The 55097-nt window shown below is 58.0% G+C and carries 60 protein-coding genes and 2 tRNA genes (1 of these 62 only partly in view); 19 read left to right on the top strand and 43 right to left on the bottom strand.

The annotated features are described in order from the left end of the window. Positions 1-99 precede the first annotated feature (99 nt). A complete protein-coding gene (gene dnaK / locus NZ705_00890; protein ID MCS7291517.1) occupies positions 100-1956 on the top strand; it encodes a molecular chaperone DnaK in 1857 nt (618 codons plus the stop codon). 1 nt (position 1957) lies between these two features. Here the strand turns inward: dnaK and cysT are convergent, their stop codons facing one another. Beyond that, entirely contained in the window at positions 1958-2779 is an 822-nt protein-coding gene (gene cysT, locus NZ705_00885; protein ID MCS7291516.1) for a sulfate ABC transporter permease subunit CysT, read from the bottom strand. Then, complete coding sequence (locus tag NZ705_00880; GenBank protein MCS7291515.1) at positions 2776-3810, bottom strand: sulfate ABC transporter substrate-binding protein; 1035 nt, start codon at positions 3808-3810, stop codon at positions 2776-2778. Before NZ705_00880 ends, cysT begins: the two co-directional genes overlap by 4 nt. 67 nt (positions 3811-3877) lie before the next feature. Here NZ705_00880 and NZ705_00875 point away from each other — a divergent pair, with 67 nt between their 5' ends. Continuing rightward, positions 3878-4186 carry a hypothetical protein gene (locus tag NZ705_00875; GenBank protein MCS7291514.1) on the top strand — a complete coding sequence of 103 codons (309 nt, stop codon included), beginning with the start codon at positions 3878-3880 and terminating at the stop codon, positions 4184-4186. On the opposite strand, the gene sfsA is transcribed toward NZ705_00875, so the two are convergent. The 4 genes from sfsA to radC are packed head-to-tail and all read right to left on the bottom strand — an operon-like array spanning position 4142 to position 7189. Beyond that, positions 4142-4906 (bottom strand): DNA/RNA nuclease SfsA, encoded by a 765-nt coding sequence (gene sfsA / locus NZ705_00870; protein ID MCS7291513.1) that lies wholly within the window; start codon positions 4904-4906, stop codon positions 4142-4144. The genes NZ705_00875 and sfsA overlap by 45 nt on opposite strands. Next, on the bottom strand, positions 4882-5496 hold the full coding sequence (hisH, locus tag NZ705_00865; GenBank protein MCS7291512.1) for an imidazole glycerol phosphate synthase subunit HisH: 615 nt from the start codon (positions 5494-5496) through the stop codon (positions 4882-4884). The genes sfsA and hisH overlap by 25 nt, the downstream gene beginning before the upstream one ends. Next, complete coding sequence (locus tag NZ705_00860; protein ID MCS7291511.1) at positions 5477-6445, bottom strand: hypothetical protein; 969 nt, start codon at positions 6443-6445, stop codon at positions 5477-5479. The genes hisH and NZ705_00860 overlap by 20 nt, the downstream gene beginning before the upstream one ends. A gap of 12 nt (positions 6446-6457) precedes the next feature. Next, positions 6458-7189, bottom strand: a complete 732-nt coding sequence (gene radC, locus NZ705_00855; protein ID MCS7291510.1) for a DNA repair protein RadC — start codon at positions 7187-7189, stop codon at positions 6458-6460. 41 nt (positions 7190-7230) lie between these two features. Here radC and NZ705_00850 point away from each other — a divergent pair, with 41 nt between their 5' ends. Continuing rightward, positions 7231-8028 (top strand): hypothetical protein, encoded by a 798-nt coding sequence (locus NZ705_00850; GenBank protein ID MCS7291509.1) that lies wholly within the window; start codon positions 7231-7233, stop codon positions 8026-8028. A gap of 453 nt (positions 8029-8481) precedes the next feature. Here NZ705_00850 and NZ705_00845 read toward each other — a convergent pair whose 3' ends face one another. After that, a complete protein-coding gene (locus NZ705_00845) occupies positions 8482-9591 on the bottom strand; it encodes a WD40 repeat domain-containing protein (protein MCS7291508.1) in 1110 nt (369 codons plus the stop codon). Between the two features lie 119 nt (positions 9592-9710). On the opposite strand from NZ705_00845, the gene ffh reads away from it, so the two are divergent. Beyond that, positions 9711-11096, top strand: a complete 1386-nt coding sequence (ffh, locus tag NZ705_00840; protein MCS7291507.1) for a signal recognition particle protein — start codon at positions 9711-9713, stop codon at positions 11094-11096. A 27-nt stretch (positions 11097-11123) separates the two neighbouring features. After that, on the top strand, positions 11124-11318 hold the full coding sequence (locus NZ705_00835) for a DUF751 family protein (GenBank protein MCS7291506.1): 195 nt from the start codon (positions 11124-11126) through the stop codon (positions 11316-11318). 148 nt (positions 11319-11466) lie between these two features. Here NZ705_00835 and NZ705_00830 read toward each other — a convergent pair whose 3' ends face one another. Genes NZ705_00830 through NZ705_00820 form a run of 3 tightly spaced genes read right to left on the bottom strand, consistent with a single transcriptional unit; the run spans position 11467 to position 14129 of the window. Beyond that, the gene (locus tag NZ705_00830; protein MCS7291505.1) at positions 11467-12816 is read right to left on the bottom strand and encodes a 1-acyl-sn-glycerol-3-phosphate acyltransferase; all 1350 of its coding nucleotides are present in this window, start codon (positions 12814-12816) and stop codon (positions 11467-11469) included. Beyond that, entirely contained in the window at positions 12817-13806 is a 990-nt protein-coding gene (locus NZ705_00825) for a photosynthesis system II assembly factor Ycf48 (protein MCS7291504.1), read from the bottom strand. After that, positions 13803-14129 carry a rubredoxin gene (locus tag NZ705_00820; protein ID MCS7291503.1) on the bottom strand — a complete coding sequence of 109 codons (327 nt, stop codon included), beginning with the start codon at positions 14127-14129 and terminating at the stop codon, positions 13803-13805. Before NZ705_00820 ends, NZ705_00825 begins: the two co-directional genes overlap by 4 nt. A gap of 204 nt (positions 14130-14333) precedes the next feature. Here NZ705_00820 and NZ705_00815 point away from each other — a divergent pair, with 204 nt between their 5' ends. Then, the gene (locus NZ705_00815; protein ID MCS7291502.1) at positions 14334-14636 is read left to right on the top strand and encodes a DUF2605 domain-containing protein; all 303 of its coding nucleotides are present in this window, start codon (positions 14334-14336) and stop codon (positions 14634-14636) included. Positions 14637-14653: 17 nt separating this feature from the next. Beyond that, a complete protein-coding gene (locus NZ705_00810) occupies positions 14654-14902 on the top strand; it encodes a DUF2973 domain-containing protein (GenBank protein ID MCS7291501.1) in 249 nt (82 codons plus the stop codon). Here NZ705_00810 and NZ705_00805 read toward each other — a convergent pair. Genes NZ705_00805 through NZ705_00795 form a run of 3 tightly spaced genes read right to left on the bottom strand, consistent with a single transcriptional unit; the run spans position 14881 to position 16808 of the window. Continuing rightward, a complete protein-coding gene (locus tag NZ705_00805; GenBank protein ID MCS7291500.1) occupies positions 14881-16197 on the bottom strand; it encodes an IctB family putative bicarbonate transporter in 1317 nt (438 codons plus the stop codon). The two genes, NZ705_00810 and NZ705_00805, sit on opposite strands and share 22 nt — an antisense overlap. After that, positions 16197-16538, bottom strand: coding sequence for a hypothetical protein (locus NZ705_00800; GenBank protein MCS7291499.1), 342 nt, complete (start codon positions 16536-16538; stop codon positions 16197-16199). The genes NZ705_00805 and NZ705_00800 overlap by 1 nt, the downstream gene beginning before the upstream one ends. A 57-nt stretch (positions 16539-16595) precedes the next feature. Then, on the bottom strand, positions 16596-16808 hold the full coding sequence (locus NZ705_00795) for a DUF2555 domain-containing protein (GenBank protein MCS7291498.1): 213 nt from the start codon (positions 16806-16808) through the stop codon (positions 16596-16598). A 75-nt stretch (positions 16809-16883) separates the two neighbouring features. Here NZ705_00795 and NZ705_00790 point away from each other — a divergent pair, with 75 nt between their 5' ends. After that, complete coding sequence (locus tag NZ705_00790) at positions 16884-18038, top strand: cysteine desulfurase (protein MCS7291497.1); 1155 nt, start codon at positions 16884-16886, stop codon at positions 18036-18038. Here the strand turns inward: NZ705_00790 and NZ705_00785 are convergent. Together NZ705_00785 and NZ705_00780 are read right to left on the bottom strand one after the other, a co-directional pair. Further along, positions 18024-18461, bottom strand: a complete 438-nt coding sequence (locus NZ705_00785) for a VOC family protein (GenBank protein ID MCS7291496.1) — start codon at positions 18459-18461, stop codon at positions 18024-18026. The two genes, NZ705_00790 and NZ705_00785, sit on opposite strands and share 15 nt — an antisense overlap. 5 nt (positions 18462-18466) lie before the next feature. Then, on the bottom strand, positions 18467-19297 hold the full coding sequence (locus NZ705_00780) for a DUF2887 domain-containing protein (GenBank protein ID MCS7291495.1): 831 nt from the start codon (positions 19295-19297) through the stop codon (positions 18467-18469). A gap of 109 nt (positions 19298-19406) precedes the next feature. On the opposite strand from NZ705_00780, the gene NZ705_00775 reads away from it, so the two are divergent. Next, positions 19407-20546, top strand: coding sequence for a glycosyltransferase (locus NZ705_00775; protein ID MCS7291494.1), 1140 nt, complete (start codon positions 19407-19409; stop codon positions 20544-20546). Here the strand turns inward: NZ705_00775 and aroB are convergent. From aroB to NZ705_00725, 10 genes are all read right to left on the bottom strand, one after another. Further along, positions 20540-21637 (bottom strand): 3-dehydroquinate synthase, encoded by a 1098-nt coding sequence (aroB, locus tag NZ705_00770; protein MCS7291493.1) that lies wholly within the window; start codon positions 21635-21637, stop codon positions 20540-20542. The genes NZ705_00775 and aroB overlap by 7 nt on opposite strands. Next, positions 21634-22053 carry a hypothetical protein gene (locus NZ705_00765; GenBank protein MCS7291492.1) on the bottom strand — a complete coding sequence of 140 codons (420 nt, stop codon included), beginning with the start codon at positions 22051-22053 and terminating at the stop codon, positions 21634-21636. The genes aroB and NZ705_00765 overlap by 4 nt, the downstream gene beginning before the upstream one ends. 12 nt (positions 22054-22065) lie before the next feature. Then, the gene (locus NZ705_00760; GenBank protein MCS7291491.1) at positions 22066-22518 is read right to left on the bottom strand and encodes a hypothetical protein; all 453 of its coding nucleotides are present in this window, start codon (positions 22516-22518) and stop codon (positions 22066-22068) included. 12 nt (positions 22519-22530) lie between these two features. Then, positions 22531-22929 (bottom strand): hypothetical protein, encoded by a 399-nt coding sequence (locus tag NZ705_00755; GenBank protein MCS7291490.1) that lies wholly within the window; start codon positions 22927-22929, stop codon positions 22531-22533. Between the two features lie 97 nt (positions 22930-23026). After that, positions 23027-24772: an iron uptake porin gene (locus NZ705_00750; protein MCS7291489.1), complete on the bottom strand. Its 1746-nt coding sequence runs from the start codon at positions 24770-24772 to the stop codon at positions 23027-23029. 75 nt (positions 24773-24847) lie between these two features. After that, complete coding sequence (locus NZ705_00745; protein ID MCS7291488.1) at positions 24848-25345, bottom strand: hypothetical protein; 498 nt, start codon at positions 25343-25345, stop codon at positions 24848-24850. A 111-nt stretch (positions 25346-25456) separates the two neighbouring features. Further along, the gene (locus NZ705_00740; protein ID MCS7291487.1) at positions 25457-27436 is read right to left on the bottom strand and encodes an iron uptake porin; all 1980 of its coding nucleotides are present in this window, start codon (positions 27434-27436) and stop codon (positions 25457-25459) included. A 158-nt stretch (positions 27437-27594) separates the two neighbouring features. Then, on the bottom strand, positions 27595-28518 hold the full coding sequence (gene argF, locus NZ705_00735) for an ornithine carbamoyltransferase (GenBank protein MCS7291486.1): 924 nt from the start codon (positions 28516-28518) through the stop codon (positions 27595-27597). After that, positions 28515-29579 (bottom strand): hypothetical protein, encoded by a 1065-nt coding sequence (locus tag NZ705_00730; GenBank protein ID MCS7291485.1) that lies wholly within the window; start codon positions 29577-29579, stop codon positions 28515-28517. Before NZ705_00730 ends, argF begins: the two co-directional genes overlap by 4 nt. Positions 29580-29818: 239 nt before the next feature. After that, a complete protein-coding gene (locus NZ705_00725) occupies positions 29819-32401 on the bottom strand; it encodes a DNA polymerase III subunit alpha (protein MCS7291484.1) in 2583 nt (860 codons plus the stop codon). 146 nt (positions 32402-32547) lie between these two features. Between NZ705_00725 and NZ705_00720 the strand changes: the two genes are divergently transcribed. Continuing rightward, the gene (locus NZ705_00720) at positions 32548-33690 is read left to right on the top strand and encodes a Re/Si-specific NAD(P)(+) transhydrogenase subunit alpha (protein ID MCS7291483.1); all 1143 of its coding nucleotides are present in this window, start codon (positions 32548-32550) and stop codon (positions 33688-33690) included. Here the strand turns inward: NZ705_00720 and NZ705_00715 are convergent. From NZ705_00715 to NZ705_00685, 7 genes are all read right to left on the bottom strand, one after another. Next, positions 33672-34331 carry a DUF2459 domain-containing protein gene (locus tag NZ705_00715; GenBank protein MCS7291482.1) on the bottom strand — a complete coding sequence of 220 codons (660 nt, stop codon included), beginning with the start codon at positions 34329-34331 and terminating at the stop codon, positions 33672-33674. The two genes, NZ705_00720 and NZ705_00715, sit on opposite strands and share 19 nt — an antisense overlap. 9 nt (positions 34332-34340) lie before the next feature. Then, positions 34341-35678 carry a diaminopimelate decarboxylase gene (gene lysA, locus NZ705_00710; protein MCS7291481.1) on the bottom strand — a complete coding sequence of 446 codons (1338 nt, stop codon included), beginning with the start codon at positions 35676-35678 and terminating at the stop codon, positions 34341-34343. Positions 35679-35729: 51 nt separating this feature from the next. After that, positions 35730-36326, bottom strand: a complete 597-nt coding sequence (raiA, locus tag NZ705_00705) for a ribosome-associated translation inhibitor RaiA (GenBank protein ID MCS7291480.1) — start codon at positions 36324-36326, stop codon at positions 35730-35732. 133 nt (positions 36327-36459) lie between these two features. Next, positions 36460-37047, bottom strand: a complete 588-nt coding sequence (locus NZ705_00700) for a DnaJ domain-containing protein (GenBank protein ID MCS7291479.1) — start codon at positions 37045-37047, stop codon at positions 36460-36462. Between the two features lie 4 nt (positions 37048-37051). After that, on the bottom strand, positions 37052-37648 hold the full coding sequence (locus NZ705_00695; protein ID MCS7291478.1) for an ATP-dependent Clp protease proteolytic subunit: 597 nt from the start codon (positions 37646-37648) through the stop codon (positions 37052-37054). Between the two features lie 22 nt (positions 37649-37670). Then, positions 37671-38318 carry an ATP-dependent Clp protease proteolytic subunit gene (locus tag NZ705_00690; protein ID MCS7291477.1) on the bottom strand — a complete coding sequence of 216 codons (648 nt, stop codon included), beginning with the start codon at positions 38316-38318 and terminating at the stop codon, positions 37671-37673. Between the two features lie 21 nt (positions 38319-38339). Beyond that, the gene (locus NZ705_00685; GenBank protein MCS7291476.1) at positions 38340-38828 is read right to left on the bottom strand and encodes a DUF721 domain-containing protein; all 489 of its coding nucleotides are present in this window, start codon (positions 38826-38828) and stop codon (positions 38340-38342) included. A gap of 148 nt (positions 38829-38976) precedes the next feature. Here NZ705_00685 and NZ705_00680 point away from each other — a divergent pair, with 148 nt between their 5' ends. Beyond that, the gene (locus NZ705_00680; protein ID MCS7291475.1) at positions 38977-39252 is read left to right on the top strand and encodes an RNA-binding protein; all 276 of its coding nucleotides are present in this window, start codon (positions 38977-38979) and stop codon (positions 39250-39252) included. Between the two features lie 115 nt (positions 39253-39367). After that, positions 39368-40036 (top strand): C40 family peptidase, encoded by a 669-nt coding sequence (locus NZ705_00675; protein ID MCS7291474.1) that lies wholly within the window; start codon positions 39368-39370, stop codon positions 40034-40036. On the opposite strand, the gene NZ705_00670 is transcribed toward NZ705_00675, so the two are convergent. Next, a complete protein-coding gene (locus NZ705_00670) occupies positions 40027-41547 on the bottom strand; it encodes an NAD(P)H-quinone oxidoreductase subunit N (GenBank protein MCS7291473.1) in 1521 nt (506 codons plus the stop codon). The two genes, NZ705_00675 and NZ705_00670, sit on opposite strands and share 10 nt — an antisense overlap. A 62-nt stretch (positions 41548-41609) precedes the next feature. After that, positions 41610-41882, bottom strand: a complete 273-nt coding sequence (locus NZ705_00665; GenBank protein ID MCS7291472.1) for a DUF3143 domain-containing protein — start codon at positions 41880-41882, stop codon at positions 41610-41612. Positions 41883-41967: 85 nt separating this feature from the next. Here NZ705_00665 and NZ705_00660 point away from each other — a divergent pair, with 85 nt between their 5' ends. From NZ705_00660 to pstA, 4 genes are all read left to right on the top strand, one after another. Beyond that, positions 41968-42231, top strand: coding sequence for a DUF5340 domain-containing protein (locus NZ705_00660; GenBank protein MCS7291471.1), 264 nt, complete (start codon positions 41968-41970; stop codon positions 42229-42231). Between the two features lie 142 nt (positions 42232-42373). After that, positions 42374-43387, top strand: a complete 1014-nt coding sequence (locus NZ705_00655) for a PstS family phosphate ABC transporter substrate-binding protein (GenBank protein ID MCS7291470.1) — start codon at positions 42374-42376, stop codon at positions 43385-43387. Positions 43388-43462: 75 nt separating this feature from the next. Next, positions 43463-44413 (top strand): phosphate ABC transporter permease subunit PstC, encoded by a 951-nt coding sequence (gene pstC, locus NZ705_00650; GenBank protein MCS7291469.1) that lies wholly within the window; start codon positions 43463-43465, stop codon positions 44411-44413. A gap of 15 nt (positions 44414-44428) precedes the next feature. Next, positions 44429-45409, top strand: a complete 981-nt coding sequence (gene pstA / locus NZ705_00645) for a phosphate ABC transporter permease PstA (GenBank protein ID MCS7291468.1) — start codon at positions 44429-44431, stop codon at positions 45407-45409. Here the strand turns inward: pstA and NZ705_00640 are convergent. Next, positions 45410-45494: transfer RNA gene (locus tag NZ705_00640), tRNA-Ser, on the bottom strand. It abuts the gene before it with no gap. A 12-nt stretch (positions 45495-45506) separates the two neighbouring features. Next, a complete protein-coding gene (gene rsfS, locus NZ705_00635) occupies positions 45507-45881 on the bottom strand; it encodes a ribosome silencing factor (protein MCS7291467.1) in 375 nt (124 codons plus the stop codon). A 91-nt stretch (positions 45882-45972) separates the two neighbouring features. Between rsfS and NZ705_00630 the strand changes: the two genes are divergently transcribed. Then, complete coding sequence (locus tag NZ705_00630; GenBank protein ID MCS7291466.1) at positions 45973-46791, top strand: class I SAM-dependent methyltransferase; 819 nt, start codon at positions 45973-45975, stop codon at positions 46789-46791. On the opposite strand, the gene NZ705_00625 is transcribed toward NZ705_00630, so the two are convergent. The 3 genes from NZ705_00625 to NZ705_00615 form a co-directional block, all read right to left on the bottom strand. After that, a complete protein-coding gene (locus NZ705_00625; protein ID MCS7291465.1) occupies positions 46764-48098 on the bottom strand; it encodes an S-layer homology domain-containing protein in 1335 nt (444 codons plus the stop codon). The two genes, NZ705_00630 and NZ705_00625, sit on opposite strands and share 28 nt — an antisense overlap. A 239-nt stretch (positions 48099-48337) precedes the next feature. Next, a complete protein-coding gene (locus NZ705_00620) occupies positions 48338-48886 on the bottom strand; it encodes a GUN4 domain-containing protein (GenBank protein ID MCS7291464.1) in 549 nt (182 codons plus the stop codon). Positions 48887-48916: 30 nt separating this feature from the next. Further along, the gene (locus tag NZ705_00615; protein ID MCS7291463.1) at positions 48917-49771 is read right to left on the bottom strand and encodes an ABC transporter permease; all 855 of its coding nucleotides are present in this window, start codon (positions 49769-49771) and stop codon (positions 48917-48919) included. A 1-nt stretch (position 49772) separates the two neighbouring features. On the opposite strand from NZ705_00615, the gene NZ705_00610 reads away from it, so the two are divergent. Further along, entirely contained in the window at positions 49773-50495 is a 723-nt protein-coding gene (locus NZ705_00610) for a pyridoxine 5'-phosphate synthase (GenBank protein MCS7291462.1), read from the top strand. Between the two features lie 225 nt (positions 50496-50720). Here NZ705_00610 and NZ705_00605 read toward each other — a convergent pair. After that, positions 50721-50794, bottom strand: a tRNA-Arg gene (locus NZ705_00605). A gap of 95 nt (positions 50795-50889) precedes the next feature. Here NZ705_00605 and NZ705_00600 point away from each other — a divergent pair. Beyond that, the gene (locus NZ705_00600; protein ID MCS7291461.1) at positions 50890-52134 is read left to right on the top strand and encodes a hypothetical protein; all 1245 of its coding nucleotides are present in this window, start codon (positions 50890-50892) and stop codon (positions 52132-52134) included. Here the strand turns inward: NZ705_00600 and NZ705_00595 are convergent. The 3 genes in view from NZ705_00595 to ntrB are tightly spaced (at most 19 nt apart) and all read right to left on the bottom strand, a layout consistent with a single transcriptional unit that may run on beyond the window. Continuing rightward, the gene (locus NZ705_00595; GenBank protein ID MCS7291460.1) at positions 52131-52949 is read right to left on the bottom strand and encodes a nitrate ABC transporter ATP-binding protein; all 819 of its coding nucleotides are present in this window, start codon (positions 52947-52949) and stop codon (positions 52131-52133) included. The two genes, NZ705_00600 and NZ705_00595, sit on opposite strands and share 4 nt — an antisense overlap. Positions 52950-52968: 19 nt before the next feature. Further along, positions 52969-54969 (bottom strand): nitrate ABC transporter ATP-binding protein, encoded by a 2001-nt coding sequence (locus NZ705_00590; GenBank protein MCS7291459.1) that lies wholly within the window; start codon positions 54967-54969, stop codon positions 52969-52971. A gap of 9 nt (positions 54970-54978) precedes the next feature. Continuing rightward, a protein-coding gene (gene ntrB / locus NZ705_00585) for a nitrate ABC transporter permease (protein MCS7291458.1) crosses the window boundary here: on the bottom strand, positions 54979-55097 show its final stretch. Its footprint extends 712 nt past the window's final position; only the last 119 of its 831 coding nucleotides appear in the window; the start codon falls outside the window, past its right edge — the gene reads right to left on this strand; it ends in the stop codon at positions 54979-54981.

Genomic DNA, 55097 nt, shown 5'->3' with positions numbered 1-55097 from the left:
CTCGCTAGTTTGGGCGATGGTGATCGCTGTCGCTCGCTTTTGGGGAACACTGAAGAGTAGCTCCACGGATGTGTCGGCAGCTCAGTCGGGTTAGCGCCTATGGCCAAGATTGTGGGTATTGACCTAGGGACGACGAACAGTTGTGTGGCGGTGCTCGAGGGAGGTCAGGCAACGGTTATTCCCAATGCCGAAGGAGGGCGAACCACACCCAGCGTCGTGGGATTTGGCAAGTCAGGCGAGCGACTGGTCGGCCAACCAGCGAAACGGCGGGCGGTGACGGATGCCGAAAACACCATCTACAGCATCAAGCGGTTTATCGGGCGGCGGTGGCAGGAAACCGAAGAAGAGCGCCGGCGAGTGCCCTACAAGTGCGTGCCGGGCAAAGATAACACCGTCAACGTAGAGGTGCGCAACCAGGTCTATACCCCCCAAGAGATTTCGGCGATGATCCTGCAGAAATTGAAGCAGGACGCGGAAAGCTTTTTGGGCGAGCCGGTGACCCAAGCAGTGATTACGGTGCCGGCCTACTTCAGCGATGCCCAGCGCCAGGCCACCAAGGATGCAGGGACGATTGCCGGGCTGGAGGTGTTGCGGATTATCAACGAACCCACGGCGGCAGCCCTGGCTTTTGGCGTGGACAAGCAGGACCAGGACCAGACGGTCTTGGTGTTTGACCTAGGTGGGGGGACATTTGACGTGTCCATCCTGCGCCTGGGGGACGGGATTTTTGAAGTAATTGCCACGGCTGGCAACAACCACCTGGGGGGCGATGACTTCGACGCCTGTTTGGTGGAGTGGATTTTGCGGGAGTTCCAGGAGCAGGAGGGCATTGACCTGCGAGAGGATAGAATGGCCCTGCAACGGGTGCGGGAGGCCGCCGAGAAGGCCAAGATTGAACTCTCCAGCGCCCTGAGCACCACGATCAACCTACCCTTTATCGCCTCCGATGCCACAGGCGCCAAGCACATTGATGTGGAACTGACCCGCGCCAAGTTTGAGGAGCTGACTCGCCATCTTGTGCAGGCAACGTTGGACCCGGTGGGCCAGGCGTTGCGGGATGCGGGGCTGAAACCGCGCGACATTGACCGGATTTTGCTGGTGGGCGGGTCTACCCGAATGCCAGCGGTGCAGCGGGCAATTCAGGAATACTTTGACGGTAAAGCCCCCGAAAAATCGGTGAATCCGGACGAGGCGGTGGCGATTGGCGCGGCGATCCAGGCGGGTATCCTGGGCAAGGAAACGATGGTAAAGGACTTGTTGCTGCTGGATGTGACGCCCTTGTCGTTGGGGATTGAGACGCTAGGCGGCGTTTTTACCAAAATCATTGAGCGCAACACTAGGATTCCCACCAGCCGTTCCCAGATTTTCTCGACGGCCACGGACAACCAAACGGTGGTTGAGGTACATATTCTCCAAGGCGAGCGGCCCATGGCGGCGGACAACCGCAGTTTGGGGCGGATGGAGCTGACGGGCATTCCACCGGCGCCGCGGGGGGTTCCCCAGATCGAGGTGACCTTTGAGATTGACGCCAACGGCATTTTGCAGGTCACGGCGGTGGACAAGGGGACGGGTCGCAGCCAATCGGTGCGCTTGACCAACACCGGCGGTCTCAGCCCCGAGGAAATCAAGCGCATGACGCTGGAGGCGACCTTCAGTGCCGAAGCGGACGCCCGGCGCAAAGCCTTTGTGGAGCTGAAAAACCAGGCGGATGTCCTGCTGTCGTTGTACGAGAACACGCTGCGAGAACACGGGCCCTACATCAACGAGGCGGTCAAGTCCGAGGCGGCGGCGCGGGTGGGACGGATCAAGCGCATGATGGCGGACTCGATGACGGCACTGGAAGACTTCCGGCGAGAGCTGGACCAGTTGAACGTCAATCTCAGCCAGATGGGCGCAGCCGCCTACCAGCGCACAGTAGCCGCCGGCGGCAGCAGTGACTTTGAGCAATTGGAGTAGGTTACATCCGCGGCAGCACACGCCCCTGCACCCAGCGGGTGAGACCAAACAAGGCCAAGGACGCTACCAACAACACCAGGGCTACGGCAGTGGCGGCGGGATAATTAAACGCCTCTAACTGTTGGTAGATATAGACGGTGGCTGTCAAGGTCTGGTAGGGGATGTTGCCGGAGATGAGCACCACTACCCCAAACTCGCCGATGCCCCGGGCCAAAGCTAAGGTAAAGCCCGTAAATAAAGCCGGCGTTAAGGCGGGCAAGAGAATTTGCCGGAAACAACGCCAGGGAGACGCCCCCAAGGTATAGGCCGCCTCCTCCACCTCCGGCTCCAACTCCCACAACACTGGCTGTACCGTGCGCACCACAAACGGCAGGGTGACAAACAACTGGGCCAACACCACAGCCTGCACGGACGCCGTGAAATTCAACGGGAGCAGGCGCCCCAAAAAGGTTCCTTCGTCCCAGAACTGACCGACCAATCCACCTTGCCCATACAGGGTCGCCAGGGTAATGGCCGCCACCACCGACGGCATGGCAAAGGGCAAATCCACGAGCGCATCCAACAGCCGCCGTCCCGGAAATTCGTAGCGCACCAGCACCCAGGCCGTAACCAAGCCCAGCACCGTGTTCACAGTAGCCGCCAGCAACGCGGTGGTCAGGGTCAGCCGGTAAGCCGCCAGCGCTACGGGCGCCGTTAGCCAGCGCCACCATTCCGCCCCGGTGGACTGGACACTGCTGGTCACCAGTGCCGCCAGAGGCAGCAGCAACAAAAACCCCAGGTAACTGTACAGGAATAGGGGGAGCCCCAGGGCGTAGGGCTTCATGGACTGAGCCGGGCTGCCGCCCGCAGCGCCTGGTCAAACAAGGCCCCATCGGCAAACAGCAGAGCATTTACCTTCCCCCAGCCGCCGAAGTCGCCAATTTTGTAGATGCGTTTGACGTTTTGGAACCGCTGGGCAAAGCGCTGCCGCACCAGAGGGTCCACAGGCCGATACCCGGTCTCGGCGTAAATTTCTTGACCTCGCCGGCTGAACAAGAAGCGTGTGAAGGCTTCTGCAACTGCGCGAGTGCCGCGCCGGTCCACCACTCGGTCGATCACCGTCACGGGAAAATCCACTTGCAGGTTGGGGGAAGGCGCTATATAGGGAAAATCGCTCGGGATGGCCTCGTTCAAAAACAGCACCTCGTTTTCAAAATTAATCATCACATCGCCAAGGCGGTTTTTGACAAATTTATCGGTGGCATCGCGCCCGGAGTTGGCCAGGACCTTGGTGTTTGCCATCAACCGGTTGAGGTACTCCCGAGCCTTGGCTTCGCCCAGGCTTTTTTGCACAGCGCCGAACGCGGCCAGGATGCCCCAGCGCGCATTGCCCGACGTCTTGGGGTTGATCAACAAAACCTCGACATCGGGGCGGGCCAGGTCGCTCCAGGTGCGGATGTTTTTGGGATTGCCGGGGCGGGTCACCAGCACCATCACGCTCGTCGCCGGCACCGCTTGGTTCGGGAGCCGCTTTTGCCAGTCGGGTCGCACCAGCCCCCGTTCCACTAGCGGGTCAATGTTGCTCTGGAGGTTCTGGGCCAGGATGTCGGCCTGTAGCCCCCCGAGAATCGCGCGGGTTTGCGCTCCCGACGGCCCGTAGGACTCCTTGAAGGTCACCCGCTGGCCCGTGCGGGCTTGCCATTCCCGCTGGAACTCGGGAATCAGCTTGGCAAACACGGGCTTGGCCACCGCGTAGGCCACCAGGGTCAACTCGGTCTCCCGCTGCGCCCGCGCTAACCAAGCCGGCAGCGTTCCCAGCACTACACCCGTGACGCCCGCCGCCACGACCAAGACCAGCCGTCTGGCGTTGCTCATAACCCTCAAAAACCGATAGGAATACTGGTGATCCTATCATAGGACCGCTACCAGGAATAATGGGGCTATGGTGTGGCTGGTCATTGGGATCAACCTAGGAATTTGCTGGGGGTGCTGGCGGCTGGTGTCGTTCCTGGTGGGACTACGGCGGACGCTGGTGGGAGTCACGCGGGCCATTGACGGGGCGGAACGCGCCACTCACCACTTTCTGGTGGGAGCGCCCCAGGCGATTCAGCGAGGGCAAACGGGGACGCGCGCCCTACGGCAACGGTTACCCCTGCTGGTGGGTTACCTGCGTCAGGTCCAGCGGCTGCTCACCCTGCTGGTATGGCTACGGCGGTTGTTGCGGCGCTGGGCCGTCCCAAACCAACGGTAGTTGCCGCCGGTAGGCAATCCCGCTAGGGTTCACCTCGAATTGACAGGGGAACACCTCGACGCCCTGTTGCACCGCCTGGCGCAGGAGTTGGCCGTAGGTGGGGTCCGCAGCGTCCCCGGGGGCAAAGTGGGTGCAGTCGTGGCGACCGATGAAATAAATCAGCACCGCTCGCGCTTGGGGTACCAACCCCATGAGTTCCCGCAGATGTTTTTGCCCCCGCGTCGTCACTGTATCGGGAAAACGGGCCACGCGGTCCTGCACCCAGGTGGTGTTTTTCACTTCGATGTAGATGGGGCGCTCACCGCCCGTCAGGCAGAAATCCGCGCGGCTGCCCTCCCGACCGTAGGGGACTTCTCGGTGAATCTGGCGGTAATCCTGAAGGGCTGGCAGGCCCCGTTGTTCGAGCCACCGTCGCACGACGGCATTGGGGCGGGCCGTGTTGATGTTGACCCAGGTGGGTTCGGTGTCCTCGACGTGGATGAGTTCCCAGGTGTAGGGCAACCGGCGACGGGGGCTGGGCTGGTAGGACACGCACACCGGTCGTCCAGGGACGCTCACCCCCGTCATTGGGCCCGTGTTGGGACAATGGGCGACAATCACTTCCCCCGTGTCCAGGCGAATCTCTGCGAAAAAGCGTTGATAGCGTCTTTGCAGACGGCCGGTGAGCAGGGGCGGGTACGTGTAAAGCAGAGCGTTCACGCTGTGCAGTAGGTCAGCCAATTGCGGAGCACCTGGAGACCCACCCTCCCTGATTTTTCCGGATGAAATTGGGTCGCCCAGCAGTTTCCTTGACCCACCGCCGCCGTGATTGTTTCGCCGCCGTACTCAACCGTCGCCGCCACCAGCTTGGGGTCTGCCGGTACCGCGTGGTACGAATGCACAAAGTACACCCAGGTCGGCGTCGGCAGCTCCCGCCACAAGGGACAATCGGGTTGGGTGAACTGCAGCTGATTCCAGCCCATGTGGGGCACGGGATACCCCGGCGCGGGTCGCAAGGCCTGTACCTGGCCCGGAAGCACATCCAAACCAGTTTCTTGCCCCTCAGCGCTGGCGGCAAATAACAACTGAAGCCCTAAACAAATCCCCAAAAAGGGTTTATTTTGACGAATCCAGCGCTGCAAAGGCGCGATTAATCCCCGTTGCCGCAGGTGATGCACCGCCGGATCAAACGCGCCGACGCCGGGGAGGATGACCGCATCGTACGCCTCGCTAATCTGGTCGGTGAGTTCGCCTGGGCAACCCAAGTAGGCCAGCGCCTTGCAGACCGAGTGGAGATTCCCCATTTGGTAATCAATCACGCCTAGACGCATGGGATTGGGTCTCCTTCCAGGTGAGCCAGCGCCGCAGATGCGTTTTGAACGCCCGCCATCGCCCAGGCCAGGTGTCCCGGTTGCGCAGTTCCCGCCCCCCAAACACCCAATCAAACACCCAGCGGTCGGCGTCCCGATGGCGGGTCAGAAAGGGAGGGTGGGTGATCTCCGGCAGGGCTTGGGTGGGCATCCGGGCCAACCGATGGTGCGGGTTATGGGTGTGGGTGGCCTTGACGCCAAACCCCAGGTTGGACACCAAATTCACCCGCGGCGTCGCCGCTAAACCATTCTGGCAAAAACAGGCCAGCAGAAAAGGGTAATCCCAGGTGTCAATTTCCCCCCGATACATCCGTTCAAAGGTGCGCCACCAGTAGCGATATTCGTACTCGTCCTCGCTGACCCATCGCAAATAGCCCCCATCCCGAAACGCCGGCCACTGTTTCATCTCTACATCGTAATAACGCCACGCCCGTGCCCAGGTCGCCCAGCCCCAGCAGTGAAAGTACTTGGAGAAGTAATAGCTGTAGGGGGTGACCGACCGCCCCTGTTGATAGTTAGTGCCGTTGATGGCCATCACCCGCTCGTCGTCCTGATAGCGCGCCAGCAACGCCTCGCAGAAACGAAAGAAGGACACCTCAGGCCAACAATCGTCCTCCAAGATGATGGCGCGGTCAGTCTGGGCAAAAACCCAGTTCAGGCCGCTGGCAACGCGCCGGCGACAACCCAGATTCACCTCGGCGTAATCCCGCTCCACTTGCGCATCCCAATCTATCTGTGCTTCCACAATGGCGCGCGTGGCTTGGCAGACGGCTGCTTCGGCGTCGTCCCGTGGCCCATCGGCAACCACAAATAGGCGTTTGGGTTGCACCTGACGAATCACCTGAAACACTTGTTGGGTCAAGTCGGGGCGGTTGAAGATCAAAAACACCACAGGTGTCTGCAGGCTCATCCCCGTTTCCCCCTAGAATGTCACGCCCGCTTCTTCCCACAAACGGGTCGTTGCGCGCAGGCTACAGTGTTGACCTTGCCCCAAAATCAGGTGATCCAACAGCGGAATATCCAAAATCTTACTGCATTCGAGCAGTTGCCGCGTCAGTTGCAAGTCCGTCTCGCTGGGGGTCAGATTGCCCGAGGGGTGGTTGTGGCCGATGATCAGGCGGGTGGCCCCTAGACGGATCGCCTCGCGGAAAATTTCGCGGGGATGGGCCAGGGTTTCCGTCGCCGTCCCAATCGTCAACACGCGACTCCCCAGCAACCGGTGCTTGACATCCAGCAGCAACAGGGCAAACCGCTCGGTTTCCGCCCACATCAGCTCGGGCGCCAGGGCCGCTGCTGCCAGTTCTGGGCTGTCAATGGGGGTGCGCTCCAGCGGACGACTCAAAAACACTCGCTTGCCCAGTTCAACGGCGGCCAGGATGGTGGTGGCCTTGGCTGGACCAATGCCGGGAATGGCCATCAATTCAGCGGGTTTGATCTCGCGCAAGACCGCCAGGGGGTCCTGCTGATGCCGGCCCAACTCCTGCAATAGGTATTGTCCCAAGCCCACCGCCGACAGCTTGCCCGACCCCGTTCCCAGCAAAATCGCCAGCAATTCACTTGTGGCCAGCGCCGTCACCCCCTGTTGCAGCAACCGCTCGCGGGGGCGTTCGTGGGTGGGAAGGTCACACATCCGCAAGTGGTAGCGCTCGCTCATGGCTGGCCTATACTAGAAAAAGTGCCTGAATGAGAGAGTCTATGCCCCGCGCCAAGTTGACCCCTGCAGATCGCAGCCAAATTGCCCAGCGGTTTCGGGACACGGCGGCCACGGCCACCAGTCTGGCGGCGGAGTACGACGTCAGCATTAGTACCATTATCCGCATCTTAAAGGAGGAGCTGACGGAGGCAGTGTACGACGCGCTGGTGCCCCAGAAGCGGGCAGGACGCTGGCACGAATCACCGCCGCCCCCTACGGCGACTCCCAAAATTCTGGCCTACAAGCCGGTGACGGAACCCGTTGCGGAAACGCCCGAACCGGCGACGCCGCCTGAGCCGCCGGAACCACCCGTGTTGGTCCCTCCTCCAGAACCCAGCGCGCCGGCGTTGGATACCGAACCGACGGCGGTGTTACCCGAGTGGGACGCGGACGCCCAGGACGATTGGGACGAGGAGGAAGGCGACGCCCTGGAGGAGGAGGAAACCGCCGCGCCCGATTTCGATGCCGCCTCCGTAGGCCAGCAGATTTTGCCCCTGGAGCCATCGGTGCTTCCAGCAACTTGTTATCTGGTGGTGGACCGGGCGGCGGAACTGGTGGTGCGTCCCCTGAATGACTTTAGTCGCTGGGGCGGATTGCCAACCGTCAATGCCACCGCCCCGACATTACCGGTGTTCAACAACCACCGGGTAGCCAAGCGGTTTTCCGGACGCCACCACCGGGTGCTCAAGGTGCCCGACGGCCAGTTAATCTACAAAACTAGCCGTTATTTGTACGACAAAGGCATTACGCACTTGCTGGTGAATGGGCAGGTTTACACGGTGACGCCGAACCGTTCCTAAAACTATGGACATTTCTCCACAGGCTGCTGGGCAAACGGCTCTCCCAACAACTTCCTCCGCCGCCAACGGAGGCGGAGCGTGCCGGAGTCTCACCGGCAAGTCACTGTTGCACTCAGACCACGCGCTCGGGGTGGTAGGTGGCCGGCCATCCCTAACCGGCGGTAGCTAGAGACAGTCCCGACACAGTGACTGCAGTACAACTGCCGCTAGTACCTGGGTAAGAAGCAGCCACAATCTCCACACATGCTTCTCTCGATTCCTTACAGGTAGAAAGAAGGTGCCGTGGAGATTGCGCCAAGGAGCGCTTGGCAGGCTGGCTTCTCACCTGGGCACAATACCATCATGGCCAAAGCTGCTATTGTCTGCCCAGTGGCCTAGGACAGATGTTCATTTCTGGCTATAAGAGTGCATAAAGGGTTCAACAGTTGCCTACCCACGGGTAACGTCAGAAGCCTAGGGGTTAATAGCCCACAATTTCACGGTTCTATCCACACTGCCGCTTGCTAACCAACGGCCGTCAGGGCTGAAGCTGATGCCGTAAATCCAACCTGTATGACCGGCAAGCTGAGCAACTTCCCGGCTTTGAGTCAAGTCCCACAGGCGGATGATCTGGTCTCGGCCAGCACTAGCGACCCAGCGTTCATTACGGTGCATGGCAACAGTAAAGATTTCCCCCACATGACCAGTGAGGGTGCGAATGGCTTGGCGCGTGTTGAGGTTCCAGTACCGCAGGGTGGCGTCGCGGCTCACGCTGACAAAGGCCTGGCCATCGGGGGCAATGGCTAACCAGTTCACATCGCTGGTGTGTCCCGTGAAGGTGTGATGGAGTCGCCCGCCCCGCCACCACCGGATGGTTTGGTCCACGCTGGCGCTCAGGAGGTTTTGGCCGTCGGGGCTGTAGGCAACGTGCAGGACAATGTCGCGATGCCCCAGTAGCACGCCCAAGGAACGGCCATCTAGGCGCCACAGGCGCACGGTGCGGTCATAGCTGGCGCTGGCAAAGCGGTCGCCCTGGGGATGGACGGCAATGGCGGTGACCCAGTAACCGTGCCCCCGTAGGGTTTGACGTTCGCGGCCCGTCGCCAAATCCCAGATTTTGATCAACTTATCCTTGCCGCCGCTGATGGCCGTTTTTCCATCCGGCGTCACCGCCAGGCCCAGCACCTCCTCGGTGTGCCCCACCAGGGTACGCACCGCTCGTCCGCTGCGGACCTCCCACACCCGAATCGTCTTGTCTTCGCTGGCGCTGAGCAGGTACTGGCCGTCGGGGGTAAAGACCACCGTATTGATGTAGCCCGTGTGGCCGGTGAGGGTCGCGTGCAGCCGTCCAACAGGTTGGGAAGGTTGGGTCGTGGCAGTATCCACCGGCGCTCCCAGACGACGGGCGAACCAATAGCCCCCCACCCCCAGGACTGCCAAACCCGCCAGGAGACTAACCCACGGCCAGGGGGACGGGCGTTTTTTCAGGGGGAAATTGCAGATTTCACAGCGGCTGGTGCTGGTGGGATTGTGGTCGTACCCGCAGCGGGGGCACTTGACATAGGGGTTGCTCCCCAGCGTCATGGCGTCCTAACCTCCTTGGGTCACCGGCACACCTGTAGTGTAATCCACACGCCCCCTCCCGTCCGGCCATGTACAATAGCTATTCATGCGATGGAGACGGATGGCGCTCCCCTGGTTCTATGTTTGAAGCGCTTGCCGAGCAACTGGAGGCCGCCTGGAAAAAGCTGCGCGGCCAGGACAAACTCACGCCCAGCAACATCCAAGACGCCCTGAAGGTGGTGCGTCGCGCCCTCTTGGACGCTGATGTGAACGTCCAGGTGGTGCGGGAGTTCATCCAGGCGGTGGAACAGCGGGCCATTGGCAAAGAAGTGATTGCCGGTGTGCGCCCTGACCAGCAGTTCATCAAGGTGGTGTACGACGAGCTGGTGGCAGTCATGGGTGGCCAGCAGGCGCCGCTTCAGGAAGCGCCCACACCTCCGAGCATCCTGCTGATGGCCGGGCTACAGGGAAGCGGAAAAACCACCGCCGCGGCCAAGCTGGCTCTGCACCTTAAAAAGCAAGGGAAAAGGCCCCTGCTGGTGGCCACCGACATCTACCGCCCGGCGGCGATTGACCAGTTGCAAACCCTGGGGCGACAGATTGACGTGCCGGTGTTTGCCCTGGGCACGCAGGTCAGCCCGGTCACCATTGCCGAACAGGGGGTCGCCCACGCCCGTGCCGAAGGGTACGATTGGGTGATCGTGGACACGGCGGGCCGGTTGCAGATTGACCAGGCGATGATGGCGGAACTGGCCCAGATCAAGGCGGCGATTCAGCCCCAGGAGGTGCTGCTGGTAGTCGATGCCATGACCGGCCAGGAAGCCGCCAACTTGACGCGGGCGTTTCATGAACAGATCGGCATCACCGGCGCGATTTTGACCAAAGTGGATGGGGACAGCCGGGGTGGTGCCGCCCTTTCGGTGCGTTATGTCTCTGGGCAACCCATCAAATTCATTGGAACCGGCGAAAAGGTCGAGGCGCTGCAGCCGTTTTATCCCGAGCGCATGGCCTCGCGCATCCTGGGCATGGGCGACGTGCTGACCCTGGTGGAAAAAGCTCAGGAAGCGGTGGATTTGGCCGACGCCCAAAAAATGCAGGAGAAAATTCTCCAGGCCCAATTCGATTTCACGGATTTTGTCAAGCAATTGCGCCTGCTGAAAACAATGGGGTCCCTGGGGGGCTTTTTGAAACTGCTGCCTGGGATGAATCACCTCAAAGCCGAGCAGATTCAACAGGCGGAAAAACAACTCAAACGCGCCGAAGCGATGATCAACTCCATGACCCCCGAAGAGCGCCGCAACCCCGATTTGCTTGCTGCGAGTGCCTCACGGCGGCGGCGCATTGCCAAGGGGTCTGGCCACACCGAGGCCGAAGTTGCCAAGCTCGTCCAGGACTTTCAACAGATGCGCACCCTGATGCAGCGGTTGAGTACGGGCGCCTTACTGGGGGTGCCAACACTGGGCACGGGACGAGCCGCCCGCCGGAAACAGCAACCCAAAAAGCGCAAGGGGTTTGGTCAGTTGTAGAAGAGGCAAGCCAAGCGGGGAGGTGATATGGACGGTTTTTGGACCAATGTGGGGCGGTACATCCGTTACTTTGTCACGGTGATTTTGGGGGTGTGGTGGGCCGCCGCCCGCGCCCTGCAGCACCTAAGTCAACGGCCAGTGACGGCCATCGCTACCGCAGGTCTCATCGTCAGCGGCATTAGCCTGGTGTACTTCACATTGCTGGCGATGTTGGGCTATTGAAATGCGGCAAGGGCCGGTTGCCCGACCCTTGGTGCGCCCTGTGGAACGTTTGCTCCAGTCGCTATCTCCAGTGTCCTGCCCAACTGTCAGCCCGACAGTGACCCCCGCTGCCCGAGGGAGTGTCCCTGATCACAGGCGATAGACTGCTCTAACTAATGATCAGGCCCTGCAACCGTTCCGCTAGGCGGTCTGTGACCTCTTGAACCACTTGGCGAGCGGCTTTGCGGCTAGCGCTGTAAGTTTCCCAGTAGTCGTTCAGGCACAGGGGTTCCCCGACCCGGATGCTCAACCAGCGTTGCCCCAGACGCACAGGTTGATGACGGCCCCGTAGGTGGTTGACGGCTGACCACAGGATGAGCAGGGTTTCCGCAAAACGTTCCGCCGACGGTTTTTCCCGGATGTAATCGCCGGTGACGCTCGTAAGTTGCTCGACCAACTGCATGTGCCACAGCCGCAGTTCCACCTCTTGGGCAATCCGGTCCGCTAGCCACCGAGCCACGGGGGAGAGTTCAGCCAAGTCCTGCCGGTACATCCACTCCCACGCCACCGCCTCCAGGCGCCGGCACCGGTCAATGACAGTCCCTTTCCCCGTCACGCCGAAAAACGACTCCGTCACGCGCAACGCCACATCCCGCAGGTGGTCCAACCGCAGGCGCAAGCGGTCGTTCACCGTCAGGTCTTCCGCCAAGGCCGGCGGCGGATGGTGGTAGAACTGGGCGTAAAAGGTTTCCATCTGGGTGAGCAGGTAGTCGGCCAAGCGGAGCAAACGGGCGTATAGGGCCTCCGGGTCAGCTGAAGCGTGGGAACCCACTGGCAAATGACAGTACTCCTCCAGGCGGGTCAACAGGTCGTTGATGCGTTGCCAGGGCGGTCGGACAAAGCCGTATTGAATGCCAATCGGAATCACCACCACCGGTACGGTCTGCCCCTGTTTCGCCAGATCCTCCAAACACCAAAAACCGAGCTGCGCCAACCCCGGCTCCAGTGGTCCTAGACACTCGCTGCGGTTATTGATTCCGCCCTCCGGCGCCACCGTCAAGGGCATGTCTCCGCGTAGGAGCACTTCCCGAATCGTTTTAAGGGCTAGCCGGTCACTGCGCCCACGCTGGATAGGGATGCCCCCCAATCGCGCAAACAGCCAGCCCACCCACCGCCCCGCCCATAGGGGAATCCCCCGGTCATACACGAAATAGCTATGCAGCGGCAAACGCAACCGCACGCCTCTCTCTTGAGCTGCCTGGGGAACCGCCCGCTCCAGCAGGTAGAGCATGGCGTAGGGGTCATCAAGCGTGGGATGCCGAAACGCCAGTAGAACCCGTGCTTCTCTTCGCTGGAGCTGCACATACCAGGGCACAAGGATGTCTGCTCCTTCGACCCGCACCTGGGTGATCCCCAACCGAAAACGCAACCACAGCGGCAACAAGCACCGGATCAACCGATTCACCCTAGGGTCGTACCGGGGCGGAATAAACCGTAACCCCGGCTGCGCCCGTCGCATCTAGGCACCCCGGTAGCGCAGGAGCGTCCCCTGGTTCCCCAGGATAAACCCCTGCTCCGGCCCAAAAAAGACTACTCGGTAAAAATTCGCAGGAATGTTTGCCGTTTGCTTGTCCTGTTGCCAGGTCTGGCCGCCGTCGTAGCTGACAAACAAGGTGCCACTGCCGCCGACAACCCACACCTCCTTGTCGGTGCGGTAGCCCATATCCAGCAGGCCAATCCCCAGCAAGCCCACATTCCCCTCTGGTTGAATGCGTTGACTCCAGTGCCCCTCTTGCCCATCGGGATTAAACCGCAATTCCCCCGCCTGGCTAAGCATCCATAGGCCACCGTCCGGCGTAAAGCCCATACTCTGGATGCGGCGGGAACTCTCCCGGTTGTGCTGCACCCAGGCGGTCTGCCCCGGTTCCCAGGTGGAGTAGAAATTGCCTTTGGTGGACACAGCTACGTAGCGCCCCTGGGCATCCCGGTCCAGGTCCCGCGCTGCGCCTAACGCCCGCTCTACCTGGGCGCGCCAAGTCCGGCCTCCATCCTCGGTACGGTAGATAGCCCCCAGGTCAGTGGTCATTTCCGCCTGGCCAGGCCCCAGAGCTACGACAGCAATTGGCACCCCTGGCAAGCGCGGGTCCAACGGGAGGCGCATCCAGGTTTTGCCCCCATCGGTGGTATGGAGCAGCAGGGGCGGTTTACCAGTCACCCAACCTTCACCGCCCCGCATACTCACCGCCGTCAACCGGTATTTCCCTTCTCCCAGGTCTAATGCCCGCAACTCCCACGTTTTGCCCCCGTCGGTGGTCTCCAGCAACGTGGCATCCGTACCCACCAGCCAGCCGTGCTGAGGTTCTTCAGGGTCAAAGGCGATGTCCATCAAAGTCGCCTGGGTCGGCAAATTCACCAGCTCCCAGGGATGGGTCGTCAGAGCCGCCGGCCCCCGGCTACAGCCCAGCAACAGTACGCAGCACAGCAGCGCCAGCAGTCGTCCCCAGCTCATTTCAACCCGTAAAAACTCATCAAAAACAGGAAACTCAAAATCAGACCTCCAAAGATCAGAAAGCTTTTTTGCCCAGGTGTCAAGCTGTTGACCCCCAGTCCATAGCGGTAGTTCTCCGGAAAACCCACCACTTCTTTCCTGCCGATGTTGACAAAAGCGGCCTTTTTCACCCCACAGACCGGACAGCGCCAATCGGGCGGCAAGGCCTTAAAGGGGGTTCCCGGCGGAATGCCTTTATCCGGTTGTCCTTTTTCCGGTTCGTAGATGTACCCGCAGGCGCGACACTCGTATCGGTCGAGGTCTGTCGCTGTCGTTTCCGTCATGGTTAACTTATCCAACCCGTCATCATTATGCCACAGCTACCCCCGCCCGCTGGTGATGACGGGACTGCCCTACCGCTCAGTCACTTTATGTAACAAATGACTCGGCTTAAGCCCAGGTAGGCTGTCGCTGCATCTTTTGCCGTCCCCTATTGTTAAGAAGTGTAAAAAGCACTAATGTAGTTATATACCGTTTGGCACAACCCTATGAACTTGCCCCGGTCCCCAATAGTAAAATCGCTATTAGAGCCGCTTTTAGAAGACTTCATGTACTGGTTTAGCCAGGCCCAGCAGATGCTGGAGCGGGAGTCACTTCCGTTTCTGTCTGCTGAGCGGCGGCGCGAGCTGTTGCAACGCCTGACCCAAGCCCAATCAGAGGTCCAAGCGGCCCATTCCCTGCTCCACAGCACGGGTGTGGGCGTGGATACCACCGTCCTGATGGCCTGGCATCAACTGGTCCTGGAATGCTGGCACCTGCGCTTGCAAGCGCGTACCTACTCCAAACCTTAGTTCACTTGGTGAAAGCGATGTTCCTCCACCTGCTGTACGTCGTCCTGTTTACCGTCCTGGCGGTTCTGGCGCTGGGCAATCTCATCGGGAGTTTGATTCGGGTCAGTTTGGAATCCCAGTACCCTCGGCGACGGTCAGCCCCCCACCCCGAGTTACTGGATGCCGACGGCAATCCTATCGAGGAACCCCTGCTAGTGGTGCGCAGTGTGAACCTGGAGGAGGCGCGGCAACAATTAGACCGGCTCTACGACGAAGAGGAATCGTAGGTGCTCCAAACCAGGGCCACGTTAAACCACCACAGCACTTGAATCTGCGGGCGAAACCAGAGCGTATCCACCAGCCCGTGGGCCATCGTACCGGCCAGACCCGCCAGCAAGCCCATCACGAGAAAGGTTGGAGGTTGGGGTGAAAGACACCAGTTACGCAAATGTTGCCAACTGCGTCGGAGGATAGTGGCGGTTAGGGCGGCAAACGCAGTTAAGCCCACGAGTCCGGCTTCCACCGCCACCTCTAATGGCACCGAGTAGGCCCCCAGCGCGTTGAAGTTGGGACGTTGGTACAGCGGGTAAATCAAGTTGAAGGCGCGATTGCCCGGCCCAATGCCCAACCAGGGATGGTCGCGAATCATCGCTAGCACCGCCGCCCACACGTTGAGGCGGAAGTTGTTGCTGCTATCGGCTCGCCCGGCAAACATGCTCAAAAACCGCAACCGCAGCGTTTCCGAACGTCCCAGCAACGCCAAGACGCTCACCAGCAGTAGCCCAGCGCCCAGCCCAAACAGCAGGCGTCGCCACAGGGGATGCCATTTGTGCCATTGCCACCAGGCCCAGCTCGCCATCAGGGAAAAACTGGCGTAAACCGTCGCCAAACCGAGCCAGCCGCCGCGACTGCCGGTCAGGATTAAACAGCTACTGAAGGTCACCACCAGGGTTAACGCCAGGAGTCGTTGTGCCCAAGTGCGCCAGGCCAGTAAACAGCCCAAACCCATGCCCACGCCAGGAACGAGATAGGCCGCCAACAGGTTAGGATTCCCAAAAACGCTATAGACCCGGGTCGTGCCCGCCAGAGGAGATTCAGGGTCAATCCAGGTGGCCAGGGCTTCTGCGCCAAAAAACCATTGCCGCAGGCCGATGAGCACAACCGCCAGCGTCACCAGCAGATGCCCGACCAGGAGTATTTTGCCCCAGCGACGGACCCCCCGCAGCAGCGCTCCAAAGGTGGCCAGGTACAAACACGCCTTGACCCAACCGGCAAAAGCCGCGCGTTTGACCGGTGAAAAGGCCGTCGCCAGTGTCAGAGCGACCCCGTACAACAGGGCGGTGATGCTAACGCCTTGGGGAGGAGACCACCACAGCGACCCCAGCCAGAGCATCACCCCTCCCAGCAGGAGAACACCCAGTTGTTCATTGCTCAAAAACGGCAAACCAATCAGCACCAAGGCTATCCAGCCGGCCAGGAGATGCTCCCAATAGGGCGCCAGCCGACTACCCTGGAGCCAATCCGCCCCCTGACCCCACCAGCGGGTTAAGCTACTTGCAGACCACCAGGTGGCTGGGTGCATCAGGCCCGCCGCAGCTGTTTAGCCATGTCCAGATACATCTTCATATTTGGCCCTGGTCGCCGCCGGTCAGTACTAACGCCAGTAGTGCTAGTAGCCGTTGTCGTACTCATGGAAATCACCGGACTCGCGGGCACCGCTGGTTGTGACTTAGAGGCTTCCACCGCAGGCGATTCACTGCGCCGTCCCAAACTTTTGGCTTCCTCAGGGTCTAGGAAAAATGTTCTATCCTCGCGGGGCTGGCCTCGCCGAAACAGCCCAACTACAGCCGCCACGGGTCGCACAATCAGAATCGTAAAAATTGCGCCCAGCAATTGGCCTATCCAGCTAAACAACCGAGCCATGTCTCTCTGCCTCTCAACAACAGCCGATTCCTCTTCATCCTACCCTAAGCTTCTTCATCAAGCTTCATCAAACGCTTCAAAATCCAACAGGTGCAAGTAAGGCTCGACTAGCTCTGGGCGTTGGAAGGCAATCTTGCGCAGGAGATGCCAATCCTGCAAGCTAGCAAAGGCATCGGGATAATTATCTTCTTCCAATCGTTTCGCCAAGGCTGCCACGTCAGCGGGCGTCAGTTTTTTGATGGCTGGATCGACTTGAATTCTTTCTTTCATCGCATCGCCCTCCCCATGCGGCTAACAAGCCTACGTTTATCTTAGCCAATCCCGACTTCATGGCAGAATGAAGCTATGGTGTATTTGGATTACAGCGCCACCACGCCTCCCCATCCCCAGGTGATTGCGCGGGTGCAGGAAGCGATGACCCACGCCTGGGGCAATCCCAGCAGCATTCACCGCTATGGGCAGCGGGCCGCACTGCTCATGGAACGGGCGCGCCTGGCAGTGGCAGAGTTACTTGGCGTCACGCCGGAAGAAGTCATTTTTACCTCAGGGGGGACTGAAGCCAATCACCTGGCCATTTTTGGGGTGGCACAGCAGTACGACCAGCCGCAACACATCATTACTTCGGCAGTGGAACATCCGGCGGTGAGCGCCCCTTTGGCAGCCCTCGCGCGACGGGGATGGCAGATTACGACCTTGCCAGTGGACTCGACAGGGCGGGTTGACCCCCAAACGCTGGAGTCCCACTTGCAGCCCAACACCGTTCTGGTCACGGTGATTTACGGCCAGAGCGAAGTAGGAACCTTGCAGCCGATTGCGGACTTGGCGCAGATTTGTCGTGCGCATGGCGTTTTATTCCATACGGATGCAGTACAGGTCGTGGGGCGGCTACCGGTAAATGTCCCCGAATTGGGCGTAGATTTGTTATCGCTCTCGGCGCACAAGTTTTATGGGCCGCAGGGGTGTGGGGCACTTGTGGTACGCCGAGGCATTGATTTGCAACCCTGGTTATACGGCGGCGGGCAAGAACGGGGTTTACGGTCGGGCACACCACCCGTGGCGCTGCTGGCCGGATTGGAAGTAGCGGCGCGTTTAGCCATGACCGAATTCTTACCCCAGCAGTCTTACGTTTCCCACTTACGGGATTACCTACGGCGCCGGTTGCTCGAATTGCCCGGCCTGCGGTTGACAGGTTCCTGGGAGCAGCGTTTACCGCACCACGTCAGCGTCGTTTGGGAGCAGGGCGATGAAACCCACACTGGTCAAACGTTGGTGCATCTACTCAGTCAGCGGGGCATTGCCGTGAGTTCCGGTTCCGCCTGCGCCAGTGGCAAAACCCAACCGAGTCCGGTGCTCCTAGCGATGGGGTATGACGAACGCTTGGCTCGTTGTGGCCTGCGCTTTAGCCTGAGTCACTTGACCACCCCATCCGAAATTGATTTGGCCGTGGATATTCTCGCTGAAGTCCTCCAGCAATTGACGCCAACCTTATCCTGCCGTTAACCGGTCGCCGACTTGGGCATATTCCTGACAACCAAAGATGGCTTCAGGGTGCGTATAAAACTTGAACTCCAGCAGGTTATAAAACGGGTCTATCAGGAAAAACGTGCGGTGTTCGAGCGGGGAACCAGGAAAACGCACTTTCGCATCTTGATAAAAAGATAAACCTTGTCTTTTTGCCCGGTCGTAACAGGCTTGCCATTGGTCAAGCGCCGGAAACACCAGGCCAAAATGACGGGGATAAATTCCTTTTTGGGGGCTAATGTCCTGGGTCACATGGGCTACGAGTTGATGGTTGTAGAAATTGAGAATCAAGCAATGGGGCGTTTCCCGTCCGGGTATACAGCCCAACCCCTGCACATAAAAGGCTTTCGTTTGCGGAATATCTCCTACCGGAAATGCCAGATGAAAAATAGGTTGGTCCATGGTTACTAGACAGTATTCTGGGCCAGCCAGCTATCCAAGTCAGCCATACTGCAAAAATCCAGCAGCGCCTCCCCGAGCGCTTCCAGTTGCTCTAGCGACAACGATTGAATCTGCTGGGTTTGTTCGGGGGACAGGGAACCGACTTTGCGCTGGAGCTGACGCAGTACCAAAGCAACAGCTTCCGCCTGGCGACCTCTGGCTTCACCCGCTTGCGCTCCCTCTTGAAAGACTTCTTGGTAAAAGCGCGTTTGTTGCAATGGCGCCAAACCCAACGCCTCCATCATTCTGCGGCCCCCCTGACCCGGAAATTTGCGCACGAGTGCTTCCACTACCCATTCTAGCCACCGCTCCTGCTCCTGGGCGATAATTGCTTGGCCGATGGCGATTGCTTGCTCTGGTGGAGCGACAATCAGGCGCAGGAGTTCCATTCCCAGAGATTGCTGGGCAGGGAGTTCATCCAGATAAACGCGCTGTACCCGCCAGTAGGTTAAATACGCCATCATTTCTGGAATTTCCCGTTCGGTATGGCGGTTGGGATACAACACTAGCACTCGCCACGGATGCACCGGCTGATATTGCAATAAGTAAGTGGCCAATTCATTTTGCAAACGGTAGTAAAATCTGGCGTCAGGTTGCATCTGGGCTTCAACGACGATAAAAGGCAAATTGGCGTCATCGGTCTCTGGCAAGAGCAAACCATCTAATCGAAACCCAAACTCTTTCAGTTCGACTGACTGAAATTGATAAGGAACTGGCGGTGCGGGTAAATCCAATAATTCAAAGGCCAGGCTAGGAGCCAGTTGGAACAGTTTGTAAAAGAGATTATCGGTACGCACAGTATTTGAGCCATCAACCCTATCCATCCTCTAGTGATAGAAGGGCATTGTCAATGGTTATCGCAGAGTACCTTGTAAAATAAAAAGGCATTTTACCTTGCCTGCATATATGGGGCTAATCATTTTGCTGCTACAAGCGCCGGCAGTGGCCTTGTTACTCGCGCGACTATTGACCGGATTGCAGCGTTCTGCTCCTCTACGACCAGCGCCCGAAATTCCCGCCTATCTAGGGCAAGTCAGTGTGATTATTCCCACGCTAAACGAGGTGCAACGACTCGGGCCATGCCTAGAAGGCATTAGACGCCAGGGCTACAGTGTGCGCGAGATTCTCGTGGTGGACAGCCACTCACAGGACGGTACACGGGAGTTAGTCGCCGCGCAACAGGCCCATGACCCGCGTATCCAGTTGTTATCGGACCCGCCGTTGCCTGCCGGTTGGGTTGGGCGTCCTTGGGCCTTGGATTGGGGATGGCGGCAGAGTTCTCCCCATAGCAAGTGGATTTTGAATCTCGATGCCGATACCCGCCCGCAAATGGGTCTGGTGCCCGCCCTATTGGAATTAGCCCATCGGGAAAACTACGACTTAATCACGCTGTCACCCCAATTTCTACTCAAGTATCCAGGGGAATGGTGGCTGCAACCAGCGTTGTTAATGACCCTGATTTATCGGTTTGGGGCAACCGGCGCTCGAGAATCTTATCCTGAACGGGTCATGGCTAACGGGCAGTGTTGTTTGGTGAAACGACAAGTGCTGGAAAATATGGGGGGTTATGCAACCGCAAAAGACTCTTTTTGTGATGATGTCACCTTTGTCCGGCAGGTAGCAGCACAGGGCTATAAAGTCGGATTTTTGGATGGGTCGAAAGTCTTGCAAGTGCGGATGTATGAAGGAGCTAGAGAAACCTGGCGTGAATGGGGGCGTTCTTTGGATTTGAAAGATGCCACTTCCATTCAACAACTCTGGGGCGACCTTTGGTTTTTAACGGCTGTCCAAGGATTGCCTTTATTTATCGTTATTGCTAGTCTTTTTTTACCTGTTCATCCAGTACATCAAACCCTTTTAGGTCTCAATCTATCTTTATTACTGATTCGCTGGGGAATGTTGTTTGCCATTCGACCTGTATATACAGGCTGGAATTCACAAAGCTGGCCGTTTTGGTTATCCCCGTTAGCCGACCCGCTCGCTGTTTTGCGTATTTGGCTATCTGCTCTGACGCGACCTAAACACTGGCGTGGCAGGAATTATTGACCCTTTAGACGTATCAGTGCCTGGTGAATCAACTCTGCTGGAACTTGGTCCGTTATTTCTGCGCGGCCAATGGCTTTCGGCAAAATAAATCGCACGGTTCCCCCTTCGACCTTCTTATCCCAATTCAAGGCATTTTTAATGGCTTCAATGTCAACATCAGGAGCTAACTGTGTCGGCAATTTTACCTTCGCGATTAAGGCTTTCTGACGTTGTTTTTCTGTCTCCGACCACCATCCCAATTGCACGGCGATATCACCTGCGGCAATCATGCCTAATGCCACTGCTTCCCCATGCGTATAGCGACGGTACTGAGTAACTGTTTCAATCGCATGGCCAATCGTGTGACCGTAATTGAGTAGCGCCCGCAACCCACTTTCTCGCTCATCTTGACTGACAATGGTGGCTTTGGTTTGGCAGGAGAAGTACAAGATTTGGGTTAGGGTTTCGGGTGGCAAGTAACGGTAATGGGATAGACGAGATTGCTCTTCTAGCAGTGTAAATAGTTGTGGTTCCCAAATCACGCCATATTTAATCACTTCCGCCATGCCAGAGCGATACTCACGGGGGGGCAGAGTTTGTAGAACCTGTGGGTCAATAATGACAGCTTTCGGTTGATAAAATGCACCGATTAAATTTTTACCCACTCGATGATTCACACCAGTTTTCCCCCCAATTGCTGCATCTACCATAGCGAGTAACGTTGTGGGAATTTGCACAAAGTTTATCCCCCGCAACCAGGTCGCTGCCGCAAAACCTGCCATATCACCAATCACGCCACCACCCAAAGCGATAATCGTCGAGCGGCGCTCTAAACGATATTGCGCACAGTATTCGTAAATACGTTCCACTGTTTTGAGCGTCTTATAGCGTTCGCCAGCTGGCACAAGACAAAATTGGGCATCAAAACCAGCCTTATGTAAAGCTGTCAATACCTGTTGTCCATAGTGCTGGAAAATGACCGGATTAGATACAACGAGCACCTTACCTTTCAAGCCAACATCCACAAGCCATTGACCTGCTTGCTGGAGTGCATGAGCACCAATGCTGATAGGGTAGCTGCAGTCGCCAAGCGCAACAGTAATCGTTTTCATGGCCGGTCAGGAAAGAATAGTAACTTTACAATCGCTGTTACTAGCCCTAGTAGTAGTGTTCCGAAAGCACTCCGGCTAATCAGTTCTTCATTGGCGATGCGTTTATCGAAACCATCAAAGCGGTCGTCAATTCGTTTGATTTCGACCTTCAATTCTGTTTCTAGCCTTCGCATCTGACTAGTTAAACGTTCCTCTGCAGCCTTGATCTCGGTCTCCAAGCGCTGGATTTCGCCTTCCAGTTTCGTCTCAACTCGTTTGATCTCTCCCTTGAGTTCCATAAACTGGACTTCAGTTTTTTTATCCAGGGCTTCGATTTTCTTGTCCAGGATACCAAATTGGGTGTCTATTTTCCTGTCCAATTGATTGAACAGCGACAGGATAAGTTCTTTCAGTTCTTGATTGGTTGGTTCACTCATGGGTATTCTCCATCAGGTTCTATCAGGGAAGAAAAGTAGCTTGACAATAGCTGTTACTAACCCTAGTAGTAATGTTCCAAAGGCGCTCCGGCTAATCAGTTCTTCGTTGGCGATGCGTTTATCGAAACCATCAAAGCGGTCGTCAATTCGTTTGATTTCGACCTTCAATTCTGTTTCTAGCCTTCGCATCTGACTAGTTAAACGTTCTTCTACACCCTTGATCTCGGCCTCCAATTGCTTGATTTCGCCCTCGAGCTTCGTCTCAACTCGTTTAATCTCTCCGGTTAGCTTCTCTTCAGTCGCTCTAATATCTCCCTTGAGTTCGGTAAATTGAACATCAACCTTCTTCTCGAGCGCATCAATCTTTTTATCTAGTGTGTTGAACCCCTCGTCAATCTTCCGGTCCAACTGGTTGAATAGGGATTGGAGTAAATCTGTCAGTTCTTGATTCATTGATTCACTCATGGCTGTATCTTCTTAGAGTTGACCAGGGAAGAACAGGTATTTGGCCAGAGCAACTACAATGCCAGCAATAATAGCTCCAAAGGCGCTCCGGCTGATGACCTCTTCATTCGCTAGGCGCTTATCTAAACTAGCAAACCGTTCGTCTAGGCGTTTAATTTCTCCCATTACCCTTTGTTCCGAAGTGTTGATTTCCCCCCTGAGTTTCTCTTCAGATGCTCGAATTTCTCCCTTGAGTTCGGCAAATTGAACATCAACTTTCTTCTCGAGCGCATCAATCTTTTTATCTAAGGCATTAAACTGGGTATCAATTTTCTTATCCAGCGTGTTGAACCGCTCGTCAATCTTCCAGTCCAACTGGTTGAATAGGGATTGGATCAAGTCTCGCAGCTCTTGACTCGTTGGTTCACTCATGGGTCTAATTGTTCATCTATAGTTCCATGATACGCCACTCCCGAAAAAACCAAACAGTTAGCTGTCTAGGTTGATGGTTCAGGTCGGTTTGCAGAAACTAGAAAGTGAAAGTCGTGCGAATTGTGTAGACCACGATAGGGTCGTTGCGGCTGTCCCCGTTGGGGTGGAACACTACAAACGCACCGGGCGTTATCGTCAAGTACTTATTCACCTGGAACCGATAGAGGGCTTCCAAATGCACTGGCACATTCCGGTCTTGCAGCCGAAGCTGGCGAGCTGGATTGGTTGCAGGTAGATGGTTTGCGGCTCCCAGCCAGTCACTGTTGACCACATAGGGCGGAATCCCAACAATCAGGCCAGCTAAGTCCCCCCGTCGCTTGACAACATCGGGAAAAGCAAACACCAAAGCGGCTGTGAGAAGATTAGCCCGCCGTGTTCCTTCCCTGGGTTCAGGAACGCCATCCCGTTTCCCGCGCGCCCAGCCGTAGCCAAACCAACCGGCTAGCGTGAATTGAGGTAGTGCTCGCCACTGAAACATCCAGTTGATTGTATCCATGTTGACGGCTTGACGTTCCTTCCCCGCCCCACAGACAGCAGGCGTTCCCAGCGGGCAGAAGGGGTTCACCGCAAAGCCTGTTCCTGTGCCGCCTGTGAGATTAATGCCCGCTGCTGCGACTCGACCTGGACCAGAAGTGTTGAAGTTCTCATTGTAGGTGTGAGTGTAGCCAATCCCAAACTTAAAGTCCCGCGTCGGTTCAACGCCTAACAATACGCCAACGGTGTAGTTGGAACCAAACAAGCCGAGCTGGGGATTAGCTGCTGCAGGGGCCGCTCCAGGTGGATGTCTTGCAAGATAACCGGCATCCACGCGCCAAGTGGGGTTGAATTGATAACCAATAAAGGCACCAGAGCCAGAGTTATTCCCAGCGCGATAGAAGAGAGGATTGAACCGGCCAAAGCGAGAAACAGAACCGGCTGCGTCAGACGCCAAGGGGTTGTAGGTCGGAAAGTAGTCGTAAAACTCCGTATTGCCCCCTGCAATCATCGCCCGGCCTCGGTTGCGGTCGAAGGTGAAATCGTAGGATAAGTAGTCCACCAAAAAACGCCCCTCGGTCGCTGCATCAAAACTCAAGCGAGCTTCATTGGTGCCCGTTGCTCCAGCTAGGTTTGCCACATCCCCCGCCCGCAGCCGTAGCCGCAACCGGTCCTGGCCCGTAAAACTCGTGTCGAAATTCAAAGAGACGCGGTAACCAAAGGCGAGCTTATCGGCTATACGGGCTTTTGGGCTAGAGGAAGCAACTACACTCCGAATGGTTGTCTCTGCCAGGTTCCGACGACCCCGCAATAACTCATTCTCAATCCGGTTACGCGCCACTCGGCTATCGGCCACTCCGTAGGGCGAAAGAATCAACCCAACCCGTAATTGGGTTACTGTCGAAAACTGCTGCTGCTCCAACAGGGCGGTCCGAGCTTCAATCGCATCCACCCGCCCCCGAATCACCGACAATTCCGCCGCAAACTCCTCTTGCAATCGCTGAATCACTAGCAGGTCGTCTCGGGTCACTAGGTTCTCTACAGAAGCGGCCATCTGTTTGTTTATCTGGTTCAAACATGCGTTCAATCCAGCGGCAAACTCAAAACGAGTGGTAGCCTGGCGGCCTTGATGAGCAGGTGGCTTTACAATACACCCGTACCGTTCTGCCAGCGACTGCAACGCCTGAAACGCCCAGTCCGATGGTTGAACATCCACAAACTCAGAAACTGATGTCACCTGCACTTGGGGGGAGGTGAAGTACTGCTCAACCTGCTGGAGCATGACCTGACTGAGGCTGATGCTTGTCATCCCCTGGACAGCAGGATGAAGTCCTACTCCTATGTATAACTCTCTCTTAGTGAGTTTGCTCCCAGGTGTTGCTTCTTAAAGTTGATTCGGGAAGAACAAGTATTTGACTAGGGCAATGACCACACCGGCGATGATAGCACCAAAGGCATTTCGGCTGATCAGCTCTTCATTAGCGATACGTTTATCTAAACTCACGAGCCGCTCATCTAACCGTTTGATCTCACCCATCACTTTCTGCTCCAGTGCCTTTATTTCGCCCTTGAGTTCGGCAGATTGAACTTCAATTTTCTTGTCTAAAGCTTCAACTTTCTTGTCCAATGCGTTGAACTGGGTGTCAATCTTCTTGTCCAATGTGTTGAATTGCTCATCCACTTTCTTGTCTAGAGTGCTAAACCGCTCATCAATCTTTTTGTCCAGGATAGTGAACCGTTCATCAATCCTTTTATCCAGGGTGTTAAGCTGGGTATCAACTTTTTTGTCTAACGTGTTGAACCGCTCATCAATCTTCCGGTCCAACTGGTTGAACAGGGGTTGCAATAAGTCTCTCAGCTCTTGATTCGTCGGTTCGCTCATCGGTTTGATTCCTGGTCTATAGTCCCATGATACGTGACGCCCAAAAAAACCAAACGGCCAGCGTAGCATAGCCAGCCGTCTGGGTTGATGGTTCAGGTTTGCTTGCGGAGACTAGAAGGTGAAGGTTGTCCGGATGGTGTACACCACAATGGGGTCGTTGCGGCTGTCGCCGTTGGGATTGAACACCACAAACGCACCCGGCGTCACCGTCAAGTACTTGTTCACCTGGAAGCGATAGAGAGCCTCCAAATGTACTGGCACATCCCGGTCCTGCAACCGGATCCGACGCGCCGGTGCAAACGGTGGGAGAGCACCTGCAGGCACGTTCGCACCGAAAACACCAGCTACAGGACCCGTCGTTGTGTTACCAAACCAATCGCTAGAGACAACGTAGGGTGGAATCCCAACGATTACACCAGCCAAATCCCCCCGTCGTCCAAAGATGTCCGGAAAGGCAAACACTAGTGCCGCTGTCAGAAGGTTAGCGCGGCGAGTCCCCTGCCCACGACCACCAGGAACATTCGGTGGAGGAGGGGAATCACTCTGTCCTCTTGCCCAACCATAACCAAACCAACCCGCCAAAGTGAATTGCGGCAACGCTCGCCACTGGAACATCAGGTTAATCGTATCCAGATTGACGGCGGTGCGAATGGGAGCAAGTCCAGGCGCCAGTCCAGGAGTCCCCGCCGGATTAAAGGGATTGATGGCAAAGTCAGTTCCTGTGGCACCTGTCAGACTAATGCCTTGAGCCGTTGCACCACCATCGCGGCTGACCGTTTCATTGTAGGCGTGGGTATAGCCAATCCCAAACTTGAAGTCGCGCGTTGGTTCTACACCGAACAGAACCCCCACCGTGTAGTTGGAACCGAACAGCCCAAGCTCTGGGTTCGCCGCAGAGGGAGAGCCACCAAAGCCTAGCGCTGGATTCCTAGCAAGGTAACCCGCATCCACCCGAAAGATAGGATTGAACCGATAGCCAATGAAGGCACCGGTACCCGAGTTATCACCCGAACGATAGAACAAGGGGTTAAACCGGCCAAACCGCGAGATGGAACCCAAGGCATCGGACGCTAGGGGATTATAGGTGTCGAAATAGTCGTTGAACTCATAGTTTGCACCAGCAATCGTCACCCGCCCCCGGTCCCGGTCAAACGTGAAGTCATAGGACAGGTGGTCCACCTGAAAACCACCGCCAGTAACAATGTCAAAACTCAGGCGACCTTCATTAGTACCTGTCGCTCCGGCCAGATTAGCGGCATCTCCCGCCTGTAAACGCACCCGCAACCGGTCTCGGCCATTGAAGCTGGTGTCAAAGTTCAACCGCACCCGGTATCCGAAGGCTAGACTGTCTGCAGTGCGTGCCCTCTCCCCGATTAACGCTGGATTATCGCCGGTAGGCCGAACCGCACGAACCGCACCTCTGGCTACCGTGTCACCACCAGTTCCGGTCGCACCGGTAAAACGTCGTCCACCCCGGAGCAACTCATTCTCAATCCGGTTGTAGGCCACATTACTATCTGCCACTCCATAGGGTGCAAAGATGACTTCACCCCGCAGCTTGGTCACCGTCGAGAACTGCTGTTGCTCTAGCAGAGCGGTCCGCGCTTCAATCGCATCCACCCGCCCGCGAATCACAGAAAGCTCTGCCGCGAATTCTTCCTGCAACCGCTGAATGACTAGCAAGTCTTCCTTGGTCACCAAGTTCTCTACTGAGGCAGCAATCAGTTCGTTAATCCGGTCCAAACAGGCATTTAAACCAGCCGCAAACTCAAAGCGGGTAGTTGCGCGCCGCCCCTGATACGTCGGCGGCTTAGTCGGCAAACCAACAATACACCCATACCGTTCCACCAGCGACTGCAATGCCTGAAATGCCCAGTCTGTCGGCTTGACATCCACAAACTCGGAAACCGATGTCACTTGTGCTTGATTAATCGTGGACGGTCCTACATAGTACTGTTCAGTTCGCTGGAGCGTTGGATTGACGGAATTAGCACTTGGCACTTGCTGCGCCTGCGCTACCCCACCTAAAGCAGCGACCACACCCAGGGCGGCCGGAGTAACCTGAAAGACCTTCAGCAACGTGTCACGCATCACACCACCTCACACCTCAACAACCAATAAGTGACTAGGCCAGTGAACCCATGTCTCTACTATACATCCTTTGCTCACAGTTGCGAATTTACCGCGCTAGTTTTAAGGTTAATTTGTGCTTAGGTTAACAGCAAGTTAAGCCGGCTGTTGGTCTCCTGCTACACCAATCCCAAAACCTGGGCCAACAGGGCTTGTTGAGCGTGTAACCGGTTTTCCGCCTGGTCCCACACCCGCGACTGGGTTCCCTCCAGCACAGCTTCGGTAATTTCTTCACCGCGATGGGCCGGTAAGCAGTGTAGAACGATGGCGTTCGGATCGGCCAGGGCCAACAGGCGCTCGTTGACCTGGTAGGGTAAAAACCGGGGAAGCCGCACGGCGTTTTCCGCCTCCTGCCCCATGCTGGCCCACACGTCGGTATAAATCACTTGCGCTTGTCGCACCGCCGCCTCCGGGTCGTGGGTATGCACCAGCCGTGTACCATCGCCAGCCAACTGCTGGGCCTGTTGCCAAATGGCTCGATCCGGCCCGTGCTCTGGAGGAGTAGCCACCGTCAGATGAATTCCCATCAAGGCGCAACCCAGCAGCAGCGAGTGGCAAACATTATTGCCATCTCCTAGGTAGGCCATCTTGAGCCCCGCCAAGGCGCCGAAACACTCCTGGATGGTCAACAAGTCCGCCAGCACCTGACAGGGGTGTTCCAAGTCGGTCAGGGCGTTGATCACCGGCATGGTTGCCCATTCCGCAAACGCCACCACGTCCGCCTGGGCAAAGGTGCGAATCGCCAGCACGTCCAGATACCGGTCTAACACCCGCGCCGTATCAGCAATCGGCTCGCCGCGTCCCATCTGGATTGCGCCCGGATTCAGGTCAATCACCTGGCCCCCCAAGCGCATCATGGCCACCGTAAAACTGACGCGGGTGCGGGTCGAGGCTTTGGTAAACAGCAACCCCAACACTCGTCCCTGGGCATTGCCAACTGCGTGCCCCTGCTTACATAGACGCGCTAGCTCCAGCAGGCTGTGGATCTCCGCCGCTGAAAAATCCGCCATGCTCAAGATGTCGCGGCCCGCCAGGGTATTCATCGCGCTTGCACCAGCACTAGCTCGGTTGGCAGACTGGTTTCATTACCCGAACGCGCTACCGCCCGCACCCGGTACTCGGCCCCTGCTGGTATGACCCCCCGCCAGGGAACACTCACTTCAAAACGCCCGTTGGCATCGGCGACAATCTCCTGATTCACGAGGGTCTGCGGCGCGACGGTGATCACCCCCCCAAGAAAGGGCACCTGGGATGTCACCCGGATTTGCACCACCGCCTGGGGACGGGTTTGCCCGACTAACGTGAAGCCGCGAGTGCGAATTTCATCGCCGTCCTGGTGACTAATGAATCGCGGTTGCAAAGGAATGACAGATGGATTGCTCGGTCCCGGCAACGGCGCTGGGTTAATCGGGGGCAGCGGCGTTGTCGTCGCTGTGGCGATAAACTCGACTGGCTGAGGGGCTGCCGCATACACCACCTGCCCATCCCGCTGCAACCGGGCCACCACTATGCCATTGCCAAACACATCCCCGGGCTGCACGGTTTTCGTAGCCACGTACACCCCTGGCGACACTTCCTGAGTGCTCAAGGCTTCCGGCGCCCGTCCTTCGCGGATCAACCAGATGGTTGCCTGGGAACGGGGCGTGCCGTTAATCGTGGCTAAAAATGTACTCCCCGGCCCCAAGGGTTGGCTATCGGCATTGTGACTGACTGCCCGGATTTGTACCTGCGCCTGGGGTTGTTGCACCCGGAACGACCATTGCACGGTACGCGGTATCCCATCCATGCCTGCGTAGGTTACCCGCACCGTGTTGCGCCCCGGCGGTAGAGGGCTGGGAGGCCGGTAACTGAAAAACATGCGCGTAATGGTACTTTGGGCGGTCACGTCCCGGTCATTCACAAAAATCCGCACCGAATTGGGATTCACTGGCCCGCCGCTAAACACACCGGAAATGGATGTATCGGGGGGCACCTGCCGACTGTCCGGCTCAGGATTGGGGTCGGTCACTTGCTGCGCGACAACTGCCGGCACAAAAACTGCTGGCGCTAGGATTCCACCCATCAACCCTAAACTCACTAACCCAGTCACAATAACCCGCCGCATCCGCTTCATCGTCTGGCTCCTGTGGCTTGATTGTAGTCCATCCTCTCCCGATGCAATTGCTCCACGCCGGGTTCCCGTGACTCGCTTCTTGACAAAGATTTTCAACAAGTGCTATGTTAATTCTCGAGTTCTCCTCTCTCAGATGGATACACAGGTCAGCCAGGGCGGTCTGCTCTGGCTCTTTTTATCTTCGGAGGCGGGCTTTACCGGCTCAAGTGTTGCATAAAAGTTGCAAAAAGCTAAACTCGCGCCAGGGAGACAACTGGCACTGACAGCAACTCTAGTCCTTGGGTAAAGATGTCATCTATGGGTCGCATCTGGCCGTCGGTGGTCATGAACTCGTGGTCGGGGGTGGCGCGGATAACCGTGCCGTCGTCGAGTTCATATTCATAGACTATCTGTTCGCCCCGGTCGTGCCACTGGGCGATGGGCTGGGTGTAGAGTTCGCCCTGGTCGTTGACGCTGTACACGGTGCAGGCCAAGCGCTGCTCCACAATGTGGCCGATGGGTAAAGGACCGTATTCCACGGTCAGCACTTCGGTTTCGTAGGTGAGGCAATATTCCGCAAACAACACCATTTGTTCAAACAGGTCCACGGCGATTTCTTTGGGGATGCCGTTTTTGGCTGCGCCCTCTAGGAAGACTTGCCGTTGTTTTTCCATTTCTTCGGGTTTCTTTTTCCCCATGGCTCGCCGCAGCAAATCCGCTTGCCCCAGGGAATAACCGGCCATGTCCTGGGCAATTTTCATGATTTGTTCTTGGTAGATGATGAGCCCGTAGGTTTCCTTCAGGATGGGTTCGAGCAGGGGGTGGGCGTAGGCAATCCGCTCGCGCCCGTGTTTGCGGTCAATAAATTTGGGGATAAGACCGGCATCCAAGGGGCCAGGGCGGTACAGGGCCAAAATTGAGGAAATATCTTCAATGCTGGAGGGTTTCAGGTCGCGGACAATCTGCCGCATGCCCGCCGATTCCAGTTGGAAAATGCCCTCCACTTCGCCCCGTTCTAAAAGGGCGTAGGTTTCAGGGTCATCCAAGGGCAAGTGGTCCAGGTCAAGGCGGACCTGATGGTTTTTTTCCACCAGTTCCACCGCCTGGCGAATCAGGGTCAAATTGCGCAGCCCCAAAAAGTCCATCTTGAGCAACCCCAGGGACTCAATATCCTCCATGGCGTACTGGGTGATAATCGCCCCGTCGTTGTTGCGCTGCAGGGGCACCAGTTCGTCCAGAGGTTGCGGGGAAATGACAACCCCAGCGGCGTGAACGCCGAAGGTCTTGTTGACTCCCTCAATCCGCATCGCCAGGTCAATCCAGTGGCGGACTTTTTCCTCCTGTTCGTAGCGGGCTTTGAATTCGGGCGACGGCGTGTCGTCGCTAATCATGTCCTGCAGGCGGGCGGGTTTGCCCCGGAACACGGGAATGTGCTTGGCCATCTGGTCGGCTTCCCGGTGGCTGATGCCCTCCAGCACGCGCGCCACATCCTTCAACACCGCTTTAGAGGTCATGCGGTTGAAGGTGATAATTTGGGCAACCCGGTCGCTCCCATAACGCTGGGTCACGTACTCAATCAAACGGTCGCGGTTGTCCATGCAAAAGTCGGTGTCAATGTCGGGCATGGACTTGCGCTCGGGGTTCAAAAAGCGCTCAAACAACAGGCCGTGATGCACAGGGTCAATGTTGGTGATTTTCAGAGCGTAGGCCACTAGGGAACCGGCGGCAGAACCGCGTCCTGGTCCTACCGGAATCCCGTGGTCCCGCGCGTATTTAATGTAATCCCACACCACCAAAAAATAGCCGGAAAATCCCCGCTGTTGGATCACTTTCAACTCATAGGCCAGGCGGTCTTTGTAGGTGGCGGGAATCTGGTCTCTTTTCACCCCCAACCGCTCCGCCAAACCTTGCCAGGCTAGGTGCTCCAAATAGGTGTCCACGGTGTGCCCCACCGGCACGTTGTACTCCGGCAGGCGGGGTTCCCCCAGGATGTGGTAAGGTTCGATTTTCTGGGCCACCTCCAGCGTGGTTTTGAGAGCCGTTTGAATCACCGTCTCCTCTAGGTGGTCCCGAAACAGTTGCGCCATTTCCTGGGCGGATTTCAGGTATTCGGTGCCGCTATAGCGCAGGCGCTTGGTGTCGGTAATGAGCTTGCCGGTTTGGATGCATAGCAGGGCATCGTGGGCCTCGACATCAAAGCAGGAAATGTAGTGGGAGTCGTTGGTGGCGATGTATTTAATCCCTAGCTCGTGGGCAATGCGGACCAATTCGACATTGACGATGCGGTCTTCGGGATAGCCGTGGTCCTGCAGTTCCAGATAGAAATCGTCTCCAAAGGTCTTTTGATACCAGGCGGCAATTTGGCGGGCCTCCTGCAATTGGCCCTGGAGAATTTTTTGGGGAATTTCGCCTCCCAAACAAGCGCTGGTGACAATCAGCCCCTCCCGATAGGTCGCCAGCAGTTCTTTGTTGATGCAGGGGCGCGAAAAAATACCTTTGCCTTGCACACCCTGCAGGTGGGAAATCGTAGTGAGTTTGACCAAATTTTTGTACCCTTGGGTGTTTTTGGCCAGCACCACCTGGTGATAGCGGGGGCCGGGCTGCGGCTTGGTGATGTCGCCGTTGATCACGTACATTTCGTTACCAACGATGGGTTTGATGCCCCGCTCGCGGCATTGCTTGATCAGTTCAATCGCACCGTACATCACGCCATGGTCGGTGATGGCAATGGCGGGCATGTTCAAGGCAACGGCCTGTTCCACCAATTGGGGAATTTGACTCGCCCCATCGAGCAGGCTGTACTCTGTATGGACGTGCAGAGGAACAAAGGACATGGAAACCGGCGCAAAATAGTACAAGATGGCATTGTAAAACACGGAGACAGATGGTGAGCGATCCCAAAAATTTTCTGGAGTTTTGCTGGGAAAAGACGGGGATATGCCACACTGAAGCAGCCAATGGGGTCAGTTGAGGTCAAACGATGCGGGTGGCGGTCCTAAAGGAACGGGAAGCAGGTGAGACACGGGTGGCCCTGGTGCCGGACGTGGTTGGGCGTTTGGTGCAACGCGGTTTCACCGTCGCGGTTGAGCAGGGAGCTGGGGTGGCGGCCCACTTTCCCGATGCAGCTTATGTAGCCGCCGGTGCCGAGGTGGTCGCGGACCCGCAAGCCCTGTTGGCTGAGGCCGACCTGGTTCTCAAGGTAGCCCCACCTCAGGAAACGGAGGTGTGCTGGATGCGCCCTGGTGCAGTACTGATCGGGTTTGTGGACCCGTTGGGGCGGCCCTTGCTGGTCAAAGGCTTGGCCCGGCAGGGGGTGACGACCTTCAGCCTGGAGATGATGCCCCGCATCTCCCGCGCCCAAAGCATGGATGCCCTGTCGTCCCAGGCGTCCCTGGCGGGGTACAAGGCGGTGGTCCTTGCAGCGGCCCACTTGCCCAAGTTCTTCCCCATGCTGACAACGGCGGCGGGGACGATTCCCCCAGCCAAGGTGTTTGTGGTCGGGGCGGGGGTCGCAGGTTTACAGGCCATTGCTACGGCGCGGCGCTTGGGAGCGGTCGTGGAGGCATTTGACATCCGTCCCCAGGTGAAGGAGGAGGTGCAAAGTCTAGGCGCCAAGTTTGTCGAGGTGACCCTGGAGGAAGCGGTTGAGGCAGGCGGCGGCTATGCCCGTGAATTGTCGGAAACTGGCCAGGAAAAGTCCCGCCAGCTCATTCGCGATGCGGTGGCGCGGGCGGATGTAGTGATTACCACGGCGCAAGTGCCCGGGAAACGGGCGCCTCTGCTGGTGACGGAGGCGATGGTGGCCCAGATGCAACCTGGCAGCGTGATTGTGGACGTGGCAGCGCCTCAGGGGGGCAATTGCGCCTTGACAGAACCTGGCCAGCTGGTCGTCAAACACGGGGTGACCATTCTTGGGCCGCTAAATCTTCCCGCCTCGATGCCGGTTCATGCCAGCCAGATGTACAGTAAAAACCTGTTGAGTCTGCTCAACCTGATCCTTCCAGATGGACAGCTGCGCCTGGACTTCGACGATGAGATTATTGGGTCAGCCTGCATCACCCACGCTGGGGACATCCGCTCGCAACGGGTAAAAGACCTGCTCCCTCAGGAACTGGCGGCCTGAGGACAGGGACAGGCGTTCCGGCTGTGCCAGCGCACACTGGCAGTCAACAGGGGCAACCAGGGCATGGGCACCCCCACTTGGTCGAGGGCGTCCGCCGTCCAGTGGTTGCAGGTAAACAGCAGGGAGTAGGTCGCCTGGGCCTGGAAAAATTGACCAGTCCAATGATGGCCCCGTCCCAGCGGGATCACGCGCCCCTGGGCGTCGCGGCGAAAAGACTGCTGAATGTATGCCACCAATTGCCGGTACTGGGCGGGTTGGAGACCCAGGCACTGGGCGTGCTGGGGAATGCGAGACACAGGGTTAACGTAAATAATGCCCGCGTTGGCCCAAAACAGTGCCCGTACCCCGTCCGGCCAGCGTTGCCACAGCGGAGCGGGCGCGTCCATGTAGAACCGCTGCTCGCCAAAGCCGAAGCTGAGATAGGCGGGTTCACGGGGCGTGATGGTAGACAACGGCAACACCTGGCCCCAGTCAAAGTAGGGGTTCTGGCGGGGCAGGATCAGGTCGCTGTGGAGCAGGTCCCCCACCAGGTAAACGGCGATAGGGCAAGGGGTTTCCTGGGCAACGGGCCAGCGGCGGGGCATGAGACTCCCCAGCGCCAGGAACGCGGCCAGGCCCCCCACGCTTAACCACCGCCGCATAGGAACGTCCTAGGCAGTGAACTCCAGCCGCGCGGGCAAGCAGTCGTGGCGCAACAGGTCGTCCCACGTTTCCCGCTGAACCATCAGTGCCGCATCGCCGTCCTGGACCACCACCGCTGCAGGGCGAGGCATCCGATTGTAGTTCGAAGCCATGCTGGCGGTGTAGGCCCCCGTCGCCAAGACCACGAGCACGTCTCCCGGCTGAGTCAAGGGCAAGGCGATGTCCTGGATCAGCAGGTCTCCCGATTCGCAGTGCTTACCCGCAACCGTTACCGTTTCCGCAATCGGCGCGAGGCAGCGATTGGCCACCAGCGCCTGGTAACGGGCTTGATACGTAATCGGGCGGGGATTGTCTGACATCCCCCCATCCACGCTGATGTAGGTGCGTCCCTGGGGGATTTCCTTGCGCCCGCCGAGGGTGTAGGCGGTGACGCCGGCGGGTCCAACTAGGGAACGTCCCGGTTCGCATAGCAGCACAGGCAACGGCACGCCGCGCCGCTGGCAGTGCTGGGCTATCCCCTCGCTGACGACCTGCACCCAGGCACGAATCGAGGGGGGCTGGTCCGTCTCCACGTAGCGAATACCCAACCCGCCACCCACATTGACTTCTTGCAACGGCAGGCCCGCCTGTAACCCCTGCGCGTAGTAATCCACCAGCACCTCCGTCAGGTCGCGATGGGGGTCCAGGGCAAAAATCTGGGAACCGATGTGGGCGTGCAGGCCCCGGCACTCCAGGGACGATTGGCCCAGCAGCCAGTCCACCAGCGCCGGCCATTGACTCGGGTCAAACCCAAACTTGCTGTCCAGGTGCCCCGTGCGGATGTAGGCGTGGGTATGGCACTCAATCCCCGGCGTCAGCCGGAGCAGGATGGGAACGCGCACCCCCCGTTCGTGGGCCAGCGCCGCTAGGGTTTTCAGTTCATGCCAGTTGTCCACCACCACTCGGCAGCCGTAGGTCAAGGCCAACGCCAGCTCCGCCTGCGATTTGTTGTTGCCGTGGAAATAGACCTGCTCTGGAGAAACCCCCAAGCGGATGGCGGTGGTCAATTCCCCTCCAGAAACCACGTCCAGCCCTAGACCTTCGCTGACGACGATTGCCAGCACTCCCAAGCAACACCAGGCTTTGGCGGCGTAGAGCACGCGACTCGGCCCTGGATAGTACTGGGCGAACGCCTCCCGGTACTGGCGACAGGCGGTGCGCAGAGTCACCTCATCCAGGATGTACAAGGGCGACCCCCAGCAAGCCACCAGTTCCACCACGTCGCAGTCGCCAATGGTCAGATGCCCCTGCGCGTTGACGCTGGCAGTTAGGGGGAGCATTTGCTGGTTGGGCGCGACGTCCATCATGGGGGGTTCTCCTACACAGAAGCCTTTCTAGTGTAACCCCCCTGGGGGCCCCTAGGCATGCGGTTTGGGTTGCCCGTTGCCGCGCGGTTGGATCAAGCCGTAGCCACCGTGATTGCGTTCGTAAACCACGTTGATTTCTCCCGTCTCGGCGTTGCGAAACACGTAGAAGTCGTGGTCCACCAATTCCAACTGCTCCAGGGCCTCCTCCACCGTCATGGGGGGCATGGCAAAGTATTTGCGACGCACCACCGCCTTGGGCAATTCGGGCAACCGGTCGGTGGTGGGGGTCACCAGTTCCCCTGTTGCAACCGGCACCGGTGTTTGATGGAGCTTGGCCTGCCTTTTCTCCTTGAACTTGCGCATCTTGCGGTTTAACTTATCCGCCACCAGGTCAATACTGGCGTAGAGATTTTCGCTTTGTTCCTCGGCCCGCAGGACATGGCCCTTGGCATAGACCGTTACTTCCGCAATGTGGGTGTCGTGAATGCGGGGGTTGCGGGCGACTGCTAGGTGGGCATCCACCTCCGTAATCCAGCCGTTGAAGGGGTCCAAGGCTTTGTGCAGCTTATTTTCCACATACGCACGAATGGGGTCAGTAATGGCAATGTTCTTGCCGTGAATCACAATCTTCATAGGCGTAAACCCCACAGAAATTGGTGTCGGCTATACTTCTACGCTATCACCCGTCCTCTGACCTCCTACTGGTCTTTAACCTTCTTGTAATTTCTTGTTAACCTTGCCGAAACCCCCTTGCAAAACGTAACAGTAAACCCCAAGGAAATTAGACCTTCATGCGTTGTTCCAGACGGATAAATTCCCGGTTTACCTCTTGCCAGAGCAGACCGTTGTGGGGGTCGAGACGCAAGGCTGTTTTGAGGCAGCCCCGCGCTTTGTCCCACTGGCCCTGGTCAATGAGAGCGCGACCCCAGCGCTGATAGGTATAGGCTTCCCAGGTGCGGATGTCTGGGTCCTGGGGAAACCGTTGTCGCAGGGTCTCCAGTAGGGCCACCGCCCGCGGAAACCGTCCCTGTTCCAGTAGTGTTCGCCACTGCACCTGGAACTTGTGTTTGAGGGCCTGCTCTTCGGGCGTCAGCGGCGGACTGGTTGGGGGTGTGGGTGGGCGCTGGACTTCGATGCGCACGGAGTTTCTGAGGGACGCAGCACTCGTCTCCCGGGTCAAATAGTCCAGCAGATAGCGGTACGCCTGGTGCAGGGCAATAAATCGTTCGTGACTTTGCTGGTCGTCGGGGTGTAGGTCCGGGTGGCATTGCCGCGCTAGACGCCGGTAGGCCGCTTTGACCTCCGCCAGGGACGCCCCCACCGCCAACCCCAAACGGCGATAGCTCTGCACCAGTTGGGAGTCCGTCATGCGGCTAGGGCGCTTTCCCTTCAATCACCTTGTCCACAATCCCGTAAGCCAGGGCCTCCTGGGCGGACATGTAAAAGTCCCGTTTCTGGTCCTGCTGCACCTTCTCGAGGGGTTGCCCTGTGTGATGCGACAGGAGCAGGTTGAGCTGGTGGTCAATGCGCAGCACCTCCTTGGCCTCGATTTCGATGTCCGAGGCCTGGCCCCGCGCGCCGCTGGACACCTGGTGAATCATAATCCGCGAGTGGGGCAGCGCCAGCCGTTTCCCCTTGGTGCCCGCCGCCAGCAAAAACGCGCCCATCGAGGCTGCCAGCCCAACGCAAATCGTCACCACATCCGATTTCACGTGCTGCATCGTGTCGTAAATCGCCAGCCCTGCGTGGACCGAACCCCCTGGGGAATTGATGTACAGATAAATATCCTTGCCTGGGTCCTCCGAGTCCAGGTACAGCATCACCGCCACAATTTGGTTGGCAATTTCGTCGTCAATTTCTTGCCCCAGAAAAATAATCCGTTCTCGGTAGAGCCGGTTGTAGATGTCAATCCATTGGGTGTAGGGTTCACCGGGGAGACGGTAGGGAACTTTCGGGATACCCAGCGGCATAGGTGACCTTCCTCCACGCAACCTAGGACTTGGACAGGGCTTGGGTCAGCGCCGGCGGCAGTTTGCGGGTCGGCTCCAAAATCCGGTCAATCAACCCGTACTCCTTGGCCTGGTAGGGGGTCAGGTAAAAGGTGCGGCTCATGTCCTTGGCGATTTTGTCCCGCGGTTGTCCCGTGTTGGCCGCCAGGATGTCTATCATCACCTCGCGGTTGTGCAACACTTCCCGCGCCTGGATTTGGATGTCCGATGCCTGGCCCCGCGTGTAACTCCGACTCTGGCGCAAGATGATCGAGGCATTGGGCAAGCTGGCCCGATGACCTTTGGTGCCCGCCGACAACAGCACTGCCGCCATCCCCATCGCCACGCCGATACAGATGGTATGCACCGGCGGTTTGATGTAGGCCATCGTGTCGCAAATAGCAAAGCCCTCGGTTTCCCAGGCCACTGGCTCGCCGTCAAACCGAGACGTTCCAGTCGAGTTGATGTAAAAGTAAATCGGCTTTTCCGGGTCTTCGTACTGCAGGTAGAGCAACTGGGCGATGATCAGCTCAGTGACCTGATAGACGATGGGCATCCCCAGGTAGATGATCCGCTCCTTCAGCAACAGCGATGGCAAATCCGGCGGCGGTGTGCGGTAGTAGTAATCGCCGTAGTAGGGTGATTGAACCATAGCCCTTCTCCCAGACCCCTCCTAGTGTAACCTTTCAGGCGCCAATTCCGCCGCCCGGCATAGGCTACATATCCCCCAGCGGTCGAGTTCCACCAAGGGCGCTGGCCGCTGACAGCGGGAACAGATGGGCGGCCGCCGATAGGCTGGCGTCGGCGCGCAGGGGGACGCCAGGGTACGGGTGCCACCGCGAAAGATACGACCGGCGGGTGGTTGACCCTGCGGCGTCAGCAGGGGCCGAAACCGGATATCCTGCAAGGGCTGGGGTAACAGAGCGTTCAATCGCTGGAGCAACCGCTGGCGTTCAAAGGCCAGGTTTTGCGCCCAGACCGGCGAGCGGGTCGCCACGTACAACACTGCTTGCCGGATGTAAAGCGGTTCCGTTTGCTGCTGAATAGTAGGTCCCACCACCTCCGCCCACAGATGCACCAAGGCTTGCCACTGGCGCCAGCGTTCCCAGGTCGGCCCCCCCTCTAACCGCTGCAAAATCTGGCCCAGCGCGGCTAACCCCATCACGCCCCTAGCCGATTCCCTACAGGTAAGTTATCATAAAGGGGTGCTGCGGTCGTTTTGGGTCAGGAGTCTTCTCGGTTCAATTCGGCTAGAAGAAATTTTCCGTAACCGACGGCGCGGTCATTGACAATTTTGCTGAGGCATAGCTATGACCATTTATGTGGGTAATTTGAACTATCGGGTCACCAAGGAGGACCTGCGCGACGTCTTTGCTGAGTACGGCGATGTCAAGAGCGTCGTTTTGCCGATGGACCGGGAAACGGGTCGGATGCGGGGGTTTGCCTTTGTGGAAATGCAAGCCGACGAGCAGGAGGACCGGGCCATCAGCGAACTCGATGGTGCCGAATGGATGGGGCGGCAGTTGCGGGTCAACAAGGCCCGTCCCAAGGACAACCGTCGGGATGGCCGCCGCTCACGGGTCTAGTGGGGTGTTTTTGTGGCAAAACGCCGAAATCCCAAGAAGGAAAAAGCGTTGCGGAATCGGGCCTATGCCCGCAAATTTAGCCGTAGAACCGGAGCCAGAACGAAGGGAATAGGTCATGCCCTACTACCGGTGCCGTAGGGCGCTCAATCTCTACGACGCACCCACCGGTGACCGGTTGGCCACCCAGGCGCAAGCGGGGCGATGGCTCTATCCGGGAGAACGCCAAGGCGAGCGGTTGCGGGTGACGCTGGCGGAGGATGATTACGTGGGCTGGCTGGACGTGGCGGACTGGGACCAGGTCCTGGTCACCCCCGAACCCTATGACCCACCGCAACTCAACCGCGCCGCTATTGTGCCGCGACTTCCCCTAGTGATTGCCTTTGCGGTGCAGGCGATGGGACAACCCCATGTCTATCGCTGGGGCGGCACGGTCGGACCAGATTTCGACTGCTCCGGTCTGGTGCAGACGGCTTTTGCCCAGGCGGGCATCTGGCTTCCCCGCGATGCCTACCAGCAGGAGGCCTTCATCCAGCCGATCCCCGCTGAAGCCCTCGCGCCGGGAGACTTGGTGTTTTTCGGAACGGCGGAGCGGGCCACCCATGTAGGGATTTATCTCGGCCAGCAGCAGTACATCCACTGTTCAGGTCCCGACCAGGGCCGCAACGGCATTGGCGTGGATTCCCTGGGACCTGACCGGGGACCCATTGGCGAAACCTATCGTCGGCAGTGGCGTGGGGCGGGGCGCGTTATCGCCTCCTACCAACCCAAAACCCGCTACCCCTGAGCAATGCGCTGGGCAAGCGCCGGTTGTAAAAAGGGTGTCGTGTTCACCGCCTGGTTGGCGACCGTCAGCAGGGGATTGGCCAGAAGTCCCGCCACCGCCGTCACCACCACACAGGTCACCAGCGTCGCCCGCAGCTCCGGCAAACCAGGATAGTTCCAGGTAATCGCCGGATAGTTCTGCACCGCCAGGGACATCTCTTGGGGCTCTTTCACCACCGCCATCCGCACCACGCGAATGTAGTAGTAAATGGAGATCACGCTGGTCACCAGCCCAACAAACACCAGGGTATAGGCCCCCGCTTGCCAGCCCGCCCAGAAGATATACAGCTTGCCGAAAAAGCCCGACAGGGGAGGAATCCCGCCCAAAGAGAGCAGGCATAGGCTCAATCCTAGGGTCAACAGGGGGTCTTTTTGGTACAACCCAGCGTACTCATTGATTTCATCCGTTCCCGCTCGCAGGCTAAACAGGATCACGCAGGCGAACGCCCCCAGGTTTGTGAACAGATAAATGAAGGTGTAGAACAGGATGCTGGCGTACCCCTCAGGCGTGGCAATCGCCAGCCCGATCATGAGAAAACCCGCCTGTCCGATGGAGGAATAGGCCAGCAGGCGCTTGAGACTCGTTTGCGTCAACGCCACCACATTCCCCAGCACCATGCTCAGGATTGCCAGCGCCTCGAACACAAACCGCCACTGGGGTGTGGCCTCGGGAAACGCCGTCACCAGTAACCGGATGGCCAGGGCAAAGCCCGCCGCCTTGGACCCCACCGATAAAAACGCCACCACCGGCGTCGGCGACCCCTCGTACACATCCGGCGTCCACTGGTGAAATGGCACTGCGGACAACTTAAAAGCAACCCCTGCGATGACCAATACCAGCGCCACCAGGACACCTAGCGATTGCCCGAGGTCCTGGCGCACCAATTGCCGCGCAATAGCACCTAGCTGGGTTTCTCCCCCTGACAGGCCGTAGAGCAGCGACAGGCCGTACAGAAAAATCGCCGAGCTAGTTGCCCCGATGAGCAAGTACTTTAGCGCCGCCTCATTCGAGCGCACGTCCCGCTTCATGTACCCCGCCAGCAGGTAAGACGCTAACCCCAGGGTCTCCAGGGACACAAACACCATCACCAGCTCGTCCGCTCCCGCCAGGAACATCCCGCCCACCGTTGCCACCAGCAGGATGGTGATATATTCCCCTAGGGCGCTGCCCACTTCCTCGACATAGCGAATCGCAATCAGCACCCCAATGGCGCCGGACAGGGCGATCATCCCCCGAAAAAGGATGCCGACTCGGTCAGCCTGGAAACTACCGGCAAAACCCGTCGTCTCGGGCAACGACCACTGCCAGCCCAAGGCTGCCACTGCCCCTAGCAGTCCCGCGACCGCCAGATACGGCGTCCAACGGTAAGCTTGGCGTCCGCTGACCAAATCCGCCAGGAGAACCAGCGTCAACGTCACCACTACCACTAGCTCGGGGACAATCGTCACCGTGTTGAGGGCTGCCAACGACATCACTTCCATAACCGTCCTCCGGGGCCACTTCCTTTTAGGGTAATGGAATTCAACGCTGTTGGCTAAGGCCCCTGGAGAATCCCTGTCTCAACTTCTTGGCGGCTCAGGGAATAGCGAAAATGCCGCACCACGTCACGCCCCCCCGCCGCCCCGCGATAGCGCACCCTTAGCTCTTCAATTTCTAGAGACAGTTCCGCTTGCCAGTCCCTCTGTTGCAAGAACCAGCGGTGGCGCTCCTGCTCATCCTGCTGGGCGCCCAACGCTCTCAACCACTCCTCAATCGCCGTCAGCGAATGGTTGTAAAGCGGCGTATCAGGACTCGGCCAGCGGCCCATGAACCGACGCTCCAGCCACGGCACTCCTATTCTAACCCAGGCATCAAAGCCACTAAAATGAGAGATACGGTTTTGTACGCATCCTATGAAATCTGTCATCCTGCCCGCACCCATCCACTACGAGCTACTGATGCAGCTTTTGGAACGCCACACTCTTCGGGCCTTAGACCATTATCCCGGCCACCGCCAACAACTCCATGACCTACTGGCTACCCTGCGCAAGGCCAGCGTTCAACAGGAGTGCCTTGAGGAAGAATGCCGCCGCGCTGGCTTCACCGTTGAATACCGCTGGTCCATCCACCAGGCCGAATCACCCACCTGTCTCAACCCCATCCCGGGCCGGAACTAGCCAATTTAAGGAACGGTTAAGAACTGATTAAAAGATGGCCAAGAGAAGGATTTTGCCTTGACAGAGGGGATTTTTTTGAAACAATAAAGGAGGGATACAAGCCCGTAGTATGTAGCTCCTACCCAAGGGAGGGATGAACTATATGAAAACAACGACAAAGCTGTGGGCCCTGACGACGGCGGCGACGTTGACAGCGAGTTTGGCCGGAGTGACCCACGTCGCAGCCCAAACGCGGCCAGTTATTAAAGCGGACGGTTCCAGCACAGTATTCCCCATCACAGAGGCGATGGCGGAAGAATTTCAAAAGGTGAAGCGGGGTCAAGTGCAGGTGACGGTGGGCGTTTCTGGAACTGGTGGTGGCTTCAAGAAGTTCTGCAACGGTGAGACGGACATTTCCAACGCATCGCGGCCTATTTCCAAGCGGGAAATGGAAGCCTGCCGAGCCAAGAACATCTCCTATATTGAGCTACCGGTGGCCTTTGACGCCTTGACGGTGGTGGTCAATCCTAAGAACAACTGGGTCAAGCAGTTGACGGTACAGCAGCTGCGGACCATGTGGGAGCCGGCGGCTCAGGGGAAGATCAAGAGCTGGAATCAGATTGACCCGAGTTTCCCCAACCGACCGCTGCGGCTGTTTGGACCTGGCACCGACTCGGGGACGTTCGACTACTTCACGGAAGCGATCATGGGCAAGGCCAAGCAAAGCCGGAGCGACTACACGGCCAGTGAAGATGACAACGTGCTGGTGCAAGGGGTGGCCACTGACGTGAACGCGTTGGGCTACTTTGGGTTTGCCTACTACGAAGAAAATGCCAAGCGCCTGAGAGCGGTGCCCATCGTTAATTCCCAAGGGAAAGCGGTTATGCCGAGCCGGAAGGCAGTGGAAGATGGCTCTTACAACCCCCTGTCGCGGCCTATCTTCATCTATGTGAATGCCGAATCTATCCGGCGGCCTGAGGTGCGGGAGTTTGTGGAGTTCTACATGCGCAATGGGACTAAGCTAATTCCCAAGACGGGTTACATTCCCTTGCCCAGTCGGGCTTATGCCGCTAACCTGGACACCATTCGGCGCAACCGCACAGGCACCGTGTTTGGTGGGGAAAGCCGGGTGGGCTTGACCATTGACGAGCTGCTGAAGCTAGAACGGGTGAACTAGTTTGTGTCGGTGGAGGAGGGCATCCCTCCTCCCGCATCCTAGTCAACTCCTTCAACCCAACTGGAGTCGCGTTCTATGACATTTGTTGATCAGGGGTTTGCCACTTACGAGCAACAGCATGTGCGGAGCCGCTGGGTCAACCGCATCATGCGAGGAGTGACTTGGGCCTTTGCTTCGTTTTCGATTGTGGTGACGGTGGGCATCACCCTGATTCTTGTTCTGGAAAGCATCCTATTCTTCCGGAAATTGGCGTCAGAGGGGCATTCCTGGACCCAATTGTTCACCGAAACTGACTGGACCCCTCTGTTTGAACCGCCGCGTTTTGGCGTGATTGCCATCATCATGGGGACCATCATCACGTCGGTCATCGCCATGATTGTGGCCTTGCCGGTGGGATTGCTGAGCGCCATTTTTTTGAGTGAGTATGCGCCGACGCCGGTGCGGGCGGTCTTGAAGCCGATGCTGGAGATCCTGGCGGGTGTGCCGACAGTGGTGTATGGCTTTTTCGCGCTGTTGGTGATTGGGCCGGCGCTGCAAAAGATGATTCCCAATGGCGAGGAGGTGGTGGCCGGGTTGAACGCCACAAGCGCCGGGTTTGTGATGGGCATTATGATCATTCCCCTGGTGGCCTCCCTAAGCGAAGATGCTCTCTACGCTGTACCGAATTTGCTGCGCGAGGGAGCCTACAGTTTGGGGGCGACCAAGTTTGAAACCATTTTCAGTGTGGTAATTCCGTCGGCGCTGTCGGGGATTGTTTCAGCGTTTTTGTTGGCTATATCACGAGCGGTGGGGGAGACCATGATTGTGGCGCTGGCGGCAGGACAAAACCCAGCGTTGAATCTGAATCCCCTGCAATCGGTGATGACGATTACGGCGTTTATTGTGCAGGTGAGTTTAGGGGACACGCCGACCGGCACCCTATCGTTCTACAGCATCTTTTTTGCCGGCTTTATCCTGTTTTTGATGACGCTGGTGCTCAATATCTTGGCAGACTGGTTTGTGCGCAAGTATCGCATCATTTACTAGCGTTGAGGTGTAGCGATGACCGTTACCCTACCCCCAATTGAAGGCAATTTCCGGTCCAATTACGAGTCGCGTAAGCTCTGGACGAATGTTTTTGCCGTCATTGCCTTCCTGGCTACGATTTTTGGATTATTCTTTTTGGGCCTGTTGCTCTACGACGTGTTTAGCCAGGGGTTGCCCTATTTGAACTGGAAGTTTTTGACCACGTTCCCCTCACGGGACCCGTCAGAAGCTGGTATCCTGTCGGCGCTGGTAGGTTCGATTTGGTTAATGTTTTTGATCCCCATCTTTGCGTTTCCCCTGGGGATTGGCGCGGCGATTTATATGGAGGAGTACGCCGACCGGGATGTTTGGTACAACCGGATGTTAGAAATCAATACCTCCAACCTAGCGGGTGTGCCTTCCATCATCTATGGGTTGTTGGGGTTGGAGCTGTACGTGCGGCTTCTTGAGCCGATTACCAAGGGGCGGACGTTGCTGGCAGGGGCGCTAACGCTGGCGACGCTGGTGTTGCCGGTTGTCATTATTTCAACGCGCGAGGCTATCCGGGCGGTACCGCGAGAGATTCGAGAAGCTGCCTATGGGGTGGGCGCGACGATGTGGCAAACGATCTGGTATCACGTGTTGCCGATGGCGTTTCCTGGGATCCTGACGGGGACCATCCTGGCGCTGGCGCGGGCGATTGGGGAAACGGCACCGTTGATTACCCTGGGGGCGCTGACGTTTATTGCGTTTTTACCCCCCTGGCCGGTGACGACAGCCGTGAACGAGCAGGGACAGGTGGTTATCGAGAAAGTGTCCTGGGGATTAGGTTCGTTTATTCAGGCACTGCAAACGCCCTTTACCGCTTTGCCCATTCAAATCTTCAACTGGGCGAGTCGTCCCCAGAAGGAGTTTCACCAGGTGGCTGCCGCTGGCATCATTGCCCTGTTGGGATTGCTAGTGGTTATGAACAGCGTGGCCATTGTGTTGCGGGCGCGGTTCCAGCAACGGCGTTAACGGAGAGGGCGGGATTCGAACCCGCGGAGACTCGCGTCTCGCTCGATTTCAAGTCGAGTGCAATCAACCGCTCTGCCACCTCTCCCTGGGGGCTATTTTAACCGACGGGCGCGAAGGCCAGCCGTTCGGCATGGGCCCAGAAGCGTTCCAGGTCGTAGAAGGCTCGCTCGCGGGGTAGAAAGATATGTACAATCACATCGCCGTAGTCCTGCAACACCCAGCCCCCCTCGGGGGAACCCTCTTGATGGCGGGGTCGCCTGTGACACTGCTGGGCCGCCTGTTCCTCAATGGACCGAGCAATGGCCCGCACTTGGGCTGGCGAATAGCCCGTCACCAGGACAAAGTAGTCGGCAAGGTAGGAAACCTCAGCAACCCGCAGGAGAAGAATATCTTGGCCTTTGCGCTCCTCTGCCGCCCGAGCAATGGTCAGTGCCAGTTGAGTGGCGGGGTCTGAATACCGCTCGTGAGTCATCCCGTCGGAGCTACACACTTACTTTGATCCTACCGAAGCAGGGTCGCGGCCGTGGTACTCTGGGGGACAAATTTAGGGTTTTTTATTTTTTATGGCGGCCTACTGGTGGGGAAACGCGGCCAAATCCTGGATTTTGCAGGACTTGTTGGCGCGGCTAGGGAACCAGCGCCCCTGCGTCATTTTTGATTACGGCTGTGGCGATGGAGGTCACTGGCCGCACGTGCTGCGGGATTATCCCCAAATCCAGTGGTGGGGGTTTGAACCCCATCCCCAACGGCGGCGACAGGCGGAAAAACGGCTCGCGGGTTTGCCGGCCCGGCTGGTGGGTTGGGCGGAGTTGGAACAGATACACCTCCAAGCCGACTTCATCGTGAGTTTCAGCGTGTTGGAGCATGTGTACGACCGCCGCCGTTACCTCCAGATGGCCAAACGCCAACTGGCACCCCACGGCATTTTTTATCTCAATTACGACGACGGCCATTTCCGCCCCCACCTGGAGGTCCAGCGGTTAGAAACTTGGTTACCAGCCTGCCGGGTGGCCCTGCACAATGGGTTGGCCCCACTTCTTGCCCGCCTGGGGTATGTCGCGCCATTTCAGCAACGGGTCGTCCAGGCTGAGATTGACGCCCTGCTCCAGGAACTGGGGTGGCATATCCAAACCGTTTTCTACAGCAATTTGGAATGCCTCAAACGCCTAGACAAAACCCTGCCGGCTGCGCAGAAAGACCAGTTTATGGCGTTGTGGTTAGACCTGGAAAAACGGTTAAACCAGGAATTTCGACACGCCGGTCCCCCAATCTACGGAGACAACTGTAATTTGTGGCGGGTGATGCCCTCGCGCACCCTGGTGCTGACCCATTCCCCAGAGCCAGTGACCTCAAGCTACGGCAACGGCACGTTGACTGGTTGATTGACGGTAAGCACCAGGTCGCTGTTGGGTTCCAGAACGATGACCTCCCTGACCTGCTGCCGGTCTGCTGCTCCACCCACGACCGAACCCAGAACCGCGCCGCCTAGGACTTCGGCTGCTGTGATGCGCCGGTCTCCCGATAACCCTCCGATAGCAGCGCCGATGCCTGCGCCGATGCCGAAATCCCGCAGGGCTTTTTCCGGTCTCCGGCCCCAGTTCAATCCGGCGGCAGCGCCTGCGACCGTACCCGCCAGCACTTCGCCCGCTTCGATCCGCCGGTCACCTGATACACCGGCAATCAAGGCTGCGGCAGCCGTGCCCACCAGGGCACCAGGCAAGATGGGCCGCAAACTGCGCTCGCTGATTTCCCGCGTCTGCCGCACCGGCGCGGAGGTGGCATCTAGGGGAAGGCTTTGGCCGCGTACGTTGACCTGCTGGGCGACAAACTGGGACCCTTGACCCGCCGGTTGGAGCCGACCCGTAATCGTACTCCCCGCCGGCAACACCACCCGACCGCGACTGTCTCGCACGTCTTGAGCAACAGTCAGCGTCAGCGGCAGCGTGTCCTGGGGCGTCACAATCACTCGTTGATTCCCTAGGCGAGCGACAATGAGGGTTCCCTGGGGCAGAGTGGCAACTGGGGTTTGCACTGGAGTGGCTAGCGTGGCGTTGGCAATGTACTGACTGGGAATGCCGGCTAGCTGCAAGCTCTGACACAAACTGGCCGCCACATCCGCCCGTGTTGCCCATTGATTCGGGCGCAACAGCGTGACATCTGGGTAGTTGACCACCAACTGCCGTTCACTCGCAGCAGCGACGCCTGGGCGGGCGTAATTGGGAATGGCATCGGCATCGCGGTACAGCCGGTTCAGAGTGACGTCTGGGGCTTCCGTCGGGTTGAGATTTAACCCACTGCTGAGGGCCACCAGCACCTGCACCCGTGAGATGTTTTGCTCGGGTCGAAAGGTGCCATCGGGATAGCCAGACATGAACCCTGCGCTGGCCGCTTGGTTAATCGCATCGTAGGCCCAAAAGCTCGGCGGGACATCCCGAAACCCCATGCTCGTCCGACCGGCACCCGTGAGGAACGCCCGGCTAACCATCGTGGCAAATTCGGCTCGGGTCACCGGGTTGTCAGGGCGAAATGTGCCGTCTGCATAGCCGCCGATAATATTGCGGCTTGCCAATTGTTGAATGCAATTTTCAGCCCAAAAGTTCCGGGTATCCCGAAAGGCGAAACTGGGGGTTATCAAAAGCAAGCTCAAGCCGCTCGCGCCACCGAGACGCACAAGAAGATGGATGTTCATAGACGTTGCATCATTCACCTAGACTGCTAGGACAGACAGCCAACCGTCATCGCAAGTTCCCCGGAAGACACAGGAAACTTTGAGAACCAACGATCCGTTATTTGTGTCCCTCTAAGCCACGGTCGTTTGTCAGGGGGATAATTGCCCTGCAACCTACAAGATAATTTCCGGTCACGTTCGCCTTAAAGTTGCACCTCAAACCCAAGTCCACGCCTGCGCTTGGGGAAGCTGGGCTTAGTCTAAAAACTTTCTAAGGCGCATCGGAGAATGCGCTGGGCCAGGGAATAGCCAATCCCTTCTCGCATGGGGTAGTAGCCGTCGAAATCGGGATGGCCCCATAAGTTGGCGGTGCTGCGGGTTTGAGACCAGATTTGCTGCTGGACGATATAGCCGTATTTGCCGTTGGAATAAACACTCCACAATTTGTTGATAATCTTCAGGTCAATGCAGGGCAAACGGTCAATGTCAGTGGCATCTAAAAAACCCCGCTCTTCCGCTTTTTGCCCGGCAATTTTTAACAACAAACGCTGGGTTTCCAAATCCGCTGCTTCCCAGTCCTTTTGGGCGAGTAATTCTTTCAACCGGCTATAATTGACTCCCGACGCCTGCAGGAGCCAACTGTCACTCATGGCTAGGCAGTTTTGACAGGGAGTTGTGATCACCTCCAATTGCCGCAGCCGCTCTAACAAACTATCGCGCCCCAGCCGTAAATTCTCATTTTCCTGGCGCAACAGTTCGTTGGCTCGCCGCAGCAGGCTGAGTTCGGTGTGCAGGTCCTCCAGCCCCATGAAACCATACCGTTTTTTTCTCTTATAGTATCAGGCTTCCCCCAACCCTTCACTCACTAGGGACAACCCGACGACAAGACCTGTCATCGCCAGACCTGGAAACAGGGTCGTCCACCAGATGCCTGTCGGTAAACTGTCGAGGGCCTGGGCCAGCTCGTGTCCCCATTCCGGCGTCTCCGGCGGCAACCCTAACCCCAGAAACCCCAGCCCCGCCAAGGTCAAGACGGCATCAGCGCTGTTGACACTCACCAACACCGGCAAATCGCGCCCCAAATGCCGGCTCAGATGCCGCCCCAGAATGGCTAGGTCACTGGCTCCCAGCGCCCGCGCCGCCTCCACAAAAAGTTCGTTTTTCAAGCTCATCGTGTGGTTGCGAATGACTCGGTAGTACTGGGGGATATAGGCAATACTCAGGGCAATCGCTGCATTCAGCACCCCTCGCCCCACCACAAAGGCCACCGTTAGGGACAACAGCAAGCCCGGCAAGGTGTAGAGCGTATCCATTAAAAAAAGCAGGGTCTTATCCACCTTGCCGCCCCAGTAGCCGCTAAAGGCCCCCAGCGGCAACCCGATACCCAAGCTCAAGCTGGTCGCCCAAAGCACGACCTGCCAGGCCACCCGCGCGCCAAAAATGACCCGGCTGAGTACGTCGTATCCTTGACGGTCCGTGCCAAACCAATGCTGGGGACTGGGCGGTTGTTGGGGGACATGGTTGAGGAATTCCTGGGGATCCGGTAGACCCAGTCCGACAAACCAGGGAGCCAGCAGTGCCGCCAGCCCGTAAACCAGCACCAGCCCCAGACCGACTAGGAGAAAGACCCGCTGGGTGGGAGATTGACGTTGCCAGAAGGGTAGAATGGCAGAAAACGGATAGGAGTCCCGCACGGTGCCCAAACTCGGTGTCAATATTGACCATGTTGCCACACTCCGCCAGGCGCGTCGCACGACGGAACCGGACCCCGTTGCCGCTGCCGTGTTGGCTGAATTGGGGGGTGCTGATGGCATTACCGTCCACTTGCGGGAGGACCGGCGGCACATCCAGGAACGGGACGTGCGTTGCCTGCGCCAGACCGTGCAAACCCACCTGAATCTGGAGATGGCGGCGACGCCGGAGATGGTGGCAATTGCGCTCGATGTCCGCCCAGACTACGTGACCCTGGTGCCCGAACGGCGCGAGGAAATCACCACCGAGGGTGGGTTGGACGTGGTGGGAAACCTCAAGGAATTGACCCAAACCGTGGCAACGCTGCAAGACCAGGGGATACCTGTGAGTTTATTTATCGACGCGGAGCCAGAGCAAATTCACGCCGCCCAGCAAACCGGCGCTCGCTGGATTGAGCTGCACACTGGCCCCTACGCGCAAGCTCACCAGGAAATGGAACGCCAGCAGGAACTGCAGCGGTTGACCTTGGGGGCCAAACTGGCTCAGGAGTTGGGCTTGCGAGTGAATGCAGGTCATGGGTTGACCTATCAAAATGTGTATCCAGTGGCCTGTATTCCTGGCCTGGAAGAACTCAACATCGGCCACAGCATCATCAGTCGCGCCGTGCTTGTGGGATTGACGCAAGCAGTGCAAGATATGAAACGGGCTATGCGAGGAGAACTATGACGGCTGGCGATGGAACTCAAGCCAAGTTACCTAGGCTTGTCATCTCTCGGATCGCAGGGCGTAGCCCCGTTCTTAGTTTTCCGATTATCCATCTGGCAAGTTAACGTAGCTTGGCTATAGGTTTGCCAGTGGTAGGTGGCCTTCCTTGTGGGAGTGAAACATAACGCAGGCTGGATGGGGGTGTTCCTACGCCAATTTTGCACCAATTTGCACTGTTGGGGCAAACGGGACTGGCCGGAGTTGAACCGGCGGCCTAGCGCTTAGGAGGCGCTTGCTCTATCCTACTGAGCTACAGCCCCACTCCCAGCCTTATCATACTCTCTCTAGCTGGGTATTAGTAGCAGTGGGCTATCTTAGAGTACATTAGAACGTGTGCTGCTAGGTGAGCTGCGTGATGCTGAGTTCTCTTGCCACAAGTACGTCCTATAACAACCGGGTATTCATGCTGGAGGTGGTGGGCCTGCGACAAAATTCCACCACTCCCAATCTCAATTACCCCATCCGCCAGAGTGGGCCGCTGGTTCTACAGGTGCCCTACGACCGCCTGAACCGGGAAATGCAACGGCTCCAACGGCTGGGGGGTCGGATTGTCCGTGTGCGTCCCGTCAATGGTTCGCTGTCTCCAGCCGTTCCCCCACCCCCGCAAATAGAAAATCAAGTGGAACAAACCAGCAAGTCCCGGCCCAAACGCACTACAACTAAAGAGGCCGTCTCACGCAGCAAACCTATGACTCAAGTCAAGGAAAAAACGGATATTCCCCTGAATCTCTACCGTCCCAACGCGCCGTTTATCGGGCGGTGTCTCAGCAATGAACCGCTGGTGCGACCGGGAGGCATCGGTATTGTCCAGCACATCAAGCTCGACCTACGGGGGAGTAACCTGCGCTACCTCGAAGGACAGAGCATCGGCATCATCCCGCCGGGTACGGATGCCAACGGCAAACCCCACAAATTGCGCCTGTATTCCATCGCGTCTACCCGCCATGGGGACGACCTAGACGACCAAACCGTCTCCCTGTGCGTGCGCCAACTGGAGTATGAGCATCCCGAAACCAAAGAAAAGGTTTATGGGGTCTGCTCCACCTACCTGTGTCACCTGCAACCGGGAGAAGAAGTGAAAATCACTGGGCCGGTAGGCAAGGAAATGCTGTTGCCCGATGACCCGGATGCCAATATCATCATGATGGCGACAGGGACGGGGATTGCGCCGTTTCGAGCCTACCTGTGGCGGATGTTCAAGCCAGAAGAGCGCCAGCTCAACCCCGATTACCAGTTCACCGGTTTTGCCTGGTTGATCTTTGGTATCCCCACAACGCCCAACATCCTGTACAAGGACGAGCTAGAGGCACTCCAGGCCCAGTACCCCGACCAGTTCCGGCTCACCTACGCCATCAGCCGCGAGCAGAAAAATCCCGAAGGTGGGCGGATGTACATTCAGCACCGGGTGGCGGAACACGCGGAAGAACTCTGGGACCTGCTCCAGCAGCCGAAGACCCATGTGTACATATGCGGGTTGCGGGGGATGGAAGACGGGATTGACGCCGCCTTTACCGCCGCCGCTGCTAAACATGGGGTGGACTGGGCCGAGTACCAAAAAGACCTGAAAAAGCAGGGCCGCTGGCACGTGGAAACCTACTAGGTCTCGGGCGGCGCAAACCGCTCGTACAGGAACGCCAAGGCCCGGTTGCGCAGGTCGTAGTAGCGGGGGTCCTCCAACATTCGTTCACGGCTGCGCGGTCGGCCAAAGGGAATGGGGAGGACTTCCCCGATGGTGGCTGCTGGGCCGTTGGTCATCATGACCAGGCGGTCGGCCAAAAACAGCGCTTCGTCAATATCGTGGGTGATCATCAGCACGGTGCAGCCGCTGCGACTCCAAATTGCCAGCAGTTCCTCCTGCAATTCTTCTTTGGTGATAGCATCCAACGCCCCAAAGGGTTCATCCAAGAGCAACACCTCTGGCTGCACCGCCAGCGCCCGGGCAATGGCTACCCGCTGCTTCATGCCCCCGGAAATTTGGGGCGGGCGCTTGTCCATCGCCTCGCCGAGTCCCACCAGGTTCAGGTACTGTCGCACTAGGGCGCGTTTCTCTGGCAACCGTTTCTGGGGATAGACCGCGTCCACCGCCAAAAAGACGTTTTCAAACACCGTCAGCCAGGGCAGCAGGGAATAGTTCTGAAACACCACCATCCGGTCGGGACCTGGCTTGGTGATCACCCGCCCTCGCAGGCGTACTTCCCCGCTCGTGGGTTGCGTAAAACCGGCGGCTAGATTGAGCAGGGTGGATTTGCCGCAGCCAGAGTGGCCGATGATGCAGACAAACTCCCCCTGGCGGATGCTGAGATTGATGCCGTTGAGTACCAGCAAGTCGCCGTACTGCTTGGTGACTTGGTGGAACGTCAGAATCTCTTCTGTCGCTGTGGAAGCCGCTGTAGGAACCGGGGTGGTCGTGACCATAGACATCTCCTGAAACGCATTATGACAGGGCTGCTTGCGGCCGTTCGAGCACAATCTCGGCCACGGAAAAATCCCGCTTGATGGCTAGATGATTCAGGTAATCAATGGGGTCCTGGTTGCTAGTGAATTCACTCCCGTCGAACAGGCGAATCGGGCTGCGACTGGTTGGGGTCGTTCCCAGCAGGCCCACCTCCCGCGCCGCAATGGTGAAGGTATCCACGCGACAGACCCGCTCCAGGATTTCCAGCCAGTTGCGCGGAAACGGCACCTCTCCCCAGCGAGCCAACTGGGTCATGATCCACAGGTGCTCGGTACGGCTGGGCCGGTTCAATCCTTCGCCGTAAAACCGATGGTGAGCGTACTCCGGCTGGCCAAGCTCACAAGTGAGTTTCCCAGGTTCCCCTAACTGGATGTAACGCACATCGGTGCCGAGGTATTCTGGGCGAGCCAGCAGGTGCCGGATCTCCTCGTGGTGCTGCGGTTGGCTGCAGTAATGACAGGCTTCGAGGAGGGCCTTGACTAGGGCGATATGGGTATTGGGGTAACGCATGGCCCAGTCCTCGCGCACCCCCAGGACCTTGCCCGGATGGTCTAACCAGAGTTCCTGGTCGGTCGCCACCGTAAACCCAATGCCCTCTAACGCCGCCCGCAGATTCCAGGGTTCCCCTACGCAGTAGCCGTCAATCGTGCCCGCCTGCAAATCCGCCACCATTTGAGCCGGGGGAATCGTGCGCAAGCGTACATCCCGGTCCGGGTCAATCCCCGCCGCCGCCAGCCAGTAGCGCAACAGGAGGTTATGCATTGAAGCCGGATGCACCATGCCGAAGGTGGGAGGCGTGGTTTGCTCGTGGAGATACGCCCGCAGGTGGGCCGCTGTGTGAATCCCCTGCTCGTAGAAGCGCCGGGCGAGCGTAATGGCATTGCCATTGCGGGTCATGGTCAGGCTGGTGACCACCGGCAGCGGGCGGTCTTGATAACCCCCCAGCGTCAGCCACACGGGCAAACCCGCCGGCGTTTGGGCCGCATCCAGATACCCCCCCACCAAGCCATCCACAATGCCACGCCAACTGGTCTCGCGCACCAGATGCACCTCATCCAAACCATGCTTGGCGAACAGCCCTTTTTCTTTCGCTACTGCCAGGGGCGCACAGGCCGTGAGCGGTACAAACCCAATCTCCAAGTTCACTTTTTCCAAGCCATGCCGGGCAATTGCCTTGGCGGAGCGGGTGCGCATATTTTTGATGCGTTTTTGCTGGTTGAGAAAGTAAATCACCTCGCTGCGCAGGCTGTAATAACTGGGGTGCTTGACCACCTCCATGCGCCGCCGGGGCCGGGGAATATCCACGGTCAAAATCTGGCCAATCTGGGCGCCGGGGCCGTTGGTGAGCATCACAATCCGGTCCGAGAGAAACACCGCCTCGTCCACATCGTGGGTGACCATCACCGTCGTCACCTGGTGTTCCTCGCAAATCCGCAACAACTGCTCTTGCAAATGCCCCCGCGTCAAAGCGTCCAAGGCCCCAAAGGGTTCATCCAGCAGCAGCACTTCCGGGCGGATCGCTAGGGCGCGGGCAATCGCCACCCGTTGTTTCATGCCCCCCGACAGTTGCGCCGGGTACTTATGCTTGGCCGCCGTCAAGCCCACCAAATCCAAATGCCGCTGGACCACTTGGCGACGTTCTGCCGGCGACAGATGCCCCAGCACCTCCTCCACCGCCAGCGACACGTTCTCCCACACCGTCAACCACGGCAGCAGGGAATAGTTCTGAAACACCACCATCCGGTCGGGTCCGGGGCGTTGCACCGGCTGGCCTCCCACCCACACTTGCCCCTGCGTCGGGCGGTCTAAACCGGCAATCAAATTCAGCAGCGTGGATTTGCCGCACCCCGAGTGCCCGATGAAAGAGACAAACTCCCCTTGCCGAATTTCCAAGTTAATGTCCTGCAACGCCAGGTAGAAGTTGCCGCCACCTAAGGGAAAGCGTTTTTCCACCTGCTCCACCGCCACCAACACCGTCATACGAGCCTCCTACTGTTGCGGAACAATCAACCGTTGCGCCCAGGCCACTAGGCGGTCCAGGATCAACCCCACAGCGCCGATGTAAATCACCGCCAGGATGACTTCGCTCACGTAGTTCTGCTGGTAGG

Origin of the sequence: Gloeomargarita sp. SKYB120 (assembly GCA_025062155.1) — a bacterium.
GTDB lineage: Bacteria > Cyanobacteriota > Cyanobacteriia > Gloeomargaritales > Gloeomargaritaceae > Gloeomargarita.
This window is presented reverse-complemented; position numbering and strand designations above follow the sequence as displayed.

Coding starts and splice junctions, on each gene's coding strand:
- NZ705_00600 (MCS7291461.1), top strand. CDS start 50,890: ATGCTGAGTTCTCTTGCCACAAGTACGTCCTATAACAACCGGGTATTC.
- NZ705_00730 (MCS7291485.1), bottom strand. CDS start 29,579: ATGCGGCGGGTTATTGTGACTGGGTTAGTGAGTTTAGGGTTGATGGGT.
- NZ705_00675 (MCS7291474.1), top strand. CDS start 39,368: ATGCCCTACTACCGGTGCCGTAGGGCGCTCAATCTCTACGACGCACCC.
- NZ705_00830 (MCS7291505.1), bottom strand. CDS start 12,816: ATGCGACGGGCGCAGCCGGGGTTACGGTTTATTCCGCCCCGGTACGAC.
- NZ705_00785 (MCS7291496.1), bottom strand. CDS start 18,461: ATGGACCAACCTATTTTTCATCTGGCATTTCCGGTAGGAGATATTCCG.
- NZ705_00670 (MCS7291473.1), bottom strand. CDS start 41,547: ATGTCGTTGGCAGCCCTCAACACGGTGACGATTGTCCCCGAGCTAGTG.
- NZ705_00845 (MCS7291508.1), bottom strand. CDS start 9,591: ATGACGCTGGGGAGCAACCCCTATGTCAAGTGCCCCCGCTGCGGGTAC.
- NZ705_00595 (MCS7291460.1), bottom strand. CDS start 52,949: ATGGTCACGACCACCCCGGTTCCTACAGCGGCTTCCACAGCGACAGAA.
- NZ705_00745 (MCS7291488.1), bottom strand. CDS start 25,345: ATGAGCGAACCGACGAATCAAGAGCTGAGAGACTTATTGCAACCCCTG.
- NZ705_00800 (MCS7291499.1), bottom strand. CDS start 16,538: ATGGCTCGGTTGTTTAGCTGGATAGGCCAATTGCTGGGCGCAATTTTT.
- NZ705_00790 (MCS7291497.1), top strand. CDS start 16,884: ATGGTGTATTTGGATTACAGCGCCACCACGCCTCCCCATCCCCAGGTG.
- NZ705_00765 (MCS7291492.1), bottom strand. CDS start 22,053: ATGAGTGAACCAACCAATCAAGAACTGAAAGAACTTATCCTGTCGCTG.
- radC (MCS7291510.1), bottom strand. CDS start 7,189: ATGAGCGAGCGCTACCACTTGCGGATGTGTGACCTTCCCACCCACGAA.
- NZ705_00815 (MCS7291502.1), top strand. CDS start 14,334: ATGAACTTGCCCCGGTCCCCAATAGTAAAATCGCTATTAGAGCCGCTT.
- NZ705_00835 (MCS7291506.1), top strand. CDS start 11,124: ATGGACGGTTTTTGGACCAATGTGGGGCGGTACATCCGTTACTTTGTC.
- NZ705_00755 (MCS7291490.1), bottom strand. CDS start 22,929: ATGAGTGAACCAACGAGTCAAGAGCTGCGAGACTTGATCCAATCCCTA.
- dnaK (MCS7291517.1), top strand. CDS start 100: ATGGCCAAGATTGTGGGTATTGACCTAGGGACGACGAACAGTTGTGTG.
- NZ705_00795 (MCS7291498.1), bottom strand. CDS start 16,808: ATGAAAGAAAGAATTCAAGTCGATCCAGCCATCAAAAAACTGACGCCC.
- NZ705_00810 (MCS7291501.1), top strand. CDS start 14,654: ATGTTCCTCCACCTGCTGTACGTCGTCCTGTTTACCGTCCTGGCGGTT.
- NZ705_00775 (MCS7291494.1), top strand. CDS start 19,407: ATGGGGCTAATCATTTTGCTGCTACAAGCGCCGGCAGTGGCCTTGTTA.
- pstC (MCS7291469.1), top strand. CDS start 43,463: ATGACATTTGTTGATCAGGGGTTTGCCACTTACGAGCAACAGCATGTG.
- NZ705_00680 (MCS7291475.1), top strand. CDS start 38,977: ATGACCATTTATGTGGGTAATTTGAACTATCGGGTCACCAAGGAGGAC.
- NZ705_00685 (MCS7291476.1), bottom strand. CDS start 38,828: ATGGGGTTAGCCGCGCTGGGCCAGATTTTGCAGCGGTTAGAGGGGGGG.
- NZ705_00660 (MCS7291471.1), top strand. CDS start 41,968: ATGAAATCTGTCATCCTGCCCGCACCCATCCACTACGAGCTACTGATG.
- pstA (MCS7291468.1), top strand. CDS start 44,429: ATGACCGTTACCCTACCCCCAATTGAAGGCAATTTCCGGTCCAATTAC.
- NZ705_00750 (MCS7291489.1), bottom strand. CDS start 24,772: ATGACAAGCATCAGCCTCAGTCAGGTCATGCTCCAGCAGGTTGAGCAG.
- NZ705_00620 (MCS7291464.1), bottom strand. CDS start 48,886: ATGGGGCTGGAGGACCTGCACACCGAACTCAGCCTGCTGCGGCGAGCC.
- NZ705_00725 (MCS7291484.1), bottom strand. CDS start 32,401: ATGTCCTTTGTTCCTCTGCACGTCCATACAGAGTACAGCCTGCTCGAT.
- NZ705_00715 (MCS7291482.1), bottom strand. CDS start 34,331: ATGCGGCGGTGGTTAAGCGTGGGGGGCCTGGCCGCGTTCCTGGCGCTG.
- NZ705_00720 (MCS7291483.1), top strand. CDS start 32,548: ATGCGGGTGGCGGTCCTAAAGGAACGGGAAGCAGGTGAGACACGGGTG.
- rsfS (MCS7291467.1), bottom strand. CDS start 45,881: ATGACTCACGAGCGGTATTCAGACCCCGCCACTCAACTGGCACTGACC.
- NZ705_00695 (MCS7291478.1), bottom strand. CDS start 37,648: ATGCCGCTGGGTATCCCGAAAGTTCCCTACCGTCTCCCCGGTGAACCC.
- NZ705_00820 (MCS7291503.1), bottom strand. CDS start 14,129: ATGACGGAAACGACAGCGACAGACCTCGACCGATACGAGTGTCGCGCC.
- cysT (MCS7291516.1), bottom strand. CDS start 2,779: ATGAAGCCCTACGCCCTGGGGCTCCCCCTATTCCTGTACAGTTACCTG.
- NZ705_00665 (MCS7291472.1), bottom strand. CDS start 41,882: ATGGGCCGCTGGCCGAGTCCTGATACGCCGCTTTACAACCATTCGCTG.
- ffh (MCS7291507.1), top strand. CDS start 9,711: ATGTTTGAAGCGCTTGCCGAGCAACTGGAGGCCGCCTGGAAAAAGCTG.
- NZ705_00630 (MCS7291466.1), top strand. CDS start 45,973: ATGGCGGCCTACTGGTGGGGAAACGCGGCCAAATCCTGGATTTTGCAG.
- NZ705_00700 (MCS7291479.1), bottom strand. CDS start 37,047: ATGACGGACTCCCAACTGGTGCAGAGCTATCGCCGTTTGGGGTTGGCG.
- aroB (MCS7291493.1), bottom strand. CDS start 21,637: ATGAAAACGATTACTGTTGCGCTTGGCGACTGCAGCTACCCTATCAGC.
- NZ705_00825 (MCS7291504.1), bottom strand. CDS start 13,806: ATGAGCTGGGGACGACTGCTGGCGCTGCTGTGCTGCGTACTGTTGCTG.
- NZ705_00850 (MCS7291509.1), top strand. CDS start 7,231: ATGCCCCGCGCCAAGTTGACCCCTGCAGATCGCAGCCAAATTGCCCAG.
- NZ705_00740 (MCS7291487.1), bottom strand. CDS start 27,436: ATGCGTGACACGTTGCTGAAGGTCTTTCAGGTTACTCCGGCCGCCCTG.
- hisH (MCS7291512.1), bottom strand. CDS start 5,496: ATGCGTCTAGGCGTGATTGATTACCAAATGGGGAATCTCCACTCGGTC.
- NZ705_00875 (MCS7291514.1), top strand. CDS start 3,878: ATGGTGTGGCTGGTCATTGGGATCAACCTAGGAATTTGCTGGGGGTGC.
- NZ705_00590 (MCS7291459.1), bottom strand. CDS start 54,969: ATGACGGTGTTGGTGGCGGTGGAGCAGGTGGAAAAACGCTTTCCCTTA.
- NZ705_00760 (MCS7291491.1), bottom strand. CDS start 22,518: ATGAGTGAATCAATGAATCAAGAACTGACAGATTTACTCCAATCCCTA.
- lysA (MCS7291481.1), bottom strand. CDS start 35,678: ATGATGGACGTCGCGCCCAACCAGCAAATGCTCCCCCTAACTGCCAGC.
- NZ705_00690 (MCS7291477.1), bottom strand. CDS start 38,318: ATGGTTCAATCACCCTACTACGGCGATTACTACTACCGCACACCGCCG.
- NZ705_00805 (MCS7291500.1), bottom strand. CDS start 16,197: ATGCACCCAGCCACCTGGTGGTCTGCAAGTAGCTTAACCCGCTGGTGG.
- NZ705_00625 (MCS7291465.1), bottom strand. CDS start 48,098: ATGAACATCCATCTTCTTGTGCGTCTCGGTGGCGCGAGCGGCTTGAGC.
- NZ705_00860 (MCS7291511.1), bottom strand. CDS start 6,445: ATGAGCCTGCAGACACCTGTGGTGTTTTTGATCTTCAACCGCCCCGAC.
- NZ705_00880 (MCS7291515.1), bottom strand. CDS start 3,810: ATGAGCAACGCCAGACGGCTGGTCTTGGTCGTGGCGGCGGGCGTCACG.
- NZ705_00655 (MCS7291470.1), top strand. CDS start 42,374: ATGAAAACAACGACAAAGCTGTGGGCCCTGACGACGGCGGCGACGTTG.
- argF (MCS7291486.1), bottom strand. CDS start 28,518: ATGAATACCCTGGCGGGCCGCGACATCTTGAGCATGGCGGATTTTTCA.